The 57,671-nt window shown below is 37.4% G+C and carries 59 protein-coding genes and 1 riboswitch (1 of these 60 running past the window's edge); of the genes, 17 read left to right on the top strand and 42 right to left on the bottom strand.

Annotated elements, in window-relative coordinates:
• Window positions 1-310 precede the first annotated feature (310 nt).
• Window positions 311-631, bottom strand: coding sequence for a helix-turn-helix transcriptional regulator (locus tag VK91_RS11935; RefSeq protein ID WP_048392987.1), 321 nt, complete (start codon window positions 629-631; stop codon window positions 311-313).
• A 501-nt stretch (window positions 632-1,132) separates the two neighbouring features.
• Here VK91_RS11935 and VK91_RS11940 point away from each other — a divergent pair.
• Window positions 1,133-1,753: a class I SAM-dependent methyltransferase gene (locus VK91_RS11940; RefSeq protein WP_048392989.1), complete on the top strand. Its 621-nt coding sequence runs from the start codon at window positions 1,133-1,135 to the stop codon at window positions 1,751-1,753.
• Between the two features lie 174 nt (window positions 1,754-1,927).
• Here the strand turns inward: VK91_RS11940 and VK91_RS11945 are convergent, their stop codons facing one another.
• Window positions 1,928-2,821 (bottom strand): DMT family transporter, encoded by an 894-nt coding sequence (locus VK91_RS11945; protein ID WP_048392991.1) that lies wholly within the window; start codon window positions 2,819-2,821, stop codon window positions 1,928-1,930.
• Between the two features lie 182 nt (window positions 2,822-3,003).
• Here VK91_RS11945 and VK91_RS11950 point away from each other — a divergent pair, with 182 nt between their 5' ends.
• Window positions 3,004-3,873, top strand: coding sequence for a LysR family transcriptional regulator (locus VK91_RS11950; protein WP_048392993.1), 870 nt, complete (start codon window positions 3,004-3,006; stop codon window positions 3,871-3,873).
• A 64-nt stretch (window positions 3,874-3,937) separates the two neighbouring features.
• On the opposite strand, the gene VK91_RS11955 is transcribed toward VK91_RS11950, so the two are convergent.
• Window positions 3,938-6,094, bottom strand: coding sequence for an ATP-dependent helicase (locus VK91_RS11955; protein WP_048392995.1), 2,157 nt, complete (start codon window positions 6,092-6,094; stop codon window positions 3,938-3,940).
• A gap of 223 nt (window positions 6,095-6,317) precedes the next feature.
• Window positions 6,318-6,767, bottom strand: a complete 450-nt coding sequence (locus tag VK91_RS11960; protein WP_048392998.1) for a GNAT family N-acetyltransferase — start codon at window positions 6,765-6,767, stop codon at window positions 6,318-6,320.
• Window positions 6,768-7,221: 454 nt separating this feature from the next.
• On the opposite strand from VK91_RS11960, the gene VK91_RS22895 reads away from it, so the two are divergent.
• Window positions 7,222-7,371, top strand: a complete 150-nt coding sequence (locus tag VK91_RS22895) for a hypothetical protein (protein WP_016992948.1) — start codon at window positions 7,222-7,224, stop codon at window positions 7,369-7,371.
• An 87-nt stretch (window positions 7,372-7,458) separates the two neighbouring features.
• Here VK91_RS22895 and VK91_RS11965 read toward each other — a convergent pair whose 3' ends face one another.
• The 4 genes from VK91_RS11965 to VK91_RS11980 all read right to left on the bottom strand — a co-directional run bounded on the left by VK91_RS11965 (window position 7,459) and on the right by VK91_RS11980 (window position 10,250).
• Window positions 7,459-8,277, bottom strand: a complete 819-nt coding sequence (locus tag VK91_RS11965; protein ID WP_048393000.1) for a radical SAM protein — start codon at window positions 8,275-8,277, stop codon at window positions 7,459-7,461.
• 30 nt (window positions 8,278-8,307) lie between these two features.
• Complete coding sequence (gene adaB / locus VK91_RS11970) at window positions 8,308-8,841, bottom strand: methylated-DNA--[protein]-cysteine S-methyltransferase (protein WP_048393002.1); 534 nt, start codon at window positions 8,839-8,841, stop codon at window positions 8,308-8,310.
• A complete protein-coding gene (locus VK91_RS11975) occupies window positions 8,825-9,451 on the bottom strand; it encodes a bifunctional transcriptional activator/DNA repair enzyme AdaA (protein ID WP_048393004.1) in 627 nt (208 codons plus the stop codon). Before VK91_RS11975 ends, adaB begins: the two co-directional genes overlap by 17 nt.
• Before the next feature lie 85 nt (window positions 9,452-9,536).
• Complete coding sequence (locus VK91_RS11980; RefSeq protein WP_048393006.1) at window positions 9,537-10,250, bottom strand: 2OG-Fe(II) oxygenase; 714 nt, start codon at window positions 10,248-10,250, stop codon at window positions 9,537-9,539.
• A gap of 162 nt (window positions 10,251-10,412) precedes the next feature.
• On the opposite strand from VK91_RS11980, the gene VK91_RS11985 reads away from it, so the two are divergent.
• On the top strand, window positions 10,413-11,324 hold the full coding sequence (locus VK91_RS11985) for a DNA-3-methyladenine glycosylase (protein WP_048393008.1): 912 nt from the start codon (window positions 10,413-10,415) through the stop codon (window positions 11,322-11,324).
• A gap of 300 nt (window positions 11,325-11,624) precedes the next feature.
• Here VK91_RS11985 and VK91_RS11990 read toward each other — a convergent pair whose 3' ends face one another.
• The 6 genes from VK91_RS11990 to VK91_RS12015 form a co-directional block, all read right to left on the bottom strand.
• Window positions 11,625-12,899 carry an ATP-binding protein gene (locus VK91_RS11990; protein WP_048393009.1) on the bottom strand — a complete coding sequence of 425 codons (1,275 nt, stop codon included), beginning with the start codon at window positions 12,897-12,899 and terminating at the stop codon, window positions 11,625-11,627.
• Window positions 12,892-13,803, bottom strand: coding sequence for a tetratricopeptide repeat protein (locus VK91_RS11995; protein ID WP_048393011.1), 912 nt, complete (start codon window positions 13,801-13,803; stop codon window positions 12,892-12,894). Before VK91_RS11995 ends, VK91_RS11990 begins: the two co-directional genes overlap by 8 nt.
• Window positions 13,804-13,821: 18 nt before the next feature.
• Window positions 13,822-14,274: a hypothetical protein gene (locus VK91_RS12000; RefSeq protein WP_048393013.1), complete on the bottom strand. Its 453-nt coding sequence runs from the start codon at window positions 14,272-14,274 to the stop codon at window positions 13,822-13,824.
• 37 nt (window positions 14,275-14,311) lie between these two features.
• On the bottom strand, window positions 14,312-15,190 hold the full coding sequence (locus VK91_RS12005; RefSeq protein ID WP_048393015.1) for a lipopolysaccharide assembly protein LapB: 879 nt from the start codon (window positions 15,188-15,190) through the stop codon (window positions 14,312-14,314).
• Between the two features lie 17 nt (window positions 15,191-15,207).
• Window positions 15,208-15,642: a hypothetical protein gene (locus VK91_RS12010; protein WP_048393017.1), complete on the bottom strand. Its 435-nt coding sequence runs from the start codon at window positions 15,640-15,642 to the stop codon at window positions 15,208-15,210.
• A 553-nt stretch (window positions 15,643-16,195) separates the two neighbouring features.
• Window positions 16,196-17,077, bottom strand: coding sequence for a LysR family transcriptional regulator (locus VK91_RS12015; RefSeq protein WP_048393020.1), 882 nt, complete (start codon window positions 17,075-17,077; stop codon window positions 16,196-16,198).
• A 104-nt stretch (window positions 17,078-17,181) separates the two neighbouring features.
• On the opposite strand from VK91_RS12015, the gene VK91_RS12020 reads away from it, so the two are divergent.
• On the top strand, window positions 17,182-17,949 hold the full coding sequence (locus VK91_RS12020; RefSeq protein WP_048393022.1) for a sulfite exporter TauE/SafE family protein: 768 nt from the start codon (window positions 17,182-17,184) through the stop codon (window positions 17,947-17,949).
• Window positions 17,950-18,075: 126 nt separating this feature from the next.
• Here VK91_RS12020 and VK91_RS12025 read toward each other — a convergent pair whose 3' ends face one another.
• The 9 genes from VK91_RS12025 to VK91_RS12065 form a co-directional block, all read right to left on the bottom strand.
• Entirely contained in the window at window positions 18,076-18,828 is a 753-nt protein-coding gene (locus VK91_RS12025; RefSeq protein ID WP_048393024.1) for an SDR family NAD(P)-dependent oxidoreductase, read from the bottom strand.
• Window positions 18,829-18,899: 71 nt separating this feature from the next.
• Window positions 18,900-19,196: a hypothetical protein gene (locus tag VK91_RS12030; RefSeq protein WP_048393027.1), complete on the bottom strand. Its 297-nt coding sequence runs from the start codon at window positions 19,194-19,196 to the stop codon at window positions 18,900-18,902.
• Window positions 19,197-19,254: 58 nt separating this feature from the next.
• A complete protein-coding gene (locus VK91_RS12035) occupies window positions 19,255-19,770 on the bottom strand; it encodes a hypothetical protein (RefSeq protein WP_048393029.1) in 516 nt (171 codons plus the stop codon).
• 278 nt (window positions 19,771-20,048) lie between these two features.
• Window positions 20,049-21,305, bottom strand: coding sequence for a DUF4179 domain-containing protein (locus VK91_RS12040; RefSeq protein WP_048393031.1), 1,257 nt, complete (start codon window positions 21,303-21,305; stop codon window positions 20,049-20,051).
• Complete coding sequence (locus VK91_RS12045; protein WP_016993456.1) at window positions 21,302-21,802, bottom strand: sigma-70 family RNA polymerase sigma factor; 501 nt, start codon at window positions 21,800-21,802, stop codon at window positions 21,302-21,304. The genes VK91_RS12040 and VK91_RS12045 overlap by 4 nt, the downstream gene beginning before the upstream one ends.
• Before the next feature lie 163 nt (window positions 21,803-21,965).
• The gene (locus VK91_RS12050; protein ID WP_048393033.1) at window positions 21,966-22,328 is read right to left on the bottom strand and encodes a hypothetical protein; all 363 of its coding nucleotides are present in this window, start codon (window positions 22,326-22,328) and stop codon (window positions 21,966-21,968) included.
• A 40-nt stretch (window positions 22,329-22,368) separates the two neighbouring features.
• A complete protein-coding gene (locus VK91_RS12055; RefSeq protein ID WP_048393035.1) occupies window positions 22,369-23,808 on the bottom strand; it encodes a PLP-dependent aminotransferase family protein in 1,440 nt (479 codons plus the stop codon).
• Between the two features lie 133 nt (window positions 23,809-23,941).
• Window positions 23,942-25,243 (bottom strand): glutamate-1-semialdehyde 2,1-aminomutase, encoded by a 1,302-nt coding sequence (gene hemL, locus VK91_RS12060; RefSeq protein ID WP_082148146.1) that lies wholly within the window; start codon window positions 25,241-25,243, stop codon window positions 23,942-23,944.
• Window positions 25,244-25,257: 14 nt separating this feature from the next.
• Window positions 25,258-26,484, bottom strand: coding sequence for a benzoate/H(+) symporter BenE family transporter (locus tag VK91_RS12065; RefSeq protein ID WP_082148147.1), 1,227 nt, complete (start codon window positions 26,482-26,484; stop codon window positions 25,258-25,260).
• A gap of 615 nt (window positions 26,485-27,099) precedes the next feature.
• On the opposite strand from VK91_RS12065, the gene VK91_RS12070 reads away from it, so the two are divergent.
• The gene (locus VK91_RS12070; RefSeq protein ID WP_048393040.1) at window positions 27,100-28,131 is read left to right on the top strand and encodes a S66 peptidase family protein; all 1,032 of its coding nucleotides are present in this window, start codon (window positions 27,100-27,102) and stop codon (window positions 28,129-28,131) included.
• Window positions 28,132-28,371: 240 nt separating this feature from the next.
• On the opposite strand, the gene VK91_RS12075 is transcribed toward VK91_RS12070, so the two are convergent.
• The 12 genes from VK91_RS12075 to VK91_RS12135 form a co-directional block, all read right to left on the bottom strand.
• Window positions 28,372-28,914, bottom strand: a complete 543-nt coding sequence (locus VK91_RS12075) for a pyridoxamine 5'-phosphate oxidase family protein (protein WP_048393042.1) — start codon at window positions 28,912-28,914, stop codon at window positions 28,372-28,374.
• A gap of 171 nt (window positions 28,915-29,085) precedes the next feature.
• Complete coding sequence (locus VK91_RS12080; protein ID WP_048393159.1) at window positions 29,086-29,559, bottom strand: flavin reductase family protein; 474 nt, start codon at window positions 29,557-29,559, stop codon at window positions 29,086-29,088.
• 59 nt (window positions 29,560-29,618) lie between these two features.
• A complete protein-coding gene (locus VK91_RS12085) occupies window positions 29,619-30,947 on the bottom strand; it encodes an MFS transporter (RefSeq protein ID WP_048393044.1) in 1,329 nt (442 codons plus the stop codon).
• Window positions 30,948-31,000: 53 nt separating this feature from the next.
• The gene (locus VK91_RS12090) at window positions 31,001-31,867 is read right to left on the bottom strand and encodes an FAD synthetase family protein (RefSeq protein ID WP_053075707.1); all 867 of its coding nucleotides are present in this window, start codon (window positions 31,865-31,867) and stop codon (window positions 31,001-31,003) included.
• Window positions 31,868-32,028: 161 nt separating this feature from the next.
• Window positions 32,029-32,742 carry a hypothetical protein gene (locus VK91_RS22705; protein WP_156181898.1) on the bottom strand — a complete coding sequence of 238 codons (714 nt, stop codon included), beginning with the start codon at window positions 32,740-32,742 and terminating at the stop codon, window positions 32,029-32,031.
• Window position 32,743: 1 nt separating this feature from the next.
• The gene (locus tag VK91_RS12105; protein ID WP_048393046.1) at window positions 32,744-33,418 is read right to left on the bottom strand and encodes a DUF2848 family protein; all 675 of its coding nucleotides are present in this window, start codon (window positions 33,416-33,418) and stop codon (window positions 32,744-32,746) included.
• Window positions 33,418-34,209 (bottom strand): carbon-nitrogen family hydrolase, encoded by a 792-nt coding sequence (locus tag VK91_RS12110; protein WP_048393048.1) that lies wholly within the window; start codon window positions 34,207-34,209, stop codon window positions 33,418-33,420. Before VK91_RS12110 ends, VK91_RS12105 begins: the two co-directional genes overlap by 1 nt.
• A 28-nt stretch (window positions 34,210-34,237) precedes the next feature.
• The gene (locus VK91_RS12115) at window positions 34,238-35,704 is read right to left on the bottom strand and encodes a 4-hydroxyphenylacetate 3-hydroxylase family protein (RefSeq protein ID WP_231595646.1); all 1,467 of its coding nucleotides are present in this window, start codon (window positions 35,702-35,704) and stop codon (window positions 34,238-34,240) included.
• A gap of 278 nt (window positions 35,705-35,982) precedes the next feature.
• Window positions 35,983-36,654 (bottom strand): GntR family transcriptional regulator, encoded by a 672-nt coding sequence (locus VK91_RS12120; protein WP_048393050.1) that lies wholly within the window; start codon window positions 36,652-36,654, stop codon window positions 35,983-35,985.
• A gap of 261 nt (window positions 36,655-36,915) precedes the next feature.
• Window positions 36,916-37,914, bottom strand: coding sequence for an NADP-dependent oxidoreductase (locus tag VK91_RS12125; RefSeq protein WP_048393052.1), 999 nt, complete (start codon window positions 37,912-37,914; stop codon window positions 36,916-36,918).
• A 30-nt stretch (window positions 37,915-37,944) separates the two neighbouring features.
• Window positions 37,945-38,280: a helix-turn-helix transcriptional regulator gene (locus VK91_RS12130; protein ID WP_048393055.1), complete on the bottom strand. Its 336-nt coding sequence runs from the start codon at window positions 38,278-38,280 to the stop codon at window positions 37,945-37,947.
• Window positions 38,281-38,469: 189 nt separating this feature from the next.
• On the bottom strand, window positions 38,470-39,066 hold the full coding sequence (locus tag VK91_RS12135; RefSeq protein ID WP_004227948.1) for an SCO family protein: 597 nt from the start codon (window positions 39,064-39,066) through the stop codon (window positions 38,470-38,472).
• A 585-nt stretch (window positions 39,067-39,651) separates the two neighbouring features.
• On the opposite strand from VK91_RS12135, the gene VK91_RS12140 reads away from it, so the two are divergent.
• The 5 genes from VK91_RS12140 to VK91_RS22900 all read left to right on the top strand — a co-directional run bounded on the left by VK91_RS12140 (window position 39,652) and on the right by VK91_RS22900 (window position 44,188).
• On the top strand, window positions 39,652-39,987 hold the full coding sequence (locus tag VK91_RS12140) for a DUF485 domain-containing protein (RefSeq protein ID WP_004227946.1): 336 nt from the start codon (window positions 39,652-39,654) through the stop codon (window positions 39,985-39,987).
• A complete protein-coding gene (locus tag VK91_RS12145) occupies window positions 39,988-41,541 on the top strand; it encodes a cation acetate symporter (protein ID WP_048393056.1) in 1,554 nt (517 codons plus the stop codon).
• A gap of 481 nt (window positions 41,542-42,022) precedes the next feature.
• Complete coding sequence (locus VK91_RS12150; protein WP_048393058.1) at window positions 42,023-42,361, top strand: DUF485 domain-containing protein; 339 nt, start codon at window positions 42,023-42,025, stop codon at window positions 42,359-42,361.
• 8 nt (window positions 42,362-42,369) lie between these two features.
• On the top strand, window positions 42,370-43,914 hold the full coding sequence (locus tag VK91_RS12155) for a cation acetate symporter (protein WP_048393165.1): 1,545 nt from the start codon (window positions 42,370-42,372) through the stop codon (window positions 43,912-43,914).
• Window positions 43,915-44,011: 97 nt separating this feature from the next.
• The gene (locus tag VK91_RS22900) at window positions 44,012-44,188 is read left to right on the top strand and encodes a hypothetical protein (RefSeq protein ID WP_197078724.1); all 177 of its coding nucleotides are present in this window, start codon (window positions 44,012-44,014) and stop codon (window positions 44,186-44,188) included.
• Window positions 44,189-44,214: 26 nt separating this feature from the next.
• Here the strand turns inward: VK91_RS22900 and VK91_RS12160 are convergent, their stop codons facing one another.
• The 7 genes from VK91_RS12160 to parE all read right to left on the bottom strand — a co-directional run bounded on the left by VK91_RS12160 (window position 44,215) and on the right by parE (window position 52,522).
• Window positions 44,215-44,964, bottom strand: a complete 750-nt coding sequence (locus VK91_RS12160; protein WP_048393060.1) for a TatD family hydrolase — start codon at window positions 44,962-44,964, stop codon at window positions 44,215-44,217.
• Entirely contained in the window at window positions 44,954-45,703 is a 750-nt protein-coding gene (locus VK91_RS12165; protein WP_048393062.1) for an ABC transporter ATP-binding protein, read from the bottom strand. Before VK91_RS12165 ends, VK91_RS12160 begins: the two co-directional genes overlap by 11 nt.
• Window positions 45,678-46,451 (bottom strand): ABC transporter permease, encoded by a 774-nt coding sequence (locus VK91_RS12170; protein WP_048393064.1) that lies wholly within the window; start codon window positions 46,449-46,451, stop codon window positions 45,678-45,680. The genes VK91_RS12165 and VK91_RS12170 overlap by 26 nt, the downstream gene beginning before the upstream one ends.
• Window positions 46,451-46,741 (bottom strand): thiamine-binding protein, encoded by a 291-nt coding sequence (locus VK91_RS12175; protein WP_004227928.1) that lies wholly within the window; start codon window positions 46,739-46,741, stop codon window positions 46,451-46,453. The genes VK91_RS12170 and VK91_RS12175 overlap by 1 nt, the downstream gene beginning before the upstream one ends.
• 1 nt (window position 46,742) lies before the next feature.
• The gene (locus tag VK91_RS12180; RefSeq protein ID WP_048393065.1) at window positions 46,743-47,738 is read right to left on the bottom strand and encodes an ABC transporter substrate-binding protein; all 996 of its coding nucleotides are present in this window, start codon (window positions 47,736-47,738) and stop codon (window positions 46,743-46,745) included.
• Window positions 47,739-47,891: 153 nt separating this feature from the next.
• Window positions 47,892-48,002, bottom strand: a riboswitch (TPP riboswitch).
• A gap of 108 nt (window positions 48,003-48,110) precedes the next feature.
• A complete protein-coding gene (gene parC / locus VK91_RS12185) occupies window positions 48,111-50,549 on the bottom strand; it encodes a DNA topoisomerase IV subunit A (protein WP_048393066.1) in 2,439 nt (812 codons plus the stop codon).
• Window positions 50,546-52,522, bottom strand: coding sequence for a DNA topoisomerase IV subunit B (parE, locus tag VK91_RS12190; protein WP_048393067.1), 1,977 nt, complete (start codon window positions 52,520-52,522; stop codon window positions 50,546-50,548). Before parE ends, parC begins: the two co-directional genes overlap by 4 nt.
• Window positions 52,523-53,083: 561 nt before the next feature.
• Here parE and plsY point away from each other — a divergent pair.
• From plsY to VK91_RS12220, 6 genes are all read left to right on the top strand, one after another.
• Window positions 53,084-53,686 carry a glycerol-3-phosphate 1-O-acyltransferase PlsY gene (gene plsY / locus VK91_RS12195; RefSeq protein WP_048393068.1) on the top strand — a complete coding sequence of 201 codons (603 nt, stop codon included), beginning with the start codon at window positions 53,084-53,086 and terminating at the stop codon, window positions 53,684-53,686.
• A 19-nt stretch (window positions 53,687-53,705) separates the two neighbouring features.
• Window positions 53,706-53,996 (top strand): HesB/YadR/YfhF family protein, encoded by a 291-nt coding sequence (locus VK91_RS12200; RefSeq protein WP_048393071.1) that lies wholly within the window; start codon window positions 53,706-53,708, stop codon window positions 53,994-53,996.
• A gap of 188 nt (window positions 53,997-54,184) precedes the next feature.
• Window positions 54,185-55,729: a spore germination protein gene (locus VK91_RS12205; protein ID WP_048393073.1), complete on the top strand. Its 1,545-nt coding sequence runs from the start codon at window positions 54,185-54,187 to the stop codon at window positions 55,727-55,729.
• Between the two features lie 25 nt (window positions 55,730-55,754).
• Window positions 55,755-56,954, top strand: a complete 1,200-nt coding sequence (locus VK91_RS12210; protein ID WP_004227918.1) for a Ger(x)C family spore germination protein — start codon at window positions 55,755-55,757, stop codon at window positions 56,952-56,954.
• Between the two features lie 4 nt (window positions 56,955-56,958).
• Window positions 56,959-57,192, top strand: a complete 234-nt coding sequence (locus tag VK91_RS12215) for a hypothetical protein (RefSeq protein WP_048393074.1) — start codon at window positions 56,959-56,961, stop codon at window positions 57,190-57,192.
• Between the two features lie 31 nt (window positions 57,193-57,223).
• Window positions 57,224-57,671, top strand: the 5' portion of a protein-coding gene (locus VK91_RS12220) for an endospore germination permease (protein WP_048393075.1). 701 nt of this gene lie beyond the right edge of the window; the window shows 448 of its 1,149 coding nt (coding positions 1-448); it begins with the start codon at window positions 57,224-57,226; its stop codon lies beyond the right edge, outside the window.

Below are 57,671 nucleotides of genomic sequence, written 5' to 3' on the forward strand. Positions count from 1 at the left end.
ATATTGAGTGTATCGCACGCACTTATACGGTGGTGGCGTTGGTTGACCGTCACGACCTCCCTCAATAAGGGTTACATTATCTCAGTAACCCTTTTATAATTTCTATTCAGATCAGGTAGTTTTCTACTTTGGACTAACTTTAATCAAACCTTTACGACAACTAACCGTATTAGTAAAGATGTTCCTCTATCTTTGATTTTTTCTGTACTAGCTCATTCATATAGTTACGGAACACCCATTTCCTCATAATTTTAAATCTCCTGCATCCTTCCCTATATATTATGGAATCTGCTTTTATTTATATATATCTTTAATCTACATGGTTTGCACAGCACGCGACATCAGAATGAACATCTTCTAAAACCGTATCAAACATTTCAAGAAGTTCGCGAATACGCTCATTTCTCAAACTATAGTAGCAATATTTTCCTTCATTACGACCAACAATAATGCCACACCCTTTTAAACAGGCTAAGTGTTGAGAGATATTAGACTGATTTCCCTTTAATTCCTCGACGATTTGAGATACTGTCTTCTCTTTCTCTTTGATACACTCTAAAATTTGAAGTCTTACCTTGTTTGAAAATCCATGAATTAGTTTAATTTTTAAGTCAATATTTTTTTCTGTCACAAAATCACCTCCAATTCACATTAGACTTAGCTAATATGTTTTGATATGATCATATTCGATATCACTAATATGTGTGTCAAACATACTAGCACTACCTAATATGTCTGTCAAAAATTTTTAAAAATATGGGTCTCTCTTCAGCTAATAAACGTAGGCATCCTCAAGTTAGATTTTTTACTGTCTGAAAAGGAATATTAGATTAAATTTGGGACAGGTTTCACAACTGGCTGGACACTTGTAATAATGGCTTTAGGGCTAAAAAAACCCTTATAAAGGCTTGTTATACATACTTATTAATGTACTGGTTTTTTCAATTTCCTTTCTTAAGCTGTCTCAAATTACGTTTCTTCCAAAAAGAAGCCATTTATGATTATTGATTTTAATGGGATTTTATTATATTTTGACATGATGACAAAGATTATTGCGTGGGTCACTCCTATTTTCGGAGGGGACACAGGATTTTAGAAGTTCATACGCTCTGTAGAAAGGCTGGATGTAGCATTGAATAATACGTGGAACAAAATTATCTATAAAATTGGCTCTTCCTTTTACGATAAATTTTTTAATACAGGTACTTTTTTAAAGACTAGAAAGAGGATTTTTCAAGAAGTGCCTTTTCAGCGTAAACAAAAAATCCTCTATGTAGGAATTGGTACTGGGGCTGATTTAGAATTAATCAACTATGTTGATTATGATATAACTGCCATTGATTATTCTCCTGATATGCTAGCGAAAGCTCAACATAAATTCGAGCACTCTTCTATCAATTTTTTAGAAATGGATGCTCAAAAAATGTCTTTTGCAGATGAATCATTTGACTATATTGTAGCTAGTTTAATACTTTCTGTGGTTCCTAATGAAAATAAATGCTTTGAAGAGATGATAAGAGTTTTAAAGAAGGATGGTAGAATTCTTATCTTTGATAAATTTGCTCCTAAAAATCAAAAACTAACGCTAACAAAAAAATTGGTAAGGCCATTTATAAGTATGTTAGGAACAGATATTGGTAGAAGTTTTGAGGAGTTGTTTAAACAAAATGATCAAAGGCTCAGAATTATAAGAGATGAATCTGTTATGTTAAAGGGTATGTATAGATATATTGAAGTTCTTAAACTCTCTTAGCTAAGGGCAGTTAACGTTTTGGAGAAACTCATCAAGAAGCTCAAGCATCTTATCAAGAGTTTAAAAAACAACAATTAGCCAACTTGAATTGGCTGATTGTTGTCTTAGTAATTGAACAATCCTATAAATGTTAAATACCATGTATTATCGATTTAAGTCTCCCGTGATAAATTGTTACTCTATTTGTTTTTTCATGAGTTGTTTTGAAAAGTTAAAAGATCGAATTTCGCTAACAAATGTAGAACCTAATAAAAATACCCCTCCGATAATTTGCACTAGGGTCATTTGCTCTTGCAATATCATTGCAGAAATCAATATTGCTACAAAAGGATCGACATAACTTAGCATCGCAATACTCTGCCCTTTCAATTTTTCCATTCCCGAGAAAAACAACCAAAATCCAATCCCTGTATTAACGATACCTAAAATTAAAATAAAAGGAATAGATGCGCTTGATAATCCAAAAATCCCAAAGCCTTCTGTCAAAAAAACATACGGCAGCAGTAATAATGCAGTTGTTCCAAGTTGAATAATGGTCAGCTCTAGCTTGTCCATCTCTTTAATAAATTTGTTTAAAAGTAACAATGCCGCATAAAACGCAGCTGCCATCAATCCAAAGGTAAGTCCAAGGAAATCATCTGATTCCGTTGCACTCACCCCTTCTCCTACAATCATTATCATACCGATAATTGCTATGAAAATGCATATTATTTTCTTTATGGATAATTGTTCCCTAAGTACAACAGGTGAAAGAATCATTACAAATACTGGTGCAAAGTAATATCCTAGTGTGGCATTGGCAAGTGATGTGTGGTCGTAGGATTGATAGAGAAAAATCCAGTTTCCTCCCAATGCAACGCCTGAGAGAAACAAAAATAAAGCATTCGATTTCACTAAATTCCAGGATATTTTTTTCTTCATTATGGAGAAGATGAAGAATAAAAATAAGCATCCTAGTAAACTACTTAGTAAAGCTCTTTCACTCGCCGCTAAATCAATGTAACGTACAACTAAACCGATTGTGCCAAAAATAATCATTGATACGATAAATTGAAATTTAGATTTCATGGTCTACTCCCCTAACCTACCGCAATTTAATAGGAACTATTAGGTGTTTTTTCCGTCCTTTCCTTCCACTCCCTTTCAACTTGCTTTTGTAATGGGAATAGCATAGCATACTTATATGTATTACAAAATTGAATGTTTGTCATGCTATACATAACAAAGTAGCATGTAAGGGGGATAGCACAATGAATATCCAAAAATATATGGCCTTTGTCAAAGCAGTAGAATATGGGAGCTTTACAAGTGCTGCCGATGCATTAAACTATACACAGTCTGGTATCAGCCGTATGATCAACGATTTAGAATCAGAATGGGGAATTTCCCTTTTTGAACGAGGTCGTGCCGGAATCAGTTTAACATCCGATGGCTTAAAGTTACTGCCCCAATTACAGCGTATATGTAATGAGCATGAAATGTTAATGATGCAGATCGAAGACTTACATGATATCCAATCAGGAATCATCCGAATTGGTACATTTTCTAGTGTAGCAACACATTGGCTACCTTATATGATCAAATTCTTTAAGCAGGATTATCCAGGGATTGATTTCGAGTTACTCTTAGGAGATTACACCGAAATCGAAAGCTGGATTATCGAAGGTAGGGTCGACTTTGGATTTTTGCGACTACCAACAAAAGCTAAAATGGAAACAATCTTTGTAGAACAAGACCGTTTGTTGGTAGTCATTCATCAGGATCATCCTCTTGCTGATTGCGATAAATTTCCTATAAGTGAACTATTGACCAGTCCATTCATGCTTTTAGAAAAAGGCGCAAAAGCTGAAATCTCTGAAATTTTTGAAAAACACAATATCTCGCCGCATATTTCTTTTACAACATGGGACGACTATGCCATTATGTCAATGGTGGAAAACGGGTTGGGAATCAGTATATTACCTGAACTGATTTTAGAACGCATTCCTTACCAAATTATCGCGAAAGAGCTTGAGATCCCTGCTTTTCGAACTATTGGAATTGCGATGAGAGAGGAACAATCGCTGTCACTTGCAGCAAAGAGATTTATAGAATATTTATCCTATAGAAAGAGAAAATAAGAAGTTTAGCTATTATTTTGCATACTATAAAAAGCGTATTCGAAAAAATCTCGAATACGCTGCATTAATCTTCCACCGCTTCTAAATAGCCTTGCTGTAAACATGTATCCGTCATAAACTGCTTTATCCCTGCATCAAATGACAATTTGATCGTGGTACTTGTGACCTCCAAAATTTCCCCCTCTCCAAACATCACATGCTTCACCTTTGAGCCAACGATTAACGCTGACTCCGTTGTAATTGTCCGATCATTACGGTATTGCTTCAATGCTTTCCTCGGACTTTTCGACGCTTTCTTTGGTAATTCCTGAGGTGAAACGATTTGCTTTAACGCCTTCATAAATATTGATGGCACCACACTTGCTTTAAAGCGCTTGCTGTACGAAATTAATTCCAAATGGCGAATTGCACGTGTGATACCGACATAAAAGAGCCTTGTTTCTTCCTCTATTGCTTCTTCCGTCTCAGTAGGTAAAATCCCATCAATTAAGTCAATCAAATACACACGATCAAATTCCAAGCCTTTTGAACTGTGTAAGGTTGTTAATGTAATGGCATTCATTTCATTTTTCAGATGAGATGTACGTGCTAAATTTTCAAGGTACTTCAAACGACCAGCAAATTCAGTCATCGTCGACGTATGGCGAGCAATTAGTCCAAGTACATCCACAATATCTAGTAAATTTTCATAATTAAAACCGAGGTCCTCGCTCATTTTCTTTAAGGCACGCTCATAACCAAAGTCATAACGGATATGCTCTAGCATGGCTGTTGGTGTTGTTTGATCAAATTGAATGCTATCATACGTTTTGCGAATTCGCTTAATATATTCAGGCTGATAATCCTTTAATTCCACATGCTCTAGCAATAGTGTAAATACACAGCCATCCTCCGGTACTTTCTGCAGTGCCTTTAATTGCGTTGGTGTAATATAAGCATTCATTTTTCTGTAAACTTTTTCAAATATCGAGATATTTTTTGTATTGTATGCTAGACGCATGAAGTTCATTATATCCTCCACAACCCAATGCGTAAAAAAGCGAATGGTGGAATCTTTCATATAGAAAGGCAAGCCTGCTCTGTCTAATGCGTCCATAAGAGGAATGGCTGACGTATTATTTCGATATAAAACAGCCGTTGAGCCACGCTTAGACAAGCTTTTTAACTGATTCACTACATATTTGGCCTGTAAGCTGTAATTCTCTAGGATTTTAAACGAGATTGGCTCTGCTGCAGGATTTTGCGTAAACATTTGTTTGTTATATCGTTTTTTATTTCGCTGAATGAAAAGATTGGCTGGCTCTACAATCGAGGCAGATGAACGATAATTTTGTGTCATTAGTAAAACACGTGCCTCTGGATAAATCTTTTGGAAATTCAACAAATAATCTGGCTCTGCACCGCGCCAGCTATAAATGGCCTGATCCTCATCGGCAACGACGCATAAATTTTGATGGACAGCGACAAGCTTCTCGATAATCGCATGTTGAACAGGCGATGTATCCTGACTTTCATCCGTTAAATAAAAATCGTATCGACGCTGATATTGCGCCAACACCTCTCGATTTTTCATAAAAATATCATTCGCCATTAACAGCATATCGTCAAAATCAATGAGCAATCGGTCACTAGCTGTGCGCTTATATTCCTCATAATGCTGTAAAATCTCGACTTTTCTTGGCACCTTTACTTCTGCAATTGCCCATTCCTGTTCGGGCAGCATTTTATTTTTGATGAACGTTATGTACGTCAGTAGCTCGTCTAACTGATCTTCCGTAATTTTGGCGCCATTTAATTGTTCAAAAATCTCACGAAGCACTCGTTTTTTTGACATTACAGCAGGCCCGTCCGCTTCTTCGATAATCCCGTACGAAATGCCCTGACGTTCAAGTGTCTGCCGCACAACTTGAAATGCTAAACTATGAATCGTCGAGAAATCAACTGGTGGCAAATGCGGAAAAAACTTTGCAAAACGTGCCTTCATATCATTTGCTGATGCCTTACTAAACGTAACAGCCTTTATGCGAGCAGGCTTGACACCAAGCGCCTCGATCATATAGCCAATACGCATAATAATCGTCGTCGTTTTTCCTGAACCAGGAGATGCCAATAGTAGCAGCGGTCCATTCGTTTGCAATACGGCCTGCTTTTGCACATCATTTAGATAAACGCCAAGTGAACGCTCCTTTTCTTCAAAAAATGCTTTTTGCGCTCCATTCATATCATTTACTCCGTTCTAAAAAAATCTATTTTCTATTATACCAGATGATACTGATTAACTTCTTAAGAGCATTAAAGCAACTAAGCTCGACTACTACTCATTCGAGTGATCTTAGCTGTTAAGGAAATTGTTTGCCTCTTCATCATTTTTAGATCTTATCAAAAACAAAAAAGCGTATATACAAAATGTACAACGCTTTTTAGTAGCTCGTTAGTGAAATTTTTTATTTGGCTATCCATTCATATTGAATATCAGCTAAATTCTCTTCATTTTCATGTCCTCTCCCTATGATTTTAAATCCATGTTTTTCATAAAATCGTTGGGCATTTTCATTAACCTCAAATGTGTATAAAGTTAATCGCCCATTTGATTGTGCTTTTACTTTATCTAGTAATGTATGACCTATGCCCATCCCTTGATAGTCAATATGAATATATAGTTGGCTTATTTCTTCTTCGTTATAGGCAATCATGCCAACTACTTTTTCATCCATTAACGCTAAATCGATGTGAAACTGCTCAGCTAATAGATGATTTAAGAAATATACATGACTTTCAAAGGTATGAATTTCTTTTTGACCAATCGCCTGTTCCTTACTATCTCGCCACATAGCAACTGTTTGTTCAGCGTATTGGGGGGTATATTGCGTAATAATTATTTTGTGTTGGTTCACTACGATGCCTCCTTAAGCATAATGTAAAAAATAGATCTTATGAAATACTTGGTTGGATTCCTAAATCCTGATTGCATACGACCTTTAACAATGCAATATACTTTAAATCAAATATTTTACATTCAAGCCTAAACCTATGTAGTTTGTATTTCCTCACATCTTCTGGAAAAATATAAGACATTCCTGTATGCTTCAATTTTTAATCGACTGCAATAATTATTTTCTCGTCTTGTCAATGTCGTAATTCAAACAGCGTGATAGCCCTTTTATAAACCACCTGCTATCATTATCAATTACTTCCTACCCTAGTTTGAACCGTAGAATTAAATTTGGATAATTTTCATTCATACTATACTCCTTAATAAAGTAAAGCACATTACTTGAAGAATTAAATGTAAGTTCTACGGATAAAAAAACATCTTCCACTCACACTAATGGTGGAGGTGAGATGAAAATGGGAAATAATAAACATAAAAATAATAAAACGCAAGACAACAAAAAACAGCAGAATCAAAATCAAAATGCTAACAATGAGCGTAAAAACAGAGAAGAGTTTGCTGAAGAAGTAGATTTCAGTCAAATTCAAAATGAAAACAAACGTTAATCATACTATCATGTGAAGAAACCCTAATACTCACTTCAGTAAAGATGGGTATTGGGGCTATTTTTATAATCCATCTATTACAGCATTTTACGGCTCAAACCCAGCCTGACTTATATAAACATGATTTTCTGGAAAGATTTCAATAAATCGGTTGTATACTTTTTTTATTACATCTGGTCCATACCATTCTTCTAAACCAAGTTGGTCATATTTTTTCTCAATCTCAAGTTTTCTTGTGCGTTTTCCACCACTGCCATCTCCCATGAAGTAGTCATCTATACATATCCGATCGACGAGTTGCTTCAATTTCAAAGGAAAATATTCTCCACTTGGTAAAATGGGAGCGATAGCAACTTGGGTCGGTATGTCCGCAGCTGCTAATTTTTCCAATGTCTTAAAACGCGCTTGGATTGGAGGTGCCATTGGCGTAAAATGTTTACGTATCGTTTCCGAATCTGTCTCAATTGTCATACTTACCCGCACTTTTTCTTTAAATTGTCGCAGCAAATCAATATCTCGACTGACAAGTGGACTTCTCGTCTGGACAAATAAGAAATCAGGGGGATCCTCTAGCATAACCTCTAGTAAAGATCGCGTCACTTTTTCCTTATGCTCTATTGGCTGATACGGGTCTGTACTTGAGGACATAAAAATGGTTACAGGCCCTTTGGCTTTGGCACGATGAAGCTCCTTTTTTAATACTTTCGCCGCACCGTTTTTAACATCGACCCAACTACCCCATTCCCCTTCTCGAAAAAGAGATACAGGCATTTGACGTACATAGCAATAAGAACATCCAAATGAACAGCCTGTATAAGGATTGAGCGAATGCGTATAGCCAGAAAGAAAGCCAGTTCCTTTATTCAAAATGGTTTTTGGATGCTTATAGAATAATTCGCCTTTCATACGAAACCTCCATTCCATGTAAAGCAAGTATTACGCATTGCTAGATGAACCTCGCTTTTCAAGTTCCAAGAGCAATTTCTTCATTGCTAATCCGCCCCGATAGCCTGTTAAAGAGCCATTCTTTCCTGTTACACGATGACACGGTACAGTAAGTAACACTGGATTAGCCCCAATAGCCGCCCCAACAGCACGAACAGCTGCTGGTTTATTAATAGCATAGGCAATGTCTGAATAGGATTTCGTCTGCCCATAAGGAATTTCACAAAGTGCTTGCCAGACTGCTAGCTGAAATGGCGTACCTACGTACTCAAATGGAATAGTAAAGGTTTTCCTCTTTCCTGCTAGATACTGAATGATTTCATTGACATAGGGTTCAAGCTTTTCCTCATCTTCAACAAAAGGACTTCCTGGAAAGCGTTTCTTCGCCCATTCAAACATTTCCTCAATTGGTTTGTTCTGTGAACCTACAAACACAAGGCCCTTGGAGGTAGCAGCAATATAAAAATGCCACTCCTCAAACTTGAGTAAAGACCAAAAAAGGGTTGGTTTATTTTTTATTTCCATCATTCATTTCCTCCATTTTTCTCATTTGACGAAATTGCGCTGGGGTCAGACCTGTTTTCTTTTTAAATAAAGTAATAAAATAGGGCGCATTCGCCATACCCACACATATGGCAATATCGCCTATTGCTTTATTCGTCTCAATCAAATACTTTTTAGCCGCATGTACGCGAACTTGTTGTATATACTCAATGGGCGTCAAGCCTTTAATCTTTTTAAATGTTCGATGCATATGATAGGGGCTCCCATGACAAATCATTGCTAATGATTCGAGCGTTAATTTTTCAGTGAAATTTTGATCAATGTATGCTGTGATAATATCAACCCACTCGCTATCAGGCAAATTTTCATTAGTAGGCTTGCAACGTTTACAAGGGCGAAAATTTGCACGGAGTGCTTGTTCTGCGGATGCAAAAATACATACATTCTCTTTTTTCGGAACGCGAGACTTGCAGGATGGTTTACAGAATATCCCTGTTGACTTGACAGCATAGAAAAATTGATTGTTGTACGCTGTATCATTCGTGATAATGGCTTGCCATTTTTCATCTGTCATCATTTCTACATTATTCAAAATATCAATATCATTTTCATCATTCATAGGATCCAGCATTTATCTCACCTCTCCTTACAATATACTCCCTAAAAATTCACAATGTACAATTCTAGATATGGAATAGCAAGATATTGAAGTTTTTTTATTTAGAATCGTGAAAAATGATGCCAAGACCGTATCGTTCTCCAGCAGTAATCGTACTTACTCCATGACGAACCGTATGTTTATAATATCCCCTTTTCCCTAGAACAGGTCTATGGTTTGTAGGAAAGATGAGCGCACTGCCTTGATCTAACGTAATGACATGTCCCCTACTCTGAGCACGTGGAATTTGTTCCACTAGGAGTGATTCTCCACCAAAAAAGTCTTGTTCGCGTTGATTTAATACAAATACTACTTGAAACGGGAAAAACACATCGCCATATAAATCTTGATGCAAACAATTAAAGCCACCTGTTTCATACTTTAAGAGTAACGGTGTCGGTCTAGTTTGTTCAAATTCTTCACAAGTGTTCAAAAAATCTTGAAGCTGAGCTGGAAACTGCGCTGTTTTCTTTAAATAACCTAACCATCGATTAGCTGTTTTGGCCAATTCTTGATAAAAGGACTCTCTTAAACTTTGGATGATTTCAGGCAATGGATAGGAAAAATATTTGTATTCCCCCTCCCCAAAGCGATACCTCGTCATATTAATGGTCGTTCTATATGGCTCTTCCGTACTAGACAACCCTATTAAGAATTCACATTCCTCTTTTGTTAAAATTACTGGAAGCTTTGCAAATCCTTGCTTATCTAGTTCATGTTGAATGGAAGCCCACTCCAAGCTGCCAACACGTGTTTGAATATCTTGGACCATTTTTATTCCCTCCTTAGCCTTCTTAATAACTAACACTATAACCTCATCAATAGAAAAAAATAAGGCGTTTAGAATGGAATAGCAAGATAACAAAATGAGTAAAGCTACTTTTATGATAAAGTAAACTAACAAACTGCGTATGTTGAAAAGGAGAATGAAAAAGTGATATGGCATGACGTTGACGATGTGATGATCATTACCTTACCAGCAAATTTTGATATGAATGCAAATCTAGGCTATTTAACAAGAGAAGAAAATGAATGCCTGTATGAAATAGAGAACAATATCATCACAAAAGTGATAGCCATTGGAGAAATGCAGTCTTTAGTACAGATAAGCGTAATCGATAATCAACAAATGGTTGTTCAATTCCTAAATGGCTCTAGGCCTATTGAAAAGAGGGAGCGGGAAAAAATTGCAACATATATAATTGAATGGTTTGATCTTGATAACGATTTAACGCCATTTTATGAAATGGCAAATACAGATCCATTACTTCAAATACCTGCCCAAAAATTCTATGGATTACGAGTTATCGGCATTCCCGATTTATTTGAAGCGTTATGCTGGGGCGTTTTAGGGCAACAAATCAACCTTGCCTTTGCCTACTCTTTAAAGAGACAATTTGTAGAAAGCTTTGGCGGTTCTATCGAATGGAATGGTAAAAAGTATTGGGTATTCCCTCCATACGAACGAATTGCACAGTTAGAACCTACTGACCTAGCAGCTATTAAAATGACGGTTAAAAAAAGTGAATATATCATTGGCATTGCAAGATTAATGGCATGCGGAGAATTATCGAAGGAACAATTAATGAAAATGAATTTTAAAGAGGCAGAAAAAAGCTTAATCAAAATACGAGGAATCGGACCTTGGACAGCCAATTACGTGCTAATGCGCTGCCTAAGGTTTCAGACGGCTTTTCCAATCGATGATGTAGGTCTGATTAATTCAATAAAAACATTACGTAATATGAACCAAAAGCCTACGAAAGAGGAAATTTTAGCGCTCTCGATACCATGGAAAAACTGGGAATCCTACGCTACCTTCTATTTATGGCGTGTTCTTTACTAAATATCATCACCTTGATGTGAGCATGTTTTGAAAAAATGAACCAAAACATGCTCTTACGTAGGTATGTTTTATGCTTCTACAAAAGCACAATGATGATGAACAATCGCAATGGACACAGAATTCTTGTAGCTATATCCACTTTCCCCTCAGCTATTTAACTTGTAATTTGGTCATAGCTCCCCCATAAAAGTTTATTTTAAATTTTTTAGTGAATTGCATGTCTTACTGATCGACTTTATTTTAGTGTAATTTTACAGTTAAAGTTTTGCAAAGGCATACTATTAAAACATGCTATTTTACTTATATGTACCGTGCATGAGCTCGAAGATATTTTTCTACATCATTATACAACCCTGATTGATTTGCGTATTTGACATAATTTTTTGCTGTACGCAACCAATCTAACGTAGAAGGCTGAAGTTCTTGTAGTGCCATTACTAAATCATTAGTATTGATGGGTCTTTCATTCCCTGAAAGTAATATTTCTTCCAGCACATTTTCAGTTGCTAATTCCACTACGTTTGCAATGTCTGCACCCGAGAAAAATTGTGTCTTGGCTGCTAGTACAGTTGTATCAATCTTTTCAACAAATCTTCCCTTTAACTTCAAATTAAAAATTTCTGCCCTTGCTTTTTCATCAGGTGGCGCTACAAAGATGAGCCGATCAAATCTACCAGGTCTTTTTAGAGCGCTATCAACATCCCAAGGAGTATTAGTGGCGGCCATCACCAGAACCTCATCATTGTTTGTATCCACACCTTCCATCTCGGTTAGAAATGTATCGATTATGCCACGAACATGTGAGGTCGTTTGTGAACGACTCATGCCAATAGTATCTACTTCATCAAAAAACATAATGCTAGGCTTTTGGAAACGAGCCTTATCGAATATGGCTTTTAAATTCTGTTCACTTACTCCTATATAAGGGTCTAAGATATCTGTAATATGCACGGGATAAAAATTTGCCTTACATTCTCCCGCTGTCGCTTTAGCGATATAAGTTTTCCCACAGCCAGGTGGTCCATAAAGAAGAACGCCACCACCAATTTTTTTACGGAACTTTGCAAACAATCCCTTGTTATAAAATGGACTAATAATACGTAAGTTGATCGTTTTCTTTAAATCATCAAGACCAGCAACATCCGCGAAGGTCACCGTTTCGTTGACTTTTTTCATGGCTTTTTTTGAGGCGTCGCCCTCAATCACCTTAAACTTCGGCTCAAGATTTTTTACTTTCCTATTGTCTAATTGAATGTCAGAACAGCCCTCTAAATGATCTTGCTCCTCTTCAGCTATTGTGGCAACATAATCATCTACAATAGCTGATGCCACTTGGTCCTCATTATCATTAGGAAGGCTAGCACCCTGTTGAATTTGTAAACTAGCCTTTGTTAATGCATCAATGATGTCTTTCTGCAATGCCTCATCAGTACAATGTGAAAGACCAGTAGAAAAAGTCTGAACCGCTTCAAGCCAACGATGATGATCAGCTAGTTCTTTGCCGAGCCACAAATACCCTTGTGAATCATTGGGATTTTGATCTACCATTTGTTGTAACCATTTTATTTTATCCATTTTTGTTTCTCCTTATTTTTTTTAATCCCCGTACAAGAGGAAGTGAAACCCATGTATATAGTCCGAATACAAAGAAGCATTGAATAAATAGAGTTGCTGCACTATTAAATTTCAAAACTAGTAATGAAATGTAAATGACAATTCCAATCAGCCAGACAACTGCAGGGCCTCCTACACGTTCAACGAGGCGATTAGGTATTAAAAGTGGATGTCCTTCCAATTCGAAATCCTCTAACAAAGAAAATATTTTTTTATCCTCAGGGTTAAGCAAAAAAGCCTGTCTAAAGTATTCTTGTGCTTCCTTTTCTTTATTATGAAAAATTGCATGTGCTCCCAGATTTAATAATTTATATAATTCACTATCATTTGAATTCATATATTGCTCTAATGCGAGGACTCGCTGTTTTTCAGGGCTATTGACCCCCTCTAAAATAAAATGTCTACGTACTACATAACCATTTTCAGGAGCCAGTTCTCGAGCTTTATTAATTAATAGTCTTGCTTTTATTCGATGACCCATTATTTTCATTAGAAGTGCATAATCAGCTAGGACTTCTTCATTGTTTGGATTAGATCGTAATGATTCGAGAAAAGCTTCCTCAGCCCTCTTCCAACGCCCTGTTTCCAAATAAACATGTCCAAGTGTATAGTAAACTAATTCTTCACTATAACCTAAACGCAGGGCTTCATTCAATTCCTGTTCAGATTGCTCATATTCTCTCAAAGCCAAATGACTATAACCTAATATAAACCATAATCGACTGTTTTCAATATGATCAGCCAACTTCTCGTGGACAAGTTCAATGGTTTTTTCAAATTTACTTATTTTAACATAATATTCTATTAATTCAAATGACGTTTCTTCGTAATTTCCTATCAATTCAGTATCTTTATATTTAATCATTCTGTTATAAAGCTCCTTTTAAAGTGCTAATATGAATCCCATGGCGAGAAAATCGAATAACCAAGAAATAATACATGCTAGAATGCCAGGCTTCCATAATAAGGACTCAGTTTGTCCACCAACAGCTAGATGATCTTTATAGGGCTTATTTAAAAAAGCGTAAAAAATAAAATACCCTACCACTGCAATAATTCTTCCCAATATCTTTATGTGGTTTTCATCAACCGCTAGGATTCCTTGACCAATAACATACACAATCACCAGTTTTCCTATAATTAATAAACCACTAAAAATTGTTAATATACGGATATATTTTTTTTCAAGTTTTAGCCACTTAGCATTTTGCATACCTAATGCTACAATGGCAATAATTCCTCCCACAAAAGCGAAGAAAAATAAATGGCTCACACTATAACTTCGTGTACGATCCTCATTTTCGTGTATTAAACTCGGTTGATAAATATTTTCCATTATCCCTAATTTTCCTCCTTTTTAAATTTCCACTCCCCTATTTAAGACATTTCCATTTTCTTAAGCATTTTACAATTGGAATAGATATAAAATAATAAAGTGTTAAAAAAATAGAAAAGCGAAGAAGGTGATTGAGAAAGTACTCGTTGACAAACGTGTCAAGAAGGATACTTAGTATAATCCACATCATTAAAACCAAGCCAATTCCGCCTAATCGCTCTACTATACGATTGGGAAGCAAGAGTGGGTGCGTTTTAATTTCCAATGCCACTAAAGTTGATAAAATTCCTTTATCCTCAGGTTTTATTACAAAGGCTTGGCGATAATATTCTTTAGCTTCCTTATATCGATTATTAAAGGCAGCACTCCAGCCTAGATGAATTAATTTTGCGAACTCACTATCCGCTGAATTCATATAAAATACTAGTGCATTATTGTACTTTTCCTTTTTTGCGGCGATTTCGATAAGTGAATAGCGGTGTAAAACGACTGTGCTGTTAGGATCTAGCACTAGAGCTTTTTCTAATAATAAACTGCCTTTTTTTCTATGACCTGTCATTTTCATCAAAATAGCATAAGCTGAATAAACATTCGCATCATTTGGATTATTATGTAATGCCTCCAAAAAAGCTTCTTCTGCTTTTCGCCACTGTTCCTTTGCCATATAGATGCCGCCTAAAAAATAGTAAATTTCGCCCTTATCATATCCAAACTGAACTGCTTTATGAAATGGATCTAAAGCTTCTTCATATTGACCTATGGCATAATGACTAACAGCTAGCTTATACCATAACTCCTTATTTTCCATATCTTCAGCCATTCTCTGCTTCACTAAGGGAATAACATTTGTGTATTTTCCAATCGCAAAATAATGTTCAATAAGAGCCATAGGTGGATTTTCTTTTTCACTGTTCATGCACATAAATTCCTTCCCTATTTAGCTAGGACACCATTTCTAAGAAAACCATCCATAAAGATGGAAAATAAACAATAGATAATCCCTATCCAGTACAAGGATTGTGTTTCCTCCACAAATACTAAATGTTCTTTATAAGGCCTTTTCAAAATAATGAAAAAGATAAAATAACTTACTCCAGCAAGCAATCGATTGATTAGCAAATCCATTTCTGCAGAAAAAGGAAGGCAAACATAAAAGATTATAATAGCCGAATGGAGAATTACATTGATTACTATCAGTAGTCTGATGTAATGCTTCTCTAGTTTGAGAGCGTTGGCATTTATGAACCCAACGATCGTAATGGCAAGTAGACCTCCAATAAAGGCAACAATGACTAAATTATGTATGATAAAGCTTTTTGTCCTTCTTACTTTCTTACCAGTTAAGCTTGGTGTATAAAGTGAATGCAAGTATACATAAGCCTCCTTCTATTTATTACCTATCCCATTGACATTTCGTATTATACATTTATTTATCAATAATGGAAACTATTTCTTTATATGTATGAACAGTTCATTTATTGAAATGCTTTCTGTTTTAATTTTTTTTATCTCCGAATGTTATAACATCTTCATAATAATTAAATATTCGTTTTTAATTCGAAATGGGCTGTCTCTAGTCATCGAGAAAGCGCGTTTTGTAGGTTAGAATACGAATATTTTAATTACTTATTTTATATATAGTTCGTTTCGGAATTTTTTTAGCTTTTGATTCTATGTATTCACTTATATTAATTCGCTATTGAACTTGCCTCTCTAAACGAATGATCAAAATTTCTCACTTTTTTTATTAATCACTACCTCATAGATTTATTTACGGAATACAAAAAGGGAACATCCAAATTTGATGTTCCTTTTTTTGTATCTATTAAAGCAACGTTTCACTGCCCCAGTTCTTTGTATTTTTACAATAAATCAGCATGTTTAATGCCTTTTCTCCATTAAGCTCATCAATTAGGTTACTTTAGTTTGTATGTATATGGATGTTCAAATACTGAATAAATGGTTGCTCAACAATATCCGATTTGCGTGTACATATAAATAAACTTTGCTGAATAGCTGCCTGCTCAACATACACTTGAGCAAGTTTCCCGTTTATTATACTTTCAGCCACACTATAGGACGGAGCTAAAGTCATGCCGTACCCCGCTTCCACTACTTTTATGGATTCGTGTAAGCCCTGCATTTGAAGCCCTAATTTAGGTAATGGCGCATTAAATGTGTAAAAAATGGACTCCAATAAATCGAGTGTCGAGCTACCACGTTCCCGATAAATAAAGTCCTCGTTCGATAATTCATAGATGGAGACAGTTTGATTTGCTAGAGGATGTGAAGGATGGACTATAAACCAAAACGGGATATCCAATACCTTTTCAAATTGTAAATCTTCATGACCAATTTTACTTTGAACGACAAAGCCAAAATCTACTTCATAATTCAGAACTTGCTCCTCCACAGATTGAACATTGCCTAACGATACAAAAAATTCAATTTGAGGATGCGCAAGCTTGTATTTAGCTATGATAGGCGGAAGTATATAATTAATAGGGATGTAAGAGGACGCAATATGTATTTTGTCTTCCTTTGCTAAAAACTTCCCAAGCTTCTCATCGATTTGTGCTTCTAAGTAAAATAAACGCATGCCTTGCTCGTATAAAAACTTCCCCTCTGGCGTTAATTGAATTCCACGCCCTTTACCTTCAATCAATTTTGCCCCTATTTCATTCTCTAATTTTCGAATTTGTATGGTAACAGCAGGTTGACTTAGTAGCATACTATTCGCCGCTGCAGTAATTCCCCCAAGCTTGGCTACATTCGTAAAGATCCTCAATGCATGTAAATTCATTCCATTCCAACCTTTCTATCCATAAATAATATTTATGAATAAGCAATAATCATATATTTGTTTTATGTATAGTTTACCAGTAATTTAAGTATTGAGGTGATTAAATGGAAATTTTACTACATGAATGGTTAACAGTAAAAGGAGTTATTTTATTTACAATTGGTTTACTCGCAGCCATAATAGGCGTTCTTTTTGGTGCAGCAGGCTTTATTTTGATGCCTTCATTGTTACTCGTCGGCATTCCAATTCACACAACCGTTGCCGTTAATAAATTTGCGACAGGCTTATCAGCCCTATCAAATGTTGTTTCATTTGTCATAAAAGGACATTTATCTGTAAAAAAGTATTTTTCTTTCATGTTTGTTGCTAGTATAGGTGGTGTATTTGGGGCATTATTCGCAATCCTCTTATCAGAACAAATCATGAATGTCGTCGCTTGTATAAGCTTAATTTTTGCATTTCTGATTGTCCTTTGCAGTAATAAATGGATTGTCAAAGATGTAAAAGAAACAGAGGAACAACCCTTGAACAAGCTTATTCCATTTGCAATTTCCATATATGACGGTGGTTTTGGACCAGGCTCAGCTCTAATGAATATAACCTATTTCTTGAAAAAACAATACCATTATTTAAAAGCAGTCGAGTTAACAAGAATGCTCTCGTTATCAAGCTGTACAGGTGCTTTTCTCTTTTATTACTTTACTGGCATTGTTAATTGGGGAATTGCTATCCCTGTTTCACTTGGCTCTGTCGCTGGCTCTTTCTTAGGTTTAAAGATCATTCCGTATATCCAAACAAAATGGATTCAAATTATTTTACCAATTGTTTTTTTGTTCTTAATTGTTCAAGTAGTGTCGGATTTAATAAAATAAGCGAAACAAGTCCTACCTTTTTTGCCCCAAAATTTAAGGACATCTAAGGTGGAGCTTGTTTAGAATCCGAAATTTACGACTGTTAGTATTATAGACGAAAGCAATAATAATTTGCCTATTTTTTATTTATCTACCGCCACTCACATGTATAATTTCTCCGAGGATGTAATTTGAGGCATCAGAAGAAAGGAAGGCAATTACTTCTGCTATCTCTTTAGGCGCTGCAGCTCGTTTAATTGGTACAGAGGAAGCCATCCGTTCTAACCGATTGTCACCAGGAGCAAATTTTTCGTGAAAGGGTGTTTCGACCATTCCAGGAGCTACCCCGTTCACGATAATTCCATATTCAATTAATTCTCTGGACATACCAATCGTCATTGTATTGATAGCTCCCTTAGCAGATGCATAATGAATACTTTCCCCCGCCCCGCCAATACGTGCAGCTGCAGAAGAGACATTAATAATTTTTCCGCATTTCTTCGGAATCATATGTCTCAATACAGCTTGAGAGCATAAGAGCACACTATTGACATTTAGCTTGAATGTTTCTTCCCATAGCTCTTCACTCATCTCCATAAAAGTACTTTGACGGATGCCGCCTCCAGCGTTATTCACTAAAACATCAATCGTGCCGAATGTAGAAATAGCCTGCTCAATCATTGCGTTCACTTCTTCTTTATTCACAATATTAGCTTGAATAGCAATGGCGTCTCCACCTTGTTCTTGAATTCGTTGGACAGCTTCGTTGGCACCTTCCACATTTGTATGATAATTGATAATTACTTTAGCCCCGTATTTTGCCACTAGCTCAGCCGTGGCAAATCCAATCCCAGAGCTTGCACCTGTGATAAGAATAACCTTTCCTGACAAGTTATGCATAGCGTCCCCCCTAACGTTTTTAATAGTAATTCGTTCATAAACAACTAATGCTCACGCACCACGATAGTTAATTATATGGTTCTACTACTAGTATATTTTTTAATGATCGTAACTAAAATCGCCAGAATAAATACAATCAAACTATTAATGAGTAAATAATAGGCAATGTTCAATCCATAGAATAATGCAAAGGGATCACGAATAATAATTAGTGCTAATACACTTCCTAGTCCACCAAATACACCTGCCAGTAGTAAAATGATAAAAGCAGCATTATATAGATTTTTCTTTTTTTTGTAGAATACAAACCCAATCACATTTGCAACAACAATTAAAAAGCCTATCAGTATGAAGAAAAAACCTTCCATTCAACTCCCTCTTTTCAAAACGATTTTGTCATGGGATAACTATTTCTTCCCCCTTGAATTAAAGTGGTCCACCCTCAAAACCAATAGGCCAACCATTTTCTTTAAATTTCACTTTATACTGAAACTCAAAGTGACCCTCATAAATAAAAGCTAAACTAAAGCCTGAAAAGATATAACTATCAAAGTTAGCCATATTTCCAAAGCTTATTGTGGATAAATAATAACTGTTTATTTCTTGATTAGGAAAAAACTTATGTAAATATGCCAATGTGCGGCTTATATGTAAATGGAGTTCATCGAAAATTCTTTCCGCTAATTCGATGACCCCCACCTCAGGATTTTCATTATTTCCTTGGATAATTATCTCCACATCTTCCCATTCCCCGATATTCATGCTGTATAACCACTGTTCCTGAATAAGATACTTCTCTTTATCGTATACAGGGGGATTGACTAGGTTTATTTTATTGATGTCATCTTTAGTTAACGGTTTTGCAAGAATAAGCTTATTCTGCAAAATGTCTTTGATATTAGAGACCGTATATTTTGATTTGTTTAATTCTAAAGAGTCCATTTTCCACCTCCGTTTAAAGTAAGTTTACTTAAATTATACCATCATGGCTCTACAACCATTGTAAGTTCAAAAAGAAAAAAGAGCTAGCTATGTAACTAATTCTAGAAAAGATAACCGCTTCGAATCTAAACATATCGTTACCTCTGTTATAACTAAATCAAGTGCCTCTTTAATCTATCATCTATCAAGTTGTTCAGAAAAGAAGCCCCCAACCCTTGCAGTCAAAATAGCAAAACAGCTATTCAAAAAGGTTCGTCTTTTTGAACAGCTGCTGCATTTTATTGCAATGGAATGTTTACTTCAATATTTTCACCAATCGGATTAGGGTAATAGTTTAAATATAGCTTAGCTTTTCCATTATATTCTTCAAATTGTGATGTCTCCACTACATACTGCTCGTCCCTTGAAATAGTCAAACTTTTGAATTCTAATGGCGTGCCATCTTCTTTTATGGCGTCAGAGAGCATTAATAATTTGCCTTCATTATTTTTTTTCATCTTAACTGCTACACTTTGCTGCACTATTGAAATGTCCCCCTTAAAATAAGTAGGCTTCGTGATTATCTCTTTTGTGCCAAAATCAACTTCGATAAAATCCTCACCCTTTGGCACAGCTTGAACGGCGCCAATCATAACCGTCAATGACGCTGGATCATCGAAATAATTACTTTGCAAATAGAGCGTAAATTTGCCATCGCGAATATTCCCGTCTGTTGAAATGTCATTTCTAATACTTTCTCTACGTTCACCGCTTTCTGTCATGATGGCAACATCATCTAGCGCTAATAGTTGCATTGTATTATCTTTGGCTACCTCAATATCGAGTGCCACCTTTAATGGCGAACGGCGAATTTGTGTAATCGTAAATTTCTGCCCATTGACATCGATCGTACGATTTGCAGTAAAAATTTTCTCCTTTGCGATCTCGTTTTTCAGTGAAAACGGTAAAGATATTACAATGTTACCTTTCTCTTCATCCTGAAAGTGAAAAACTGCTTTAAAATCCTTGGAAGTATAGGCGATAGGCTTTAAAAAACTATATTTCACGGATGAAGAGATGTATGTTTGATTGCTAGCATTCATGGTAAACGTACAGCCGCATTCAATCTCCTCAGCTCCTTGAAACAATTGAACTTTCTCTAAGTTTAATTTTGAAATATCAAATGAGGCATCAGCGTCATAGAACAGGACAAATCCTAAATTGTCGGCAATCACGCCCTGCAATGTAAGTGCTAGACCTTTTCTAGATTGCGTCACATTGATTTCTTCATAGTATTCATGATCTACAATATCTTTTATTCCTTTATCTATTGCAATCGCTGTGACAATTGCTTGAAAGCCGGGTATTTTGGCAACTTGGCTAGCAATCGTTGGCGAGACGCGAATTGAAAAGAGAAGGCTTAGGCAAAGCATGGAGATGCATGCAACCGAAACAATGCGCTTCTTTCTTCTTTTTTCTCGTTGAACCTTTCGAAACATGTCCATGCGAACTTGTTGCAGTTTCTCCTTTGGAACGTCAATTAATGGTTTACTCATAGCCAGTCCTCCTTCTCTCTAGCAAAGCTTCTAAGCTTCTTTAAAATGTGATGAAGCTTCGATTTCACAGTACCCTCAGGGATTTGATTGAGCTCAGCAATTTCTTTATTTTTTAATTGCTGGAAATACTTCATATAGACGATTTGCTGCTCTGACAAAGATAAATGTTCCAATAATCTCTCCATATCTGAATAAATGACCCATTCAGATAAATGGTGTTCCTCAATTTGAACAGTTGGCGGACGTTTTCGTAAATGGTCTTTACAGCAATTGATTAAGACGCGCACAAGCCATGTTCTGGCATATTCGTGCTGTTGAACGGTATGCATTTTTTTGAGTGCCTTGTAAACAAGCTCCTGCATCACGTCCATAGCATCTTGCTCATTTTTCATATATGTAAAGGCCATGCGATATAAAATATCCTCATCCATTTCAATCAGTGAAAGTATCGCTTCTTGATCTCCACGTATAGCACGCTGCTCTAATTCAAATTTCATCCTTTTTCGCCTCCTTCTCTCATTAGACTCAACATTGTTGCATTTCGTTCAAAATTTTTGAAACTTTTCAGGGAACTGTCATTCATCTCCCCATTAATAATAAGAAGCGATTGCTCTAATTGAACAATCGCCTCTTCCCCTTACCTGTATGTATTGGTAAACATTAAACACCATAATGAATCATCCATTTATCTTGTTTTATTGCTTCAGCTATTTTTTTGATTAATTCTTCAAGTTCTGCAGATTGGTACTCGACATTGGCTTCACTCACCATATTTAAAAATTGTTTATGAGAGCTCGGTGGTATCAAGGTTATCCCCCAATAGACGAGACTTTTAAATGGCCTATTTGTGTTGTGTGCAAAAGTTTCGAGGTGATGTATTTTTTTGCCAAAATCCTTAGAAAGCAGTTCATCAAAGAGGTCACCATCTACACCGATGCAATTGTATTTTTCAGGTTCATAAGCAGCATATTCCTTGTCTTTTTCTATACAAGCAATGATTCCAAACTCATGAATGTATGGCATAGTATCGCAACCCCCAATTCCCTTATTGCCCAGCTAATGATTATGTTTCTTGCAAGAGAATCTTTGCAAGACGAAAAATGCCTTCCTCAATGGCTTGCTCATCAATTTTAGCAAAGCCTAGTACCCATCCTTTTCGAGTATTTTCTAAGCAATACTTGCTCAGTGGATAAACACGTATCCCATTTTCGAGTGCGAGGTTCGTCATTGCTTCTTCATCAAACGATTCTTCCGCCTCAAGAAGCATATGCAAACCCGTTTCAATGCCACTTAGCTTGAAACGCTCGGCTAGTCCTGTCGCCATGATTGCCTTTGTCATCGCTTCATGTCTACGTCGATAGACATTTCTGGCTCTTCTCATATGACGCATAAAATGACCGTGCTCAATAAAATGAGCAAGCGTTAATTGCTCCATAATGGGAAGATGCCGATAGGTTAATTGTTGTACTTGCGCAAGCTGGCGAATGGCATCTTTTGGGCCGATAACAGCCGATATTCGTATGCCAGGAGCAACCATTTTAGAAAAACTCATCATATATAATGTGTTGTGAGGTTGTTGGCTAAACAAGGTAGGAAGCGGGCCACCTCGATACCTGAACTCACCATCATAATCATCTTCTACAATCCAGAATTGATTTTTCGCGGATTTTTGCAGCAATTGTTGTTTGCGTGGCTCAGACATTATGACACCAACCGCACATTGGTGAGAAGGTGTAACAAAAATAAGCTTGGTTTGTGGATCAATCTGCTCTACTTGTACGCCATACTCATCCACGGGTACAGCAACAACATTCATACGCCGATATTTCATGGTCATCCAGGCTGCAGGAAAGCCTGGATCTTCCACAGAAACCGTTTCTCCTTCCTTAAGAAGGGCTTGGGCAATCAGATCGATGCTATGCTGTGCGCCAGAGGTTAAGATGATTTGGTCAATCTCTACATGTACACCTCTTTCAAATGTCAGGTAACGTTGAATCTGTTCACGGAGCGGTGTGAAACCGTAGGCATCGCCATAGCCCCAATTGGTCAGATCTGTTTCTGCTGAAGCCTGTAAAAACGATTGTCGCCAAGTTTTTCGGAAATGCTCGTCCAAATACGGCTCATGGGGACAAAAATCGATTGCGACGTTTCCATTTTCTTTGCCTCTAAACCAACTGTTTAATTCATCAACTGCCACGTTTAATAAAGGTAATGTTGGCGTAGATGGTCCTTGAGGAATCACCTCTTCTGCCAAGTTGGTTTTAAACCCCCATTCACTTACTCTTGTTCCTCCACGCCAATTTGTCACAGTATACCCTCGACTAAATAATTCCTCATAAACAATTTGTATGGTTGAGCGTGAAACACCTACTAATAAGGCGAGTTCTCGGGATGGAGGAAGTAACTCCCCTGGTGGCCATTTGCCTGTTGTAATATGATGAATAGCTTGGTCAAGTAACTGTTGCCATATAGGATTTTTATCGTCTCGGTTAACTTGTAACATTCAATTCACTTCCAGTTAGAATAGAGATTTTTAAAATATGCGAAAATTAATAGTTTTGTACAGTCAATAATTATTATACTATCAAATCGATCATTTTATAGATATAGGATGTTTGTAGTCCACTTTGCATCATCTAATTACACGACATCCTTTTAAAGGCTACATCTGCAGCATGAATCGTTCTATCAATATCATGTATGGAATGAGCAGTCGAGATAAATATGCTTTCATATTGAGAAGGAGGTAGAAGTATACCCTGTTTAAGCATTTCTTTATAAAAACGGCGAAACATCTCAGCATCTATTTTTTGAGCATCATCAAAATTTTGTAAGGGATGATCGATGAATGCGTAGCCAATCATTGTCCCAGCTTTCGTTGTTTTAAGTGGAATATGATTGTTATGAGCTACTTTTGATAAGCCTTGAATAAGCCGCTCTGCTAACGCTTCGATATACGTATAACTGTTATGATTTAATTTATTGATTGTGGTATACCCTGCTACCATAGCGATTGGATTACCCGATAAGGTTCCAGCCTGATAAATACTACCTTCAGGTGCAATGTGATTCATGATTTCTTTTTTTCCACCATATGCTCCAACAGGCATCCCTCCACCAATGATCTTTCCTAAACATGTTAAGTCTGGTTTTATGTTATAAAGCCCTTGAGCAGAGTGGTAATCTATACGAAAACCAGTCATGACCTCATCGAGTATAAATAGTCCACCATACTTTGTAGTGAAAGAACGTATTGCTTGAAGAAATTCAGGGTTAGCTGGTATTCCCGCCATATTGCCTGCAAACGGTTCTACGATGACTGCTGCTATTTGTGAGCCATATTTATCAAAGATCTTTTTCAGGACTTCGATATTATTATAAGGTATGGAGATTGTATGCTTAGTGATCTCTTTTGGTACACCCAGACTATCAGGAAGGCTGAAGGTAGCAATTCCTGAGCCTGCCTTTACTAATAGATGATCACTGTGCCCATGATAGTTTCCATCAAATTTCACAATCATGTCTTTGCCAGTAAAGCCTCTAGCTAGTCTAATGGCGCTCATTGTCGCTTCTGTACCCGAATTAACCATTCGAATCTTCTCTATGGAAGGTATGCGAGTAGCTATTAATGTTGCTAGCTTATTTTCTTGTAAAGTTGGCAATCCAAAACTTGTCCCCCTCTTGATGGCTTCAAGAAGTGCATCTGAAACTTCCTTATCTGCATGTCCATGAATTAATGGCCCCCAAGATAGAACATAATCTATATAGCGATTGCCATCAATATCATATATGTTTGAGCCTTTCCCGTGACTCATAAAAATTGGCTCCATCCCAACTGATTGAAATGCTCTCACTGGGCTATTTACCCCACCAGGCATAAGTTTTTTTGCTATTTCGAAGGCTTCTATTGATTTTGTCGTATCGATGTTAAAAACCACCTTTCGTAGTGATATTATCTTTGTCTAATTTGTTGTCCCTCATTTATGCTTTGCTGTTTTCTGAGCAATGGAACATTCATTAATAAATGGGCGCCCAAACCAGCTACAAGCCCCCAAAATGCCCCGCCAACTCCAAGTAAAGTAACATTTGCGGCTGTTGCCAAAAAAGTAATGAGAGCTGTTTCGCGTCCAATAGGATTTGTTAAAGCATTGGCAAGGCTACTACCAATTGTGCCTAGCAACGCTAATCCCGCTAATGTTGCAATGAACGTAGCTGGGAGAATTAAAAACAATGCAGCCAATGTTACCCCAAAAATTCCGACAGTTATATAAAAAATGCCACAAACAATACCTGCAATATAACGTTTTCTTGAATCCTCATGAGCGTCCTTCCCCGTACAGATGGCTGCTGTAATTGCTGCTATGTTAAAAGCATGCGATCCAAAGGGTGCTGTCAGGAGTGATCCCAATCCTGTTACAATCAAAATCGGATTGGCACTCGTTTTAAATCCATCATTTCGCAACACTAACATGCCTGGCATGTACTGTCCTGTTAAGGTAATAATAAAAAGCGGCAAAGCGACACCCAATAATGCATGTAGAGAAAACGTTGGCGTAACAAATACAGGAGATGCGAAGGCTAACTCGATATGGCTGAAATCTACCTGCCCCATACTTATTAAATAAATCAAGCCAATGACTAGAATACCGACAATTGCATAGCGAGATGTAAACCTTCTTAGTACGATATACGTAGTAAACAGGACGATGACAAGTAAAGGTTCCACTTTCGCACCACCAAAGGCTGAAATACCAAATTGTAATAAAATACCTGCCAGTAGACCTGACGCAATACCTGGAGGAATAAGTTGGACAAAACGTTCGAACATGCCTGATAAACCTAACAAAACAAAGGCTATTGCAGAAATAATATAAGCACCAATGGCTTCAGCATATGGGGTAACCGCTAAAGCCGAAACAAGAAACGCCACGCCTGGTGTTGACCAAGCTGTAATAATGGGTTCACGGTATCGGTAACTTAGCCATATACCCGTTACCCCCACACCAATAGAAATCGACCATATCCATGATGCAGTCATTTCTGGGCTTAGACCAGCAACCTTGGCAGCCTGAAACACCAAGATAAAAGTGCCCCCATAGTTAACTAAGACAGATATAAAAGCAGCGATGGTGGGCGACAGGAAATCACGCACATTCAGTGAAACGGATGTTGAGTTCATACACTTTCCTTCCTTTCTACAAATTATTTTAATCACTTCTTCATACTAGGAATTCAGCACGTATTCGCGTCCTTTAAGAACTGTTCCCTTCCTATATGGAATGTCGTTTTCCTATTGTCATTAGCCCTCTTTATGTAACGTGACCTTCCAGAAAAAATTTCTATTTGCTTGATTCCCAGTAACACTTTACTTGCCGCTATCTGATAAATGTCAATCGACCTGAACTAAACAGTAGCACTTCCCCTCCTTGCTAATAAATGAACGGTCTTAGCATAACGTAATACGGATTGATAAAAAACATCCAAAACTGCGAATTTTAGCAGTCCATAAAATTAGGTACAATAAAAAAACCTATCACTATATTGTAGTTTTAAAAAAGAATTGAACGTTTAAAACAAAGATTGATCATTCATTTTAAAGTTTGATTAAAAGTCCTGTGTTGCTATGTAGGATTTTTTTGTTCAACAAACGGGCCAGATTGTGAAATAAAATCATTTTGTTCAATGTTACCAAAAAGAATTTAGTAGCTTATTTAACATAAATGATAGACTGTTTAAAAATTTCCATTAATATGTTATTTTTAATGAAATTAAATCTAATTTGAGGTGAATTTATATGTTATTAAAGCCAAATAAACTCCAGCAAGGAGATTATATCGCCACTATAAGTCCTTCTTGGGGAGGTGCTGGAGATCCAGAATTAAAATGGCGTTATGAACAGGGCGTAAAAAGACTTGAAGAGGTTTTTGGACTGAAAGTTATAGCAATGCCAAATAGCTTGAAAGGTGCAGATTATCTAGACAAAAATCCAAAAGCACGTGCAGAGGACTTAATGATGGCTTTTAAGGACCCCAAGATTAAAGCTATTATTGCAAATATTGGTGGAGATGATAGTGTTCGTTTACTCCCTTACATTGATTTTGAGGTTATAACTAAAAATCCTAAAATTTTAATGGGTTATTCAGATGTAACGATTGCTCATTTATTTTGTTTGAAGGCGGGTATATCTTCATTTTATGGACCAGCAATTTTAACCGATTTTGCAGAAAACGTTGAAATGCACTCATATACCGTTCAATCTATTCAGAAAACGCTATTTTCTAATGAAGTAATAGGTGAAATTGTTCCTTCTGTAGAATGGACAAGTGAGCATTTAGAATGGATAGAATCAAATAAAAATCAAAAACGCACAATGCAACCTAATAAAGGATACGAATTGCTGCAAGGTAAAGGTATAGTACAGGGACATTTAATAGGAGGGTGCATTGAAGTATTAGAGTTTGCTAAAGGTACCGTGCTATGGCCTGAAGAAAAATACTGGGAAAATTGCATCCTTTTCTTTGAAACATCTGAAGATCAACCGGAGCCTAACCTACTTAGATATTGGTTGAGAAACTACGGTGTACAAGGTATTTTACAAAAAGCAAACGGAATTATATTTGGTAAACCACAAGATGAAAAGTATTTCGAAGAATATAAAGAAGAGATTTTAAAAGTGATGGGAGAATTTAACTTGGATGATACACCAATTCTATACAATATGAACTTTGGACATACTGAACCGAAATTCATTTTACCTCTTGGTGCATTAGCAGAAATTAATTGTAATACAAGCTCTTTTACTATTTTAGAAAACGCTGTACTGTAAGATGTTAGCGGCTTTTTGGGATGAATAAGGATATTCAACAATCTGGCGCAATTTTGGAACAACATAGCTAAAAAATGTTCAAACTTTTTTATAAAAATCTCATACTTATCTATAGAGAGTAACTCCATTTTGATCAATCTTTTTTCAAAATGGAGTTTTTGATGTTGCTATTAGATAAGGATTAAGGGATGGGATATTTTTTAATCCATCTTTCTGATTTACCAATTTCTAAAACCAATACTATGTATGTGGGATTTTCTCAATATTGAACATCTCCCCTAAGGCAATTGGGTTTTCTTTCGCGGTAATATGTTGAGGGTCAATACGGTAAACTTGAACAGGCCCTCCGAAAACGGCTGATCGATATTTATCCACGTGTTGCTGGGATAAGGGGCGATTATAGAAACCAGGTACATATTTATTTATCATTTCTTGCAACATGTGTGTCGCTTCATTCAAATCCAAAATAGGCTGAGCCTTGCCAAAAACCATGACACTCATATAAGCCGTGTCCGTTTTTGCAGGTACTGGATTTGTAATGGTTCCATATTCATCGCAAACCGTAAAGCAAACCTCTGGGTTCTCTTCCATCACTTGATTTCGTCTCCCGCCAGTGGCTCCATGGAAATAAAGCACTCCATTTGTCCACACAAAATTAAGGGGGACAACATATGGCAAATGACCATCAACCATACCCAAATGCCCAATGCGAGCTTGCTGCAAAAATGCATCAATTTTGTTCTTGTCCAACACTTCTCTGACTTTATAACGTACCTTATCCATTGTTATCACTCCTACTTGTAGTATGATGTGATTTTATCAACCTTTGGATTGAATAAAAACGTCCATAACTACAGCAATTAAGCAATCCATTTTCCAACTTGAAACAAAGACAAAACCACCGTTCAACAAAGAATGCTCAAACGATGGTTCTACTTTTTAGAAGATAGGTAATTATAAGCTTATTGGCTGACTAACTTTGCTATATTTGCCTTCAAAGAACGCAAGTGGTGAACCATCGCTCATCTCAATATCGGTTACCTCTCCAATAAAGAGTGTATGGTCTCCTGCAATTTGTTTGCTATGAACATTACATACAATATTTGCTAATGCATTTTTTAATACCGGTAGTCCATTTACCCAGTCAAATTCAACTTCACGTTCTTCTTTAATTTGTCCTGCAAAATGCATGGATAGCTCTTTTTGTTCCTCTGATAATATATTCACAGCAAATTTACCTGAAGTATTAATTTTATCTAGCATTCTAGCTTTTTCGCCAATGGATATTAAGACTAATTTCGGGTCAAGCGAAACGGACATAAATGCGTTTGCTGTCATACCGTGTGCTTCCCCTTCAATCACAGTCGTAATTACTGTTACCCCTGTAGCAAATTTACCCATTGCATTTCTAAAAGTTCTATCATCCATCATGTTATTTCCTCCTTAAAATTCCTAATTTTATTACTTGAATATTCTGATATAAAAAGCTATTTAATAACCAATTCCTTTTGAGGCAATGATTGCTCTACTAAGCTCTCTTCTATTACTGGCGCTTTGCGTAAAAATGTAACAGAGATAAAGGAAGCCACTGACAGAATCACAATGAAAATAGCGAGTGGAATCCAGGAGTTATTGTAAGTGCTAAGTAAAACTGTCGCAATCATAGGAGCAGTTCCTCCAAACAACGCCGACCCTGCTTGATAACCAAGTGTTATTCCTGTATAGCCGACATTCGTACTAAACATTTCTGTAAACATGGTGCCAATTATACTGGCAATAGCTGACCATAGAATGCCTAAACCGATAATAGAAGCGGCATAAGCCCAAAACGTTGATGCTGTTGATAATAAATAATAGTAAGGGAAAGAGAATAACGCAATTCCTGCCGCTCCCATCATGAATAGGCGTTTACGTCCCAGTACGTCAGATAATTTCCCCATGACTGGAATACACAATGTCGTCACAATAGTTGCAGCAGTAATAATGTTCAGTGCTGTAGTCCTTGAGAAACCAATGTTATCTGTCGCATAGGAGATAAAGAATGTTGTGAAAACATAGAATGGTCCCACTTCCACACATTTTGCCCCTAAGGAAATTAATACAGCTTTCCAGTGATAACGTAATGTCTCAAAAAGGGGTACTTTTACAACATTGCCTTTTTGCTTTTCTTCACTAAATGCCGATGTCTCCTCGATGCCACGGCGTATCCAGAATCCCGTAATCACTAGAACGGCACTTAATAGAAAAGGAAGTCTCCATCCCCATGAAAGAAATTGCTCCTCTGGAAGCAAACTGACGATTGAAATAGCCGTTGTGCCAAGTAGCATACCTAGAGGAATTCCCATTGCAGGAAAACTTCCAAAGAATCCTCGTTTTTCTTTCGGTGCATTTTCAACTGCTAGGAGAACAGCTCCTCCCCATTCCCCACCAACAGCTATACCTTGGAGGAGTCTTAAGAATACTAGTAGAATAGGCGCGAAAATGCCGATTGAACTATATGTTGGTAGCAAGCCTATACATACGGTTGAAATCCCCATTAATAAAAGTGAAACAACAAGGGTGTTTTTCCTTCCAAATTTATCGCCCATATGACTAAAAATGAGCCCCCCAAGAGGTCGAATGAAAAACGTTACACCAAACGAAGCATAAGCGAGTAACAGACTTACATATGGATCATGGCTTGGGAAAAATAATTTATTGAAGACAAGCGCTGCCACGGTACCATAAAGAAAGAAATCGTAAAATTCAATTGTACTGCCAACTAAACTAGCGAATAATACTTTTCGGGAACTTGCAGTTGATTTTTCTTTTCCCATTCATCACATTCCCCCAACTATTTGTTTTTTATATACAGATTTGTGGATAAACTTTAATTCCAAATAGGGATTGTATCCATATAAGCGACTCTGTTAAAAAATTTCACCGTTATTTCCTTTTGGTGTACCTCTTTCAATCTTTCTAATTTATTACTAAGCAGTTCAAATCTGATTTCGTGAGAGCTATTATGGTTTAAAAAACCTTGAATGGTTTTACAGCCATCAGTAATCTCTACTTTGTATAAACCTTGTTTTGGCAAAACATATTTACCCTGAATTTGAAAAGCCATACTATTCAATCGCGGTTGTCTATACAAATCTTTCGGATAATTTATAAATCCTTTTACTTCATAATGTTTGCCCAAGTAGTATGGAACTAGGTGAACATCCCCTTCACTTATTAACTCTCTAATAAATGTTGAACTTATTTTGTTATCATTCGTGACCCTTTTGGAGATCACTGTCACTTTAAAGGGATTGTATCTACTAGCCTTGCGCAAATAATTTACATTGCCTTGCGCTTTATAGCCAAAGTTAAAGTCAAAGCCCACAACAATGTGTGTAGCATGGAGCTTGATGATATATTGGTTAATAAATTCACTTGCAGGAAGTGAAGCGAAAAGCGATGTGAATTTCATGACAAAAACTTTATCAACACCGATTTGAGACATTTCTTCAAGCTTAGAAGACAAAGGGGTTAAATATTTTCTATCTGTTTCACCTTTGATAATCTCACTAGGGTGAGGATCAAAAGTCATGACTGATAATTTACAATTATTTTTATGAGCAATTTTCTTTGCTTGCTGCAGTAAAAATTGATGGCCTATATGAACACCGTCGAAAAAGCCTAACGCCATTACATGGGGTTCTTGTATGTCAAAATGCTCCTTCATTGGATGTGTTAAATGGATAATTTCCACTACGCTTCACCTTCCTTACAAGTTAGCTAATCTTTAATGTATACTGTACTGTGTATACATTGATGAACAATAAAAATGTAGAAGTTTATATGCATCAGAGGCAATTTTAGATGAGATTCTTGACCCCATCTAAAAAATTAGCTTCTCTAAAATTGAATCGCTTATTTATTGGCGTAATAGCGAACTTCGAAAATTTTACAGCCATTTGGGGACTGCCATGGTCCATGCTCCATTCCAGGAGGACGACACGCAACCATTCCTGCTGTAAATTCCTCGTTTAAACGTAAATCAATTAACGATCCTTCGATAATGTATAATTCTTCCCAGAAATCATGAATTTGCACACCGTCTGGAGATGTATCTGTCCCTGCTCCTAGTTCTAGAATACGTGTTGCTACTTCAGTACCTGGAATCTGTGCAATAATTCGTTGGGAGGAGCCTTCTACAGTTTTTGATGGGACAGCCTCAAACGTCTTGAAGTCAACAAACTCATGCTCTTGCTTTTCCTGATCAGCATAATAACGAACTTCAAAAATTGTGCAGCCATTTGGGGACTGCCATGGCCCATGCTCCATTCCAGGAGGACGACATGCAACCATTCCTGCTGTAAATTCCTCGTTTAAACGTAAATCAATTAACGATCCTTCGATAATGTATAATTCTTCCCAGAAATCATGAATTTGTACACCGTCTGGAGATGTATCTGTCCCTACCCCAAGTTCTAGAATACGTGTTGCTACTTCAGTACCTGGAATCTGTGCAATAATTCTTTGTGAGGAACCCTCTACAGTTTTTGATGGGACAGCCTCAAATGTTTTGTAATCAACAAATTCATGTTCTGGTTTAATAACCTCTTCTATTTCTGAATTCCCCATTTCATACTACCTCCGCATCTGTTAAAATATGAACCTTATAATCTAGTTGAATTTTTCGGTCTGTTAAAGCATCATACAATTCTGCTGAAAAAACATCACCGTAAATAAATTCTCCAGTTACGATTGGTAGAGTCCCACAAAAAACCATCAAATCCTCACTGTAATATCCACGCTCTGTAATAATTTTTATTAGCTCTTTTGGATGCAAAAACTCTCCAAGTGTTCCAGTTTGGTATTCTTTTTTTTCACCATTCACAATCATCCAACTTCGCATTTCAATGTCATCCCAGCGACTCTCTATGTCATCTAGCAACCAAAATTGAGTGGAAATCGGCTTACTGCAAACCTGTTTGGATTTTTGAATGGACAATTTTTCAAGCTCCCGATCTGTGTGATCACTACCCAGTCCTACGTACCATTTCCCTTTCACGTTCATAATAACGACTTCTGCTTCTCCACTACTACTTTCCTGAACTACTGAAATGGATGGACTTGTTGTAAGAAGATTAGTTGAAACATCGTAAATCATTGGCACTTGAGGTGGGGCTGGAACACCAATCTCTCTTAATTCATCAATATGTTTTTTTACAGATGCTTGATCTTTACCTGTATAGCCAGCAATAAGTAAGCGTTTAGGTATAGCCTCCATTTGCTTTCCAGAAACGATAATAATCATTAAATCAATTCCTCCTGTCTATCTAAAACTCGATGCTTTAAATTAGGGAAGGCATCACGAATAGCAGCAATTTGGGAAGGATCAATTTCTGTTTTTACAATGGTTTCCTCATCGCCTCCACTTGCCATAACTATTCCCCAAGGATCAACCACTTGACTGTGACCACCTAATTGGATGCCATGTGTATTACCTACACAATTACTTGAAATTAAGAAACATTGGTTTTCTAATGCGCGTGCTGTATTAAATATTTTCCAATGTTCTAATCTAGCATGTGGCCAAGCAGATGTCACAAGAAGTAATTCTGCTCCTAAATCAACTTCTGCGCGGTACAATTCAGGGAAACGTAAATCATAGCAAGTTGATAATCCTACCTTCCCAAAGTCCGTATCTACTACAGTCGTTTCGATACCTCTTGTTAAAATTTTCCCCTCTTGCGAACCATAACGGAATAAATGTATTTTTCTATAGGTTCCAATGAGTGTACCCTCGGGAGAAAATAGAACACTTGTGTTATAGTACTTTCCATTGTTTCTTTCTATGAAACTGCCTGCAAATAGATAGGATTGGATTTCTTTTGCCTTTGAAGAAAATCGCTGTACAAAATCACCGTTTATTTCTTCTGATTCATCAACATAACGATCAAATGCAAAGTACCCTGTCGCCCATGTTTCGGGTAGTACAATTAAATCTTGTCCCTTTAATTGATCAATCATTGCTTCGACACGATCGATACGAGCATTTTTCGATTCCTGATCTTTAATCTCTAACTGTATTGATGCAATTTTCATTTTTTCAACATCCTTTTATCTATTTTTCCTAAACCAGTTCCTCCACTTGCGTAGGAAGGGAATAACTTTCTAAAAATGTTTCAACCATTTTTACTGGCTCTTCATATCCATAATTTCTAAATGAATAGCCTTTCGTAACGAATGGTGCACCATTATAGAACAATTCATATTGTTGATGTCTACCACCAAACTCTGAGCCAATGATATCCCACACTAACTTAAATAATTTGATTCTCTCTTCAGCTCCAACTCCTGTGGAACGAATATATTGATAGATATCATCTTTCGTCTCAGGATTAATCATTTCTTTATAGGAAGAAGGTAATTGTAAAACACCTCCACCACAAAGCTCCCTTAAAATCCGAATCATAGACGCATAAATAATATCCTGTTGACCAACTACACCATACAGGAAACGTGGATCTGGTCGAGCGACCCCATTTTTATCAATCGTGCAGTTATATTCGGATGCTAATAGGTTACCTTCAACAGAAGCTGCAATGGATGCCAACTCACCTAGCTTTTCTTGAACAGAAGGAATTTTATCAATGCCATTCATAGCTGTTACTTTACGTGCTGCACCAATTAAGAATTTCAATTTATTACTAAATCTTATTTGAGCTTGATTATTGCCTAATACGTGAGCTGGTGTTTCATGGAACTGAGCTCTTACAATATCAATGTTTTTATACACAAAAATATCTGACCATGGAATAAATACATCATCAAAAACCACTAACGAATCACTTTCATCAAAACGAGAAGACAACGGATAATCAAATGTACTCGGTGATTTTTCCGCATAGCTAGGTCTTGCATAGAATTTTAATCCTTTCGCGTGAATCGGTAAGACAAAGGATAATGCATAGTCTTCATCCCCAGGACGGAGTGGCGTAAGACAGCTTACAAATAAGTAGTCGGATACTGCTGAAGCTGTACCAAGCATTTGAGAACCTCTCACAATAATACCGTCCTCTACCTCTTCATAAACGCCTACAGGAAGGTATTTATCTTCTAGTTCATGAGCTGCTTTACTTCGATCAATTTGAGGAGGAATAATTACGTACGTTACATATAAATCATTATCTCGTACATGCTTATAGAAATTTAAAACATTTTCTCCATAGGCTTTTCCTCCACGTTCGAATACTTCAGGTGCACTAGCAAATGAAGCTAAAAAACTAGCAACATGATCAGGGCTTCTTCCAACAAAACCACAAGTGGCCTCAGACCATTTTGAAATGGCCAATCTTCGTTCTTTCAGTTCTTCACGACTCTTGGGAATCATATAAATTTTGTTTGCTAGCGTTCCATCTTCTGTTTGATAAATCATATTGTTTGATTCATCTAACGCTAAATCATATAAACCTGCAATTGTATTTGTAATACCTTTAAAAGCAGGATGTGTTGCTACATCTTTGACTCTTTCCCCATTTATGTAGATCACACGATCGTCTTTCAATGCTTGTAAGTACTCTTGACTTGTTCTCACCATATTTAATTCCTCCCCATGTGTTGTTTAAATAGAAGCTATAAGAGACAATCTTTCAGAAATTAATGAACCCAATCAAGTATTCTGTATACTGTATTGTGTATACATAAATCTCTGAAATAATTCAAAAAATTACAATAATTAAGTACGGACGAAGACGCAAGCGCTTACAACGAACAAATAAGTAAACCTCTCACGTTTTAAAATTTATCTTCATTGAAGTACACCCTACACGATAGTAGTAACTTCCTTAACACCTCCCTTCAAAGCATTCATGACTATTAGCTATTATCAATAACCATTAATGTTTCTTTTGTTTTTTCTAAATGATTTAAAATCATTTTTGAAGCTAAATCAGGATTTTTTTCCTCAATAGCTTGAATAATTTGTTGATGCTCAACTAAAACACTTTTCATTCTTCCAGGCTGCCTAATTGCTCTTAAGCCCATTAGCTGTGTTAGATTGTGCAAATTGGTCAAAATTTGTTCCATTATCGTGAATTTAGCCAACTTTGTAAGCGACAAATGAAATTCATGGTCTAACCCAATAAATCGGATAGCATCATCATTTTGGAGCGCTTCATCTTGTTGCTTCAAAATTAGCTTGAGTGACTTTAGCTGCTCAGGAGATGTTATGATTTCAATTAGCTTCTTTACTGCCTCCACTTCAATAGCACTTCTTAATAAGAACACTTCTTTTTGCTCATCTTCCGTCAGTTTTTTTACAGTCATTCCTTTTCTGGGAATAGAGACAAGTAAACCTTCCTTTATCAAGTCTTGAAGAGCTGCTCTTACTGGCGTTCTTGAAGTATTTAATTTCTCTGCTAATTGAACCTCTGTAAATATCTCATCACTCGTTATACCACCGTATAAAATCGCTTTTTTAATTTCTTTATACACTTTGTCTTGCGTTGTTTTTTCCTTCTCAATCGGCTTTAATTTTGCCCCTTCCATAATAATCCATCCTTTTTATTAAGTCTTTACCATACGAAATTAAAAATTTGAATTTATATGAATGGTTTAAACTCTTTATGTTTTATGTATACATAATACAAAATACTTTTATTATAAGTCAACATTATTTTTTGTTTTTTCTGAAATTTTAACTCTGCTATATACAGTCAGCCCTTTTCCAATCTCATCTATCCTGCAAAACAAGAACTATGAAAACTGAAAAGGGCTGTTTGAATTAAAGAATTTCAGGGAACATAAAGACTATTTCATTTTTACGATAATCTTCCCCTTTGCTCTACCTGACTCCGCATATTCCATCGCCTTTTGAGCATCTTCAAATGAAAAAGTTCTATCAATGACTGGTTTGATTTTACCAGATTCAATTAAATCGGCGATTATGCGTAATTGATCGCCACTTGGTTTCATAAATAAGAAGGAATATTGAGCATGATATTTCTTTTCAAGTGAGGTCAGTTTATGACTTGCTGCTGAAAATAATAATGTTTTGAAAAATCCTGAACCATATTCTTTGGCGAAACGAGCATTCGGCGTGCCTGATACGGAGACAATTTTTCCACCATCCTTGATAATCTCGAAAGATTTTTCTAAGGTCTTTCCTCCAAGCGTATCAAAGACTGCATCATAATTTTTCAGTATAGCTTCAAAGTTTTCTTTCTTATAATTAATCACTTTATCTACACCCAAAGATGTAACTAAGTTTGCACCAGCTTCGCTAGCCGTTGTTGCCACTGAGGCGCCCATTACTTTTGCTAGTTGTATAGCAAAGGTACCTACACCACCAGAGCCAGCATGAATTAAAATCTTTTGACCTTTTTGTAATTGCATGATGTCATGTAAAGCTTGGTATGACGTTAAGCCAACCAGTGGGATTGATGCAGCTTCCTCAAAGCTCAAATTTTTAGGCTTTAGGGCTATGTCATCTTCATGAATCGAGATATATTCCGCAAAAGTACCAATTTTACTCTTCCTTGGACGTGCATAAATTTCATCTCCTACTTTAAAGCGAGTCACTTTTTCGCCAACCTTTACGATGACTCCTGAAAAATCATTTCCAAGGATCAGTGGCATTTTATAGTGGATTAACAGCTTTACTTTCCCATCACGGATTTTAAAATCAATCGGATTAATACTTGCTGCATGGATTTCAGCAAGTACCTCATATTCATTTATTTCAGGTGTAGGCACTTCTGCCATGTGCATTGGGGCTTTGCCATATTGATCTATCACCATTGCTTTCATCGTTCATTCCTCCAGATAACCTACTAATTGTCAATAAAATTCCGTTAACAACGTCTCAATATCCAAAACAAGATTTTTTAACGAACCTAGTTTTGTCCGTATATCTATATAGTAAAAGTTTTTTGTACCTTCTTTGCGCATTAAAATAACACCAGCATCTCTCAAAATTTTAAGATGATGTGACACAGCCGGTCGAGAAAGATGTGTTTGTTCTGTGATTTCACCTACACGCAATCCCGTTTGACAATCTGTGCTCATTAATACCATTAAAATAGCTTGTCTGGTTTCATCACCAATTGCTAATAGTACCTTTTGAGAATTTATAAAGTCGTCCTTAATCAAGTTAAGCTGGTCATGTTTATTCATTAAAATCCCTCCTCTTACTAATCTGTTGAATAGTTTAAGTTAATGAACCGTTGCTGCATATAACGATATAATATTGCCGTATTCGCTGCAATATTGGGAAAGTAAATCGAGACGAATGATTTTTAAAGGCGTACATCTTACTTTCCCCTCTTTCCATAAAAAAACACAGAAGTCACATGGACTTCTGTGTTATTTGCTCTCCTTAATAAGAGCCTTCATATCTCCAACGATTGTTTCAACTGGTACGTTTGTCGCGCCATCATAGTCTTTTACAACTGTGCCGTCTGCGTTTACTAAATAATAGCTCGACATATGTATGACTTGGTCTGAGTTAGGATCGTTTTTAACTAATGAATTAAATGATTTACGTGCAAATTGTTCAATGAATTTTTGTTGATAGCCAGTTAGTAGCTGCCATTTGCTTTCATCTACAACATTATACGTATTTAAGTAATTTGTTAAAACATCAGGCTTATCCACTTCTGGATCGACGCTAAATGCCACAATTTGATAATCTTCAAGGCCTTCATCCTGTAGTGCTTGTTGAACTTCTGTCATATTAAATGTCATGGGTGGACAGATTGTCGTACAGTTTGTAAAAATAAACATGGCTAGCCAAGGCTTACCTTTAAGATCATCTAGGGTCACTTGTTCATTTTTTTGATTTGTTACTGTGAAATCTTGAACCTCGAGATTTAATGTTGGTTCAAACTTGTAACTACCGCAAGCAGCTAGAATGCTACTAAATGCTAGAACTAAAACTAGCAATATACTTTTCTTTGTCATTAGTGGTGCCCACTTCCCTTCATTTCATCACCTTATTTTATTCATTATAGAAGCTAAACACAAGATAATGGACTTACACCCAGATGGCTATTTGTATAACATGTGAACATTAACTGATTCTGGAATTCCTCCTCACTAATTCTTCCAAATGACACATCCTTTTTAAAAATTTTTTCATAGCTTTTTTTTATCATTTTCGTTATTTCCCAAAACCTCAGATAATTGTTATATAACAATTTTTTTCTACTTAACAAGCTCCCATGGAATTTAATAGCAGAATAATAAAATACAGAAAATTCTCTTTTATGTTTGTATTTTCTCCTACATTCATTTTTATCAACAACAAACTATTTTAACAATATTATTTCATCAGAAAACTGCACGCTCTTTTAAACAGAATTTTTCTAATAAATCCTTATTATTTCTATGTTATTTCCACAAAACAGAAGTGACTAAAAATTATAAAAACTCAAAATTTAGTATTGCATTATAGGATTCTCCCCCATAAAATAAATGAATATAACGACGAACGAAAAAGAAATATGTCGTTTAAAACAGAAATATATAACTTTAGGGGGAATAATAATGGCGAATGTTTCAAGCAAAAAACAGGCCCAATCAATTGATTATCATGCAATTGAAGCAATGGAATCGTTTAATAGCTTTGTAAAAAAGAAAAATACCTTTCTTTTCTCGATTACAGCAGTGTTTTTAATTCTTTATATCCTGCTTCCGATTCTTGCTTTCCAGCCTGTACTACAACAAAAATTCTTCGGAAATATTACGGGTGTATGGGTTTATTCTGCAGGATTATTTATCATGACCATTGTGCTTTGTACAGTATATGTAAAAAAAGCTGCTTCATTCGATAAAGCTGCAGCTGCTGTTCTTGCAGAGTACCAGGCGAAAGGTGGAAAATAAATGAACATCGTATCCATAGGTTTCTTTTTAGCTATTGTTGGCTTAACACTTGTTGTTACCTATATTGCAGCAAAGCGTACATCTTCTGCGGCTGATTTTTACACTGCTGGTGGTGGTTTAAAGGGGTGGCAAAACGGCTTTGCGATTGCTGGTGACTATTTATCTGCGGCAGCCTTTCTTGGGGTGTCTGGTGCAATTGCCTTAACTGGCTTTGATGGTTTCTTCTTCTCTGTAGGCTATGTAGTAGCGAATTTAGTGCTGCTTTATGTCATTGCTGAGCCAATGCGAAACTTAGGCCGCTACACGTTAGCAGATATGTTAACGGCTCGTTTTAATGAAAAGCGAATTCGTGGTGTGGCAGCGTCTGGTACCATTATTATCGTAATTCTTTATATGATTGCACAGCTAGTTGGTGCTGGTGCATTGATTAAGCTATTATTCGGTATTGAGTATTGGATTGCCGTTTTAATTGTCGGTGTTATGATGACAACTTATGTATTGTTTGGTGGTATGACAGCGACTTCTTGGGTGCAAATCATTAAAGCAAGTCTATTATTATTCGGGACAGGTTTATTAGCGGTTTTAGTGTTAATGAAATTTGACTTCTCTCTTATGAAGATGTTCGACACAATTGCAGTAGATCATGGCGAAAAGTTCCTTGTACCTGGAATTAAGTATACAAGCACAATCGACTCCGTTTCGATGATGATGGCTTTAGTTTTAGGAACATCTGGTTTACCACATATTTTAATGCGTTTCTTTACTGTAAAGGATGCAAAAACAGCACGTTCCTCTATTTCTTGGACAACTTGGATTACAGCTATTTTCTTTTCATTAACAATTTTCTTAGGGTTCGGTGCATTAAACTTTGTAGGTTTAGATCAGATTCTTGCTGAAAGTAAGGCTGGTAATACAGCTGCTCCGCTTCTTGCGCACTACTTAGGTGGAGATGTATTGATGGCATTTATCGGCGCAGTGGCATTTGCGACTATTTTAGCCGTTGTTTCTGGTTTAGTACTAACAGGGGCTTCTGCCATTTCTCATGATATTTATGGAGAAATCATTAAGGGTGGTAATTTAACAGAGAAGCAACAGGTAGTAGCAGCTCGTACAGGCTCTATCTCGATTGCGATCGTGTCTATAATTCTCGCTCTGTTTGCACAAAGCTTAAACGTTTCATTCCTAGTATCATTCGCCTTTTGTATCGGTGCGTCAGCAAACCTACCTGTAATCCTTTATACAATCTATTGGAAGAAATTTAATTCTACAGGTGCTGTAACTGCGATGGTAACGGGACTAGTATCATGTTTAATTTTAGGAGCAATGGGACCAAATGTGTGGAGCCCTGTTGAAGGTGCGGCTATCTTTGTTGGACAACCACTTGTGCCACTTGCTGTTCCAGCGATTATTACGATTCCATTAGGCTTTATTGCTGGATACTTAGGTACTGTTCTTTCATCTAACAAAGTGCCACAGGAAGAAGCAGAACGTATTTATAAAGAAATTCGTGTGAAAGCAAATACAGGCGTGTCTGTCTCTGATATTTCACATTAATATTTATACACCTCGTGCATAATGAATCTCAATTCAAAAAATGCAAAAAAATAGGCAAAAAATTCGATTTTTGGTCGAGTTTTTCGCCTTTTTTGTTATTCAATATCTACCAATTTATTTATTGAACAATATTATTTCACTTCCAAAAAACAGAAAAAATCCAATTTTCACTAGGTAAATAGTGTTTATTTTTAATTGAAAAAACAAGATTTTTTTGTAAATTTACCCTTCATTTTTTGTTAAGAATCTAGATTTCTCTTCACTTCATTTATTTATCTGAATTTTCTAAAACCCTTTATATTCTTGGCTTTGCGCCATTTTTTCTCTCTTAGGAGTATTTTCTGAAAAATTTTTTTTACATAATTTTTCTGAAATGTATTGCAATTTTGTGAACTGTTACATAAAATGAAAATGTGAATTCACTAAACTAGCAAAATCAAGTCTTGAGGTAGAAAAAATATACACAAAATGGGGAATGTTAATGGCGAACAATCAAGCAAAAAAAGGTATCGTGATTGACTATGATTCAATTGCAAATCAAGAATCATTTAAGTCTCTTGTACGAAGAAAGAACTCTTTTCTTTGGTCAATGACTGCCATATTTTTATCGGCATACATGTTGTTACCAATTCTGACATCGTACACGACAATTCTACACCAAAAGGCATTTGGGGAAATTACTTGGGTGTGGATCTATGCAGCAGGTCTTTTCATCATGACATGGGGGTTATGTCATTTATATGTAGCAAAGGCAAACAGCTTCGATAGAGAAGCAAAAGCGATTATTGCTGAATACGAGAACGGAGGTGGCCGCCGATGAGTAACGGAATGAGTCTTACAGCCATATTCTTCTTCGTAGCCATTGTTGGTTTAACATTAGTTATTACATGGTGGGCATCTAAACGTACATCTTCAGCAAGTGATTTCTATACTGCTGGTGGTGGCTTAACAGGTTGGCAAAATGGACTAGCTATCGCTGGTGACTACTTATCAGCAGCATCCTTCTTGGGTATCGCTGGTGCTGTAGCATTATTTGGATTTGATGGATTCTTCTTCTCTATTGGTTATTTAGTAGCTTACTTAGTGGTATTATATATCGTTGCTGAGCCATTACGTAACCTTGGGAAATTTACATTAGCTGACATGATTACAGCGCGTTTTGATAACGCCAAAGTCCGTGGAACAGCTGCTTTAAGCACTATTACAATTGTTTTATTCTACATGATTGCACAACTAGTTGGTGCAGGAGCACTTATTCAATTACTTTTAGGAATCGACTATTGGATCGCCGTATTAATCGTAGGATTCATGATGACAACTTACGTACTATTCGGTGGTATGACAGCAACATCTTGGGTACAAATCATTAAAGCTTGTCTTTTAATGTTGGGTACAGTTATTATTTCGTTCTTAGTATTAAAAGAGTTCGGCTTCAGTATCTCTACAATGTTTAAAGAAATGACAACGGTTACTGACAGTGGAGCTGCTTATTTAAACCCAGGTCTTAAATATACAAATGGACTTGATACAATCTCTATGTTAATTGCGTTAGTATTAGGTACTGCGGGTCTTCCACATATCTTAATGCGTTTCTTCACAGTAAAAGACGCGAAAACAGCTCGTTCATCTGTTATTTGGGCTACTTGGATCGTAGGTATCTTCTACGTTCTAACAATTTTCTTAGGCTTCGGTGCAGCAGCATTCGTTGGGAAAGAAGATATTATCGCAGCAAACGCTGCTGGTAACATGGCTGCCCCACTTCTTGCAGAAGCACTTGGTGGCGACATTCTATTCTCATTCGTTTGTGCAGTAGCATTCGCAACAATTTTAGCGGTAGTAGCAGGTCTTGTACTTTCTGGTGCATCTGCCCTATCTCATGATATTTATGGACAAATTATCAAAAAGGGTAAAATTACAGAAAAAGAGCAAGTTCTTGCAGCTCGTATCGGTTCGATTACAATCGCTGTTATTTCTATCCTATTAGCACTTGGTGCACAAACATTAAACGTTGCATTCTTAGTATCTTTAGCATTCTGTATCGCAGGATCTGCTAACCTTCCAGTTATCATCTACACAATTTATTGGAAACGCTTTAATACAGCGGGTGCTGTTACTGCGATGTTAACAGGTTTAATCTCTGCGTTAGTATTAGTTGCTATGTCTCCAAACGTTTGGAATCCAGTTGAAGGTAAGGCAATTTTCGTTGGTGATCCTTTAATTATGTTAACGAACCCAGCCTTAATCTCTGTACCACTTGGTTTCCTTGGTGGTTTCATCGGCACATTACTTTCTAAAGAAACAGATGATGCGAAGTATCGTGAAGTTGACGTTAAAGCAAACACAGGTATTTCTGTACAGGACGTATCTCACTAATACACTCGACAGCCTCGTAAGTATCTTGCTTACGAGGTTTTACTTTTTCTTCCCTATTCGCTACTATAGAATTAAAAATGAATTGGAGGCGATGCTCATGTCACAATCTAAAGCTAAAAAGAAACGGATGCACATTAAACGCACAGTTGGTAAAGATGTTGAAAAAAAACGACAATCTATCTCTTTTAGTACACATGAACGTCTAACGAAAACAAAAAACGAAAAATTGGAGCATGATTATACGAAATATAAAAAGCAGTATAAGGACGAATAACTCGTACCCTATACTGCTTTTTCTTATTAAAGCCGATAAAATGTTTTCGTGTTTTGCGTAATAATTTTGGCCACTTCCTGTGTTGATAGCCCTTTGATGGAGGCAATCACCTCAATCGTTGAGTGCATCATCCAGGGAGATGTACGCTTCTTCGTAAACGGTCCCTCAAACGGCCAAGGACCATCCGTTTCTACCATCATTAGTTCAATGGGATAAGCATGAATTAGCTGTTGAATTTCCTCTTCGTACAAGCAATCTGGCGTAATGGAAATAAAATAACCACGCTCTATCATGCGCTTCACAATAGCTTCATCCCCTTTAAACCAATGAAAATGGGCTTCGTGAAGCTGATGTTTTTCCAGCAAATCACACACAATATGGGCGTCCTCATATACTGCGTGTAACACAATTGGCTTGTCCAGTTCCTTCGCCAATACAACAAAACGCTCTAATAGCGCCACATAGGGACGTTCATCAATCGCTTGCTCTTGTTTTAAATAATAAGGTAGACCCACCTCACCAATAGCAACCATATCATCCTGATGCGAATGAATCCAATCAAATAAAGCTGTCTCATCATTTGGACTTAGTAAAGGCTGTTCAGGATGAAAGCCAAAAGCAGCCTTTACTTGCTGATAGCTATTCGATAAACGCAACGTTCTTTCACAAGAGGAAAGTTGCATACTAACCGCGATTACAGCTTTCACTTCTTCTAATAAGGAAGGAATTTCCTCATCGGTGTACTGATCCAAATGAATATGCGCATCAATCAACATACATATCACCCTTTTCCTCCTGTAAATACATAAATAATTGTTGCTTTAACGCTGTGAATGCTGCAGAATGTCGAATTTCCTCTTTCCGAGGTCTCTCAAACGGCACGATGATTTCCTTTTTAACGGTAGCTGGACGTTTGGTTAAAACAAGTATGCGATCTGCTAAAAAGAGAGCTTCTTCAATACTATGTGTAACAAATAGAATGGATTTGCGGTACTCCTCCCAGATAGATAAAAGCCATGCTTGCATTTCCAGTCGAGTAAATTCATCCAACGCAGAAAATGGTTCGTCTAAGCATAAAATCGGCTTATCACTGACCATTGCTCGAATAAAGGACACACGCTGCTGCATGCCTCCAGACAGTTCTTTCGGGTAGGCATGGATAAAAGAGGCAAGACCAACCTTTTCTAACCATTCCTTGGCACGTTCAACATTTGGTTTATGTTGTAATTCCTCTACAAGCGTGACATTTTCTACTATTGTACGCCAGGGTAATAGACATGGCTGCTGTGGCATATAGCCAATCGTTCCTTTTTTTTGTTGGATATCCTCTCCATTTAATAAAATGGCTCCTTGATCAATTGGCGAAACACCACCAATTAATTGAAAAAGTGTGCTTTTACCACTGCCTGAAGGACCAACGATGGCCACAAACTCTCCATCCTTGACGTCAAAAGAAAGTTGATCAAGGACTTTGAGCGCATCGAAGGATTTAGCGATGTTTTGAATGCTGAGCATGATAGCCTCTTCCCTTCACCATGAATTTTTCAATTAAACGAATACCACTAAACAATAGTAAGCTCAAGAGAACAATCGCAAAAATTGCCACAAATACGCGATCCGTACGGAAGGAGGATTGGGCTAGGGTCATGTAAACACCAATACCCTTTTTTGCACCAAGCCACTCCGCAATCACAGCCCCCATCACACTATATGTAGCCGCAATTTTAATGCCTGAAAAAATAGCGGGATAGGCATAAGGCCATTCCAGCTTCCAAAAGGTTTGTGCCCTTGTAGCACCAACCATGGCAAAATAATGCTTTAATTCTGGAGCAGTTTGTCTAAATCCATCCATCGCTGCAATGACAATCGGGAAAAAGCACACAAGACAGATAATGATAAGCTTCGGTAATAAGCCAAAGCCAAACCAAATAATAAGGAGCGGTGCCAAGACTAGAATAGGAACATTCTGCGACATAATAAGAATTGGATAAAACAGTTCTCGAATAAATGTAAATCGATGCAACACTATTGCCACCGTTAGCCCACAAGCGATGCCAATGGCTAATCCTAGTAGAGCTAATTGTACTGTAGCGAATGCATGTGGTAGAAAGGTTTGATACGACTGGATGGCTTCTGACAAAATACTACTTGGTGTGGGTACTAACCAATGAGGAACTTCAGCAAACCGCACGATTAGTTCCCATATGAACAAGAGGAAGGCGATAAAAATTATCGTCCTTCCCTTCTGTAATGCACGTTTCATTACTGATATTTCTCCGTTAATGTATCCATCGTAATACCCGTTGGCTGATATAAAATTTTCACTTGTGTAATGACATTAATGGCACCAAGTTCAATCATTTTCTCATTCATTTTTTCAATGATTTGGAGCAATGTTGAAAGCTCACCCTCCATCGTTGTTTCCAATGGATGTACCTCATATTTCACCCCAGAAGCATCGATCACCGCAATTGCTGCATCGACATATGGTATAACATCTTCATATTTCTCTGTCTTCGGAATGATTTGTACACTGATTAATGAATTTGCCATCTTATTTGGCCTCCTTTTTAGGTAAGAAATCATTAGTAAAGGCTTTTTTCGCATCAAATTCGCCCTCTAGTACTTGATTGCTAGACATCCATTTCGCGTAATTTTCCCACACCGAAAGCTTTTGCTCTCCCCATTGCTTGGCATCATCCTGATATTTATCAGCCAGCCATTCCTGACTTTTATGCACTAACGCTTGATCTAAATCAGGGGCCGCTTCGATTAAAATATCAGCCGCTTCACTTGGGTTTTCAATTGCGTATTCATAGCCCTTCGATGCAGCTGCCACAAAGGCTTTGACTACATCCGGGTTGTCCTGTATCATTTTTTCATTTGTAGCTAAAACTGGCGTATAATAATCCAATTGATCACTATAATCTGTAAGATATAGCATATTAATCTTTTCCCCACGCAGCTCAGCCTCAATCCCAGTCCATGCATAATAAATCCAAGCAAAATCTATATCTTTTTCCATCATTGTGAAGAAATCTAAATCCCCTGCATTGACGATATCTAGCTTATTAATATCTGCCTTTTCTTTTTGCATGAGTGATTGTAAAACGGCTTGCTCTAATGGCGCGCCCCAACCACCATAGGTTTTACCTTCAAAATCCTTTGGCGATGTAATGCCCTTCGAAGCAATAGAAGCAAAGCCAGATGTATTATGCTGTATAATTGCTGCGATGGAGACCAGCGGCACATCCTGTACTCGTGCCTGTGTTATGCCTTCCTGATAGCTCACGCCAAAATCCGCCTTTCCAGAAGCAACAAGCTGATCTGCGCCCGCCTCACCAGGCATAATAATATCAACATCTAAACCCTGTTCCTCAAAATAACCGAGTTTTTTGGCAACATATAGTCCTGTATGATTTGTATTCGGCGTCCAATCCAGTACCACAGACACCTTTTTCAGCTTGTCTGCAGCCTGCTTGTCATCCTTGTCACTACAGCCTACTAATGTCAATAGTGCTGCCAATAAAATAAAAAACCATTTTTTCATGCGAAAGCCTCCCAGTTTGTAATATGAAAGTGTTCATGAATGAATGTTGTCACCAGAAGAAAGCGTATACAATGTTGGCAAGCTGTTGCTTGAAAACATAAAAAAACGCCTAGGATTCCTCCCAGACGTATTGCAATCAATCTTCAAAACTTTGCTTTTTGAATAGATGTTCCCTACGCTGGTACGAGCCAAATCAGGTTCAAAGGGTCAGCGTCTACCGGACACAATCTCAGCTAGCAATTACTAGCCCCCCTACATTCTTTCGCTATGAACTTTTCGATGATTATTATACCCATAGTTTCACTTAAATGACAAGGTGCTATTTTTGAATAGAGCTTAAAGCCCAGCGCTCCTAAGAGGCTGGGCATGCTTTTAGCTTGGTTTCTGTTCTTTTTTGGCTGTTACAACATGAGAAATTGCTCCATCTGTTGCAATATCCACTTTAAATGAACCATTGGAATGGCGATCCGCACGAGACAATGCTTGTACGTCAATCATCTCTTGAACACCTTTTTCAGTTTCAATCACAACCTGCTCCTCGTCTGTTGCTTGAACAACTGCCACAATTCGGTGAGGGTTTGCTTTTAACTCTGTTAATACTTTTAGTCCACGTTTTGCACGACTCGCTACTTCAACTTCAGCGACATTCATTTTCTTTACGGCCCCACGCTGTGTCACAATCACTACATAGTGGGTAACATCAGGCTGTAACACATTGACTCCAACTAAGGCTTCTCCATCTTTTAGTGTGATCCCTTTCACACCGCCTGTTTTCACACCTGTAACTGGTAACTCCTCCATAGGGAAACGAATCGCATAGGCTGTATCCGTTGTGAGCATCAGCTCCACGTCATCTGTTACAAATGATGCATAGATCATCGCATCACCAGCCTTGACGTTCATCGTTTTAATTGGCTTTGAATAACGTGTTACCGCATAGTCTGCGAGTGGTGAGCGCTTAATTTGGCCATCTTTTGTGGCTGTGAAGACATACGTATTTGGCTGTTCAAATGTTTCGAAGCCATAAACCGCAATAATGGATTCATCTTCCCCTGTTGGCACAATACTTGAAATATGCTGGCCGAGATCCTTCCAGCGTATATCAGGCAGCTCATGAACAGGCTGATAAATATAATTGCCTCGATTTGTGAACAGCAATAGATGGTGCTGTGTATTTAAGTTTGCTTCATACAATAAATAATCTGAATCCTTCATGGCAAAATCTTGCCCGTTTGAAGCGGCATGAGAACGTGTGGATGTACGTTTAATATAACCATCCTTCGTTACTGTTACGACAACCTCTTCACTTGGCACAAGGACATCCAATGTAATTTTAATTTCTTCAATTTCTTGCTCAATCTTCGAGCGACGAGGCTCTGTAAAGCGTTTCTTAATATCTAGTAACTCTTGTTTAATAACACGCACTAGCTTTGCTTCACTTTGTAGAATCCCCTCTAGCTTCGCAATTAGCTTATTTAACTCGTCCTGTTCCTGACGAAGCTCTGTAATATCCGTATTCGTTAAACGATATAATTGCAGGCTTACAATGGCCTCTGCTTGTACCTCTGTAAAATCAAACTTCGCTTGTAAATTAAGCTTCGCATCCTTCTTATCATTAGAAGAACGGATCGTCGCAATGACTTCATCTAAAATGGAAAGGGCTTTAATTAATCCATCTACAATATGGGAACGATCCTTTGCCTTTTGCAAATCATAAATAGAACGGTTTGTTACCACTTCTTTTTGATGGGCAATATACGCATCTAGCAATAATGGCAATGTCATCATCGTTGGACGACGATTATGAATGGCAATCATATTAAAATTATAAGCTACCTGTAAATCCGTTGTTTTAAACAAGTACTGTAAAATTCCTTGTCCTGGTACATCCTTTTTCAGCTCAATTACGACACGTAAGCCTGTACGGTCTGATTCATCTCGAATTTCTGCAATGCCTTCTAGTCGTTTATCTACACGTTGCTCATCAATTTTTTTCACAAGATTCGCTTTATTTACATCATATGGTAACTCAGTGATAACAATTTGCTCTTTACCACCCTTAATTGGTTCAACAACTGCTTGTGCACGGACGATGATTTTACCACGACCTGTTTCATACGCCTTTTTAATGCCATCAACACCTTGAATGATTCCACCCGTTGGGAAATCAGGTCCTTTAATCACCGTCATCAATTCATCTACAGTAACATTAGGCTTGTCTAAGCGCATCAACACAGCATCCAGTACTTCATCTAAGGCATGTGGCGGAATATCTGTCGCATAACCAGCGGAAATTCCTGTAGAGCCATTGACTAAAAGGTTAGGAAAACGTGCTGGTAATACAGTTGGCTCCATATCCTGATCATCAAAGTTTGGCACAAATTCGACCGTTTTCTTGCCAATATCTCGTAGCATTTCAGCGGCAATAGCTGATAGTCTCGCCTCTGTATAACGCATTGCAGCTGGAGGATCGCCATCTACCGAGCCATTGTTCCCGTGCATCTCAATAAGCATATGACGTGCCTTCCAGTCCTGACTCATCCGTACCATCGCTTCATACACAGAGCTATCGCCGTGCGGATGATAGTTACCAATTACATTACCCACTGTTTTTGCGGATTTACGGAACGGCTTATCATGTGTGTTGCCTTCCGTAAACATCGCATATAAAATACGGCGCTGTACTGGTTTAAGACCGTCACGTGCATCAGGCAACGCGCGGTCTTGAATAATATATTTACTATAGCGACCAAAACGGTCACCCATTACTTCTTCTAACGGTAAATCTTGAAACTTTTCTGTACTACTCATGCTTGGTCCTCCTCTTGTTGGATGAATTCATTCTCTAAAATGTTAGAATCATCCTCCATACCGAAGTCTACATTGGCTTCGATCCATTTACGACGTGGTTCCACCTTATCACCCATTAACGTCGTGACACGTCTCTCCGCTCGTGCACCATCCTCGATTGTGACACGAATCAATGTCCGTGTTTCAGGGTTCATCGTTGTGTCCCACAGTTGGTCCGCATTCATCTCACCAAGACCTTTATAACGCTGTAATATGTAACCCTTTCCAACCTTCTTGATGGCCTTTTGTAAATCACTTTCTGTCCAAGCATATTCAATGACTTCTTTTTTCCCTGTACCTCTAGAGACTTTATAAAGCGGCGGTAGTGCGATATAGACCTTCCCAGACTCAATGAGCGGACGCATATAACGATAGAAGAATGTTAATAGCAAGACTTGAATATGTGCCCCATCTGTATCCGCATCGGTCATGATGACTACTTTATTGTAGGCAGAATCCTCCACCGCAAAATCCGTACCAACACCTGCCCCAATCGCATGGATAATCGTTGAAATTTCTTCGTTTTTCATAATATCCTGTAGCTTGGCTTTTTCTGTGTTGATTACTTTCCCGCGCAATGGCAGAATCGCTTGGAATGTACGGTCACGACCTTGTTTAGCAGAGCCACCCGCAGAATCACCCTCGACTAAATACAGCTCATTTTTTGCCGCATTACGTGACTGAGCTGGTGTTAATTTTCCAGATAAAATCGTACTACCCTTTTTGTTTTTCTTGCCATTTCGTGCATCCTCACGCGCTTTACGAGCTGCTTCACGCACTTGCTGCGCTCGAATCGCTTTACGAACAAGAGAAGCTGATAACTCTGCATTTTCCTCTAGCACATACAAAATTTGCTCAGACACTACACTATCTACTGCAGAACGAGCCTCACTTGTCCCAAGCTTGCCCTTTGTTTGTCCTTCAAATTGCAGTAAATGCTCTGGGATACGAACAGACACGATCGCTGCTAAGCCCTCACGAATATCTGTCCCCTCAAGGTTTTTATCCTTGTCCTTTAACAGGCCAATTTTTCTTGCATATTCATTAAAGACACGTGTCAATGCTGCCTTTGCACCCGTTTCATGTGTACCACCATCTCGTGTACGGACATTATTAACGAATGATAAAATCGTTTCCGAATAACCATCGTTATACTGGAAAGCAAACTCTACTTCGATTTCATCCTGTACGCCTTCTACATATTTTACTGGATGAAGGACATCTTTTTCCTCATTCAAATACGCAACGAAAGCCTCGATGCCATTCTCATAAAAGAACACATCGCTCTTGCCTTCCTCGCGCTCATCAATTAATTCAATTTTTAAGCCCTTTAATAAAAAGGCTGATTCACGTAATCGTTCTGCTAACGTATCATAATTGAATTTTGTGACAGAGAAGATCGTTTCATCTGGTAGGAAATGAACAAGCGTTCCTGTCTGCTTGGTCTGCCCAATATTTTCAAGTGTTGTGACAGGCTGTCCACCATGTTCAAAGCGTTGACGATACTTTTTACCATCGCGATGGATTGTCACCTCTAAAAATGTTGAGAGCGCATTCACAACGGAAGAACCAACACCATGTAAACCTCCACTTGTTTTATAGCCACCTTGACCAAATTTACCACCAGCGTGTAGCACTGTAAAAATAATTTCTGGTGTCGGTTTGCCCATTTTATGCATACCGGTTGGCATCCCACGGCCAAAGTCGCGCACACTCATACTTTGATCTTTATGAATTGTGACAATAATATGAGATCCAAAGCCAGCCAGTGCTTCATCCACCGCATTATCTACGATTTCATACACAAGGTGATGAAGTCCACGGCCATCCGTAGAACCGATATACATGCCAGGTCGTTTGCGTACCGCTTCTAATCCTTCTAATACTTGTATAGCGTCATCATTATAGACGCTAGGTGACTGTTTATTCGTCAAAAAAATTCCCCTCCAAAAAACAAACACATGTTCTATTTATGTTCTCATCCTAATAATAATAGCATTTCCTGTCAATAGCTAGCGACAGGTCCAATAAAATTTTAAAATTTGCTCACAGTTTTGATCTTTTTTATTAATAGTAAACATCTTCAACAGTTGCTTAAAATTGGTATTTGAGCAAGACAGACTGCTTCTAGCTTCCATCATCATTTGACGCATTGAAGCCTACTTAGTTGCAAAATAAAGTTGTGATGCTTGCAAATAAAAGCACACTAACTCGTGCCTTGCGATTAAACAGGATAAAGTTAGACTTCTATTCTACCAAAGGAATGAGCGATTGACAAAATTGCCATTTTGCCTATATTTTTATAAAGGTTTTAGTGCTTCCTACAAATTTATGTCTAAAAGCCTAGTCCTCACTAATAGATTCTCTTTTGTATTGATTCAAGACTTCGGATGAAATCTCCTTCATAACATTGTAGATTAGCAAGAAAAAGTGTAAAATACTTGTTACAAACTATTAGTACCAAGTGATGGACTATGAATGAAAGGAGTCCAACTATGATCAATGGACTTATTATTTTATGTGCTTATCTAATCGGCTCTATACCTTCTGGATTATGGATAGGCAAAATTTTTTATAATACCGATATTCGTGAACACGGGAGCGGTAATCTTGGTGCGACCAATACTTTTAGAACATTAGGGAAAAAGGCTGGTATTATTGTTACGGTGATGGATGTCTTAAAAGGGACTGCCGCTGTCTTACTCGTGACACTTCCTGTTTTCTCTGATACTACACTCCACTCTTTATTACTGGGTCTTGTCGCTGTTATCGGTCATATGTTCCCGATCTTTGCCAACTTCCGTGGTGGGAAAGCTGTGGCAACGTCAGCTGGTGTATTATTAGGCTATTCTTGGCCACTCTTTGTCCTACTATTTATTACCTTTATTGTGACATTAAAAATCACAAAAATCGTCAGCTTAACATCGATGATAGCCGCTTTAGTAGCGCTTATCTATGCAATCGTTTATTATTTTATTACAGGTGACTTTGCATTAGGCATCTTGGTAGCCTTTTTATTTACCTTTATTATTTATCGTCACCGTGCCAATATTGCTCGTATTAAAAACGGCACCGAACCAAAGGTAAAATGGCTGTAGGAAGAGAGGAGCATTTGAAATGAATATTGCATTGACAGATGAAGCCCTACAATGGTTCAAACACGAAATGGAAGTTGAACCTGGTGATACAATTCGTTTTTATGCACGTTATGGTGGCTCAAGTCCGTTTCACGAAGGCTTTTCACTAGGCATGACACGTGAGGAACCTATTGCCATAGGTGTGCAAACAGAAATTGATGGTGTTATCTATTACATTGATGAGAAAGATCTTTGGTTCTTTAACGATCACAATTTACATGTTGATGTTGATACAAGTAATGATGAATTACAATACGACTATCGTACATAAAGCAGTCTGTCCTTTCCATACATGAAAGGACAGACTGTTTTTTTATTTATTACAAAACAAGACACACGAAAGTTGCAAGGAATGTGATATTGCCACAAATAGCTAGATTTTTCATATCTCTTTCGTTTATCTCTCAAAAAAATTGTCCATTCTAAAGGTAATGAACGACCATTTGAGGAGGAAAACACATGTCCATGTCTAACAATAACGAAACCTCCCCATCCCATACAACGAACGATTTATTGTATACTTCCCTATCTAAAAATATAAAAATCATTCAACAATCACTAGGGCATAGTAATGATATTATCATACGTGAAATTGCGATTGGAGAAACTGATCCCCATAGCCTCGCCATTATTTCCATTGATGGCTTATCGGATAAAACGACTATTTCTGATTCTGTTATCGATAAACTGATGGCAAATATTGAAGAAGAACAAGATATTGAAATAACAACCATTAATCAATATGTTCGGAATTCCTATTTAACGGTAGGCGATGTGACGAATATTGAGCATTTCACAACACTCTACAATGCCATTCTCAATGGTGAAACGGTTATTTTATTAGATGGCTTTGCCGAAGGGATTGTGACAAGTACTAGAAGTGCCAAGGATCGAGCTGTCACAGAGCCATCGACGGAATCCGTAATTCGCGGACCGAGGGAATCCTTTACGGAAACCTTGCGAACGAATACAGCGCTCATTCGTCGCAAAATAAAAAGTCCGAATCTCTGGATAAAATCACGCGTTATCGGAGATGTGACACAAACAGATGTAGTAGTGATGTATATAAATGGCATCGCCAGTGACAAAATCGTCGCAGAGGTATTGGCTCGATTAGATCGTATTAATATTGATGGCATTCTGGAAAGTGGCTATATTGAGGATTTTATTCAAGACTCAAAAAACTCTATGTTTCCAACCGTCTACAACTCTGAACGACCTGATGTCATCGCAGGTGAATTATTAGATGGCAAAGTGGCGATTCTAGTTGATGGCACACCTTTCGTCTTAGTCGTTCCAGCGCTATTTACATCCTTTTTACAATCAGCAGAAGATTATTATCAGCATTGGATGATTAGCTCACTTGTACGTATCTTGCGTTTCTTTGGTATCAGTCTAGCATTAGTAGCACCATCCTTGTATGTGGCGATTACTACCTTTCATCAGGAAATGCTACCGACACCCATGTTAATTAGCATTGCTTCACAAAGGGAAGGCGTACCCTTTCCTGCAGTAGTAGAAGCGCTTATTATGGAGGTTGCCTTTGAGGTCTTAAGGGAAGCTGGACTTCGTATGCCTCGAACAATCGGTCCTGCGGTATCCATTGTAGGTACTTTAGTTATTGGACAGGCAGCAGTTGATGCAGGCGTCGTATCCGCTGTAATGGTAATTATTGTAGCCTTAACAGCGATTTGTAGCTTTCTATTCCCTGCCTATGGTTTATCGAATACGATTCGTGTACTACGTTTCCCATTAATGATTTTAGCTGCTATGTTTGGTTTATTCGGTGTAATGTTTGGCATTATGCTAATTACTCTTCATCTATGTAGCATTCGTTCATTTGGTGTACCTTATTTAAGCCCATTCGCACCGTTGGTATTACAGGATCAGAAGGATGCATTTGTGCTGTTCCCGCGTAGAAAATTACTTACACGACCTCGTTTAGTCAATCAAAAAAATATTGTTAGAGGACATAACTATATCAATGTAAAAGGCAGGAAATAACTTCAGGATAAATGAGGAATAGAATATGGCAAAATTAAACTGGATTTGCTTACTATGTATCCTCACTTTACTGTTAAGTGGTTGCTGGAGTAAGCGAGAATTAAATGAATTAGCCATTGTGGTAGCACTAGGCATTGACAAAATAGATGAGGAATATGAAATTACAGTTCAAATTGTCGATCCTAGTGAAGTCTCAGTGCGACAAGCTTCCACTCAACGCTCACCTGTCGTTAGCTATCATTCGAGAGGCGAAACCATCTTTGAGGCCATTCGCAAAATGACGACTATTGCAGCACGAAAACCTTATTTTGCCCACCTTCAAGTGGTTGTATTAGGGGAAGATCTCGCGAAAGAAGGCATTAGTGATGCACTTGATTTAATTGTAAGGGACCATGAATTTCGTAAGGATTTCGACGTCATTATGTCTCACGATGCAACAGCAAAGGAAGTATTAAATGTACTAACACCCATCGAAAAAGTTCCTGCTAATAAAATGCTAAATTCTCTTGATGTCTCTGAGAAGGCTTGGGGCTCCACGATAGCTGTTAATATTGATGAATTAGTCAATACATTAAGCAATAAGCATAAAGGGGCGTTAATTTCTGCTATTGAAGTTCATGGCGATAAGAAATTAGGGGTAGATCAAACAAATGTGCAACGTGTTAAAACACCTGTGCTATTACGTTATACAGGTTTAGCAGTCTTTAAAGGCGATAAATATATAGGGCTACTGACTGAGAGCGAAAGCAAAAGTATTAGTTTTCTTAATGACAAAATTCAAAGTACGATAGAAATCATCGCCTGTCCTAATAAAGGGACTTTGTCTACTGAAATCACCCAATCCACTACAAAGGTGAAAGGGTCATTTAAAAACGGGAAACCGAAAATCGATGTCCATATTAATGTAGAGCAGAATGTTGGAGAGGTCGAATGTGTTATCGATCTTACCAAAAATAAATCGATTGATTACGTTAATAAAAAAACAGCCCAGGGGATTGATGAACGCATTGAAAAAACTGTAGAGAAAATTCAACAGCAATATGAAGTCGATGTTTTTGGATTTGGGGATGCCCTACATCGGGCAGATCCAAAGCAGTGGAAAAAAATCAAGGATGACTGGACTTCCATTTTTCCAGATTTAGCAGTGGCTGTTCATGTAAAGGTAACAACCCAAGGTTCAGGTACGATGCAAAATTCATTATTAAACAAGCCAAAGGAGGAGTAATGAGATGGTACTAGCCGTAGCTATCTTGATTATTGCAATCATTGTTGCGCTTATTTTTATTCCAAAGCTAAAAAAGCAACAGGATAGAAAAGCCATTATTGTATTCTCCTTTTTGCTACTTATTGGAACGGCTTTAAATATGGGGATTGCCCTTAAAATCCATATTCCTAGCCCATTAGATTTGATTACCTTTATCTTCACACCAATTAGGGATTACATTGTGTCATTCACAAAATAGAAAGATGGACTGAGAAACGGAGGGTAGCTTGATGGAAAAAGAGATAATTAGTTCAAGACAGTTTACAATCGTTACCTTCCTCTATTCTATCGGTACAGCGATTTTAATTATCCCTTCGAGTATTACTGGTGCCGCTAAGCAAGATGCTTGGATAGCGGCAAGCATTGGTGTTCTGCTTAGTTTACTGGTTATAAAATTATTTTTAACACTGGCCAATCAAACACCGTCCCTAAACTTTATCGAGGCCAATGAAAAAATACTTGGGCGTTTTTTTGGGAAAATCACAGCGATTTGTTTCCTAATTTTGACCTTTCTTTCCGCTGGGGAATTACTCTATTTTATCGGTATTTTCATGAAAACGGAAGTTATGCCAGAGACACCGACATTAGCATTTGCCCTACTGTTCAGCATCATTATTATGTATGCCGCTTATTTAGGGATTGAGACCTTTGCCCGTTCGGCAGAAATCCTCTTCCCAT

Origin of the sequence: Lysinibacillus sp. LK3, assembly GCF_001043675.1 — a bacterium.
GTDB lineage: Bacteria > Bacillota > Bacilli > Bacillales_A > Planococcaceae > Lysinibacillus > Lysinibacillus capsici.

Bases quoted from the DNA above. Each gene is read 5' to 3' on its own strand.
- parC (WP_048393066.1), bottom strand. From the start codon at position 50,549: ATGAGTAGTACAGAAAAGTTTCAAGATTTACCGTTAGAAGAAGTAATG.
- VK91_RS12045 (WP_016993456.1), bottom strand. From the start codon at position 21,802: ATGAAATTTGAATTAGAGCAGCGTGCTATACGTGGAGATCAAGAAGCG.
- VK91_RS12065 (WP_082148147.1), bottom strand. From the start codon at position 26,484: ATGAACTCAACATCCGTTTCACTGAATGTGCGTGATTTCCTGTCGCCC.
- VK91_RS12075 (WP_048393042.1), bottom strand. From the start codon at position 28,914: ATGGATAAGGTACGTTATAAAGTCAGAGAAGTGTTGGACAAGAACAAA.
- VK91_RS22705 (WP_156181898.1), bottom strand. From the start codon at position 32,742: ATGGGGAATTCAGAAATAGAAGAGGTTATTAAACCAGAACATGAATTT.
- VK91_RS12070 (WP_048393040.1), top strand. From the start codon at position 27,100: ATGTTATTAAAGCCAAATAAACTCCAGCAAGGAGATTATATCGCCACT.
- VK91_RS12115 (WP_231595646.1), bottom strand. From the start codon at position 35,704: ATGGTGAGAACAAGTCAAGAGTACTTACAAGCATTGAAAGACGATCGT.
- VK91_RS12145 (WP_048393056.1), top strand. From the start codon at position 39,988: ATGAACATCGTATCCATAGGTTTCTTTTTAGCTATTGTTGGCTTAACA.
- VK91_RS12205 (WP_048393073.1), top strand. From the start codon at position 54,185: ATGTCCATGTCTAACAATAACGAAACCTCCCCATCCCATACAACGAAC.
- VK91_RS11945 (WP_048392991.1), bottom strand. From the start codon at position 2,821: ATGAAATCTAAATTTCAATTTATCGTATCAATGATTATTTTTGGCACA.
- VK91_RS12050 (WP_048393033.1), bottom strand. From the start codon at position 22,328: ATGCCATACATTCATGAGTTTGGAATCATTGCTTGTATAGAAAAAGAC.
- adaB (WP_048393002.1), bottom strand. From the start codon at position 8,841: ATGGAAATAAAAAATAAACCAACCCTTTTTTGGTCTTTACTCAAGTTT.
- VK91_RS12200 (WP_048393071.1), top strand. From the start codon at position 53,706: ATGAATATTGCATTGACAGATGAAGCCCTACAATGGTTCAAACACGAA.
- VK91_RS11955 (WP_048392995.1), bottom strand. From the start codon at position 6,094: ATGAATGGAGCGCAAAAAGCATTTTTTGAAGAAAAGGAGCGTTCACTT.
- VK91_RS11990 (WP_048393009.1), bottom strand. From the start codon at position 12,899: ATGGATAAAATAAAATGGTTACAACAAATGGTAGATCAAAATCCCAAT.
- VK91_RS12135 (WP_004227948.1), bottom strand. From the start codon at position 39,066: ATGACAAAGAAAAGTATATTGCTAGTTTTAGTTCTAGCATTTAGTAGC.
- VK91_RS12035 (WP_048393029.1), bottom strand. From the start codon at position 19,770: ATGGACTCTTTAGAATTAAACAAATCAAAATATACGGTCTCTAATATC.
- VK91_RS12110 (WP_048393048.1), bottom strand. From the start codon at position 34,209: ATGAAAATTGCATCAATACAGTTAGAGATTAAAGATCAGGAATCGAAA.
- VK91_RS11975 (WP_048393004.1), bottom strand. From the start codon at position 9,451: ATGCTGGATCCTATGAATGATGAAAATGATATTGATATTTTGAATAAT.
- VK91_RS12025 (WP_048393024.1), bottom strand. From the start codon at position 18,828: ATGCATAACTTGTCAGGAAAGGTTATTCTTATCACAGGTGCAAGCTCT.
- VK91_RS12085 (WP_048393044.1), bottom strand. From the start codon at position 30,947: ATGGGAAAAGAAAAATCAACTGCAAGTTCCCGAAAAGTATTATTCGCT.
- VK91_RS12005 (WP_048393015.1), bottom strand. From the start codon at position 15,190: ATGAACAGTGAAAAAGAAAATCCACCTATGGCTCTTATTGAACATTAT.
- VK91_RS11965 (WP_048393000.1), bottom strand. From the start codon at position 8,277: ATGAAAGGCGAATTATTCTATAAGCATCCAAAAACCATTTTGAATAAA.
- VK91_RS22895 (WP_016992948.1), top strand. From the start codon at position 7,222: ATGGGAAATAATAAACATAAAAATAATAAAACGCAAGACAACAAAAAA.
- VK91_RS12160 (WP_048393060.1), bottom strand. From the start codon at position 44,964: ATGTTGATTGATGCGCATATTCATTTGGATCAGTACACCGATGAGGAA.
- VK91_RS12055 (WP_048393035.1), bottom strand. From the start codon at position 23,808: ATGTTACAAGTTAACCGAGACGATAAAAATCCTATATGGCAACAGTTA.
- VK91_RS11980 (WP_048393006.1), bottom strand. From the start codon at position 10,250: ATGGTCCAAGATATTCAAACACGTGTTGGCAGCTTGGAGTGGGCTTCC.
- plsY (WP_048393068.1), top strand. From the start codon at position 53,084: ATGATCAATGGACTTATTATTTTATGTGCTTATCTAATCGGCTCTATA.
- VK91_RS12105 (WP_048393046.1), bottom strand. From the start codon at position 33,418: ATGATTATTATCGTTTCTGGAAAGCAAATGGAGGCTATACCTAAACGC.
- VK91_RS12020 (WP_048393022.1), top strand. From the start codon at position 17,182: ATGGAAATTTTACTACATGAATGGTTAACAGTAAAAGGAGTTATTTTA.
- VK91_RS12180 (WP_048393065.1), bottom strand. From the start codon at position 47,738: ATGAAAAAATGGTTTTTTATTTTATTGGCAGCACTATTGACATTAGTA.
- VK91_RS12140 (WP_004227946.1), top strand. From the start codon at position 39,652: ATGGCGAATGTTTCAAGCAAAAAACAGGCCCAATCAATTGATTATCAT.
- VK91_RS12040 (WP_048393031.1), bottom strand. From the start codon at position 21,305: ATGAGTAAACCATTAATTGACGTTCCAAAGGAGAAACTGCAACAAGTT.
- VK91_RS12130 (WP_048393055.1), bottom strand. From the start codon at position 38,280: ATGAATAAACATGACCAGCTTAACTTGATTAAGGACGACTTTATAAAT.
- VK91_RS22900 (WP_197078724.1), top strand. From the start codon at position 44,012: ATGTCACAATCTAAAGCTAAAAAGAAACGGATGCACATTAAACGCACA.
- VK91_RS12155 (WP_048393165.1), top strand. From the start codon at position 42,370: ATGAGTCTTACAGCCATATTCTTCTTCGTAGCCATTGTTGGTTTAACA.
- VK91_RS12215 (WP_048393074.1), top strand. From the start codon at position 56,959: ATGGTACTAGCCGTAGCTATCTTGATTATTGCAATCATTGTTGCGCTT.
- VK91_RS12000 (WP_048393013.1), bottom strand. From the start codon at position 14,274: ATGGAAAATATTTATCAACCGAGTTTAATACACGAAAATGAGGATCGT.
- VK91_RS12120 (WP_048393050.1), bottom strand. From the start codon at position 36,654: ATGGAAGGGGCAAAATTAAAGCCGATTGAGAAGGAAAAAACAACGCAA.
- VK91_RS12125 (WP_048393052.1), bottom strand. From the start codon at position 37,914: ATGAAAGCAATGGTGATAGATCAATATGGCAAAGCCCCAATGCACATG.
- VK91_RS12150 (WP_048393058.1), top strand. From the start codon at position 42,023: ATGGCGAACAATCAAGCAAAAAAAGGTATCGTGATTGACTATGATTCA.
- VK91_RS11950 (WP_048392993.1), top strand. From the start codon at position 3,004: ATGAATATCCAAAAATATATGGCCTTTGTCAAAGCAGTAGAATATGGG.
- VK91_RS12210 (WP_004227918.1), top strand. From the start codon at position 55,755: ATGGCAAAATTAAACTGGATTTGCTTACTATGTATCCTCACTTTACTG.
- VK91_RS12030 (WP_048393027.1), bottom strand. From the start codon at position 19,196: ATGGAAGGTTTTTTCTTCATACTGATAGGCTTTTTAATTGTTGTTGCA.
- VK91_RS11995 (WP_048393011.1), bottom strand. From the start codon at position 13,803: ATGATTAAATATAAAGATACTGAATTGATAGGAAATTACGAAGAAACG.
- VK91_RS12165 (WP_048393062.1), bottom strand. From the start codon at position 45,703: ATGCTCAGCATTCAAAACATCGCTAAATCCTTCGATGCGCTCAAAGTC.
- VK91_RS12015 (WP_048393020.1), bottom strand. From the start codon at position 17,077: ATGAATTTACATGCATTGAGGATCTTTACGAATGTAGCCAAGCTTGGG.
- VK91_RS12170 (WP_048393064.1), bottom strand. From the start codon at position 46,451: ATGAAACGTGCATTACAGAAGGGAAGGACGATAATTTTTATCGCCTTC.
- VK91_RS12175 (WP_004227928.1), bottom strand. From the start codon at position 46,741: ATGGCAAATTCATTAATCAGTGTACAAATCATTCCGAAGACAGAGAAA.
- VK91_RS12080 (WP_048393159.1), bottom strand. From the start codon at position 29,559: ATGGATGATAGAACTTTTAGAAATGCAATGGGTAAATTTGCTACAGGG.